The sequence below is a fragment of the Nostoc sp. FACHB-892 genome, assembly GCF_014698795.1.
Taxonomy (GTDB): Bacteria; Cyanobacteriota; Cyanobacteriia; order Cyanobacteriales; family Nostocaceae; genus Nostoc.
The window spans coordinates 1-51,429 of record NZ_JACJTR010000041.1; the positions used below are offsets into that span (position 1 = coordinate 1).

Annotated in this window: 80 protein-coding genes (1 of these 80 only partly in view); 48 read left to right on the forward strand and 32 right to left on the reverse strand. The window is 40.8% G+C overall.

The features are described from left to right. The coding region (locus H6G96_RS31785; RefSeq protein WP_190917060.1) for a hypothetical protein at positions 1-257 on the forward strand (257 nt) is incomplete at its 5' end. Position 258: 1 nt separating this feature from the next. After that, a complete protein-coding gene (locus H6G96_RS31790; protein ID WP_190917062.1) occupies positions 259-435 on the forward strand; it encodes a hypothetical protein in 177 nt (58 codons plus the stop codon). Between the two features lie 194 nt (positions 436-629). Here the strand turns inward: H6G96_RS31790 and H6G96_RS31795 are convergent, their stop codons facing one another. Beyond that, positions 630-869 (reverse strand): bacteriocin, encoded by a 240-nt coding sequence (locus H6G96_RS31795; RefSeq protein ID WP_190917064.1) that lies wholly within the window; start codon positions 867-869, stop codon positions 630-632. 277 nt (positions 870-1,146) lie between these two features. Here H6G96_RS31795 and H6G96_RS31800 point away from each other — a divergent pair, with 277 nt between their 5' ends. After that, entirely contained in the window at positions 1,147-1,308 is a 162-nt protein-coding gene (locus tag H6G96_RS31800; RefSeq protein WP_190917066.1) for a hypothetical protein, read from the forward strand. 3 nt (positions 1,309-1,311) lie between these two features. Here the strand turns inward: H6G96_RS31800 and H6G96_RS42530 are convergent, their stop codons facing one another. Next, positions 1,312-1,434: a hypothetical protein gene (locus tag H6G96_RS42530; protein WP_277932997.1), complete on the reverse strand. Its 123-nt coding sequence runs from the start codon at positions 1,432-1,434 to the stop codon at positions 1,312-1,314. 828 nt (positions 1,435-2,262) lie between these two features. Then, positions 2,263-2,451, reverse strand: a complete 189-nt coding sequence (locus H6G96_RS31805; RefSeq protein ID WP_190917069.1) for a hypothetical protein — start codon at positions 2,449-2,451, stop codon at positions 2,263-2,265. A 176-nt stretch (positions 2,452-2,627) separates the two neighbouring features. Between H6G96_RS31805 and H6G96_RS31810 the strand changes: the two genes are divergently transcribed. Continuing rightward, positions 2,628-3,272 carry a site-specific integrase gene (locus H6G96_RS31810; protein WP_190917072.1) on the forward strand — a complete coding sequence of 215 codons (645 nt, stop codon included), beginning with the start codon at positions 2,628-2,630 and terminating at the stop codon, positions 3,270-3,272. A 274-nt stretch (positions 3,273-3,546) separates the two neighbouring features. Here the strand turns inward: H6G96_RS31810 and H6G96_RS31815 are convergent, their stop codons facing one another. Beyond that, a complete protein-coding gene (locus H6G96_RS31815) occupies positions 3,547-4,218 on the reverse strand; it encodes a hypothetical protein (protein WP_190917074.1) in 672 nt (223 codons plus the stop codon). A gap of 137 nt (positions 4,219-4,355) precedes the next feature. Between H6G96_RS31815 and H6G96_RS42535 the strand changes: the two genes are divergently transcribed. Both H6G96_RS42535 and H6G96_RS31820 read left to right on the forward strand, forming a co-directional pair. Next, positions 4,356-4,490 carry a hypothetical protein gene (locus H6G96_RS42535; RefSeq protein WP_277932998.1) on the forward strand — a complete coding sequence of 45 codons (135 nt, stop codon included), beginning with the start codon at positions 4,356-4,358 and terminating at the stop codon, positions 4,488-4,490. A gap of 266 nt (positions 4,491-4,756) precedes the next feature. Further along, on the forward strand, positions 4,757-5,077 hold the full coding sequence (locus H6G96_RS31820) for a microviridin/marinostatin family tricyclic proteinase inhibitor (protein WP_190917076.1): 321 nt from the start codon (positions 4,757-4,759) through the stop codon (positions 5,075-5,077). A 52-nt stretch (positions 5,078-5,129) separates the two neighbouring features. Here the strand turns inward: H6G96_RS31820 and H6G96_RS31825 are convergent, their stop codons facing one another. Both H6G96_RS31825 and H6G96_RS31830 read right to left on the reverse strand, forming a co-directional pair. Next, positions 5,130-6,098: a hypothetical protein gene (locus H6G96_RS31825; RefSeq protein WP_190917078.1), complete on the reverse strand. Its 969-nt coding sequence runs from the start codon at positions 6,096-6,098 to the stop codon at positions 5,130-5,132. A gap of 83 nt (positions 6,099-6,181) precedes the next feature. After that, positions 6,182-7,222: a protelomerase family protein gene (locus H6G96_RS31830; protein ID WP_190917080.1), complete on the reverse strand. Its 1,041-nt coding sequence runs from the start codon at positions 7,220-7,222 to the stop codon at positions 6,182-6,184. Positions 7,223-7,453: 231 nt separating this feature from the next. Between H6G96_RS31830 and H6G96_RS31835 the strand changes: the two genes are divergently transcribed. After that, a complete protein-coding gene (locus H6G96_RS31835) occupies positions 7,454-7,615 on the forward strand; it encodes a hypothetical protein (RefSeq protein ID WP_190917083.1) in 162 nt (53 codons plus the stop codon). A 280-nt stretch (positions 7,616-7,895) separates the two neighbouring features. Beyond that, complete coding sequence (locus H6G96_RS31840) at positions 7,896-8,339, forward strand: hypothetical protein (protein WP_190917085.1); 444 nt, start codon at positions 7,896-7,898, stop codon at positions 8,337-8,339. A gap of 43 nt (positions 8,340-8,382) precedes the next feature. Here the strand turns inward: H6G96_RS31840 and H6G96_RS31845 are convergent, their stop codons facing one another. The 7 genes from H6G96_RS31845 to H6G96_RS31875 form a co-directional block, all read right to left on the reverse strand. Beyond that, positions 8,383-10,554 (reverse strand): hypothetical protein, encoded by a 2,172-nt coding sequence (locus tag H6G96_RS31845; RefSeq protein WP_190917087.1) that lies wholly within the window; start codon positions 10,552-10,554, stop codon positions 8,383-8,385. Then, a complete protein-coding gene (locus tag H6G96_RS31850; protein ID WP_190917089.1) occupies positions 10,551-11,216 on the reverse strand; it encodes a hypothetical protein in 666 nt (221 codons plus the stop codon). The genes H6G96_RS31845 and H6G96_RS31850 overlap by 4 nt, the downstream gene beginning before the upstream one ends. Beyond that, positions 11,203-11,397, reverse strand: coding sequence for a hypothetical protein (locus H6G96_RS31855; protein ID WP_190917091.1), 195 nt, complete (start codon positions 11,395-11,397; stop codon positions 11,203-11,205). The genes H6G96_RS31850 and H6G96_RS31855 overlap by 14 nt, the downstream gene beginning before the upstream one ends. A 112-nt stretch (positions 11,398-11,509) precedes the next feature. Further along, positions 11,510-11,692, reverse strand: coding sequence for a hypothetical protein (locus tag H6G96_RS31860; RefSeq protein WP_190917093.1), 183 nt, complete (start codon positions 11,690-11,692; stop codon positions 11,510-11,512). Positions 11,693-11,809: 117 nt separating this feature from the next. Continuing rightward, positions 11,810-12,013, reverse strand: coding sequence for a hypothetical protein (locus tag H6G96_RS31865; RefSeq protein ID WP_190917234.1), 204 nt, complete (start codon positions 12,011-12,013; stop codon positions 11,810-11,812). Positions 12,014-12,080: 67 nt separating this feature from the next. Further along, positions 12,081-12,689: a hypothetical protein gene (locus H6G96_RS31870; protein ID WP_190917096.1), complete on the reverse strand. Its 609-nt coding sequence runs from the start codon at positions 12,687-12,689 to the stop codon at positions 12,081-12,083. A gap of 3 nt (positions 12,690-12,692) precedes the next feature. After that, positions 12,693-13,061 (reverse strand): hypothetical protein, encoded by a 369-nt coding sequence (locus H6G96_RS31875; protein WP_190917098.1) that lies wholly within the window; start codon positions 13,059-13,061, stop codon positions 12,693-12,695. 265 nt (positions 13,062-13,326) lie between these two features. Between H6G96_RS31875 and H6G96_RS31880 the strand changes: the two genes are divergently transcribed. The 8 genes from H6G96_RS31880 to H6G96_RS31915 all read left to right on the forward strand — a co-directional run bounded on the left by H6G96_RS31880 (position 13,327) and on the right by H6G96_RS31915 (position 20,463). Beyond that, positions 13,327-13,539, forward strand: a complete 213-nt coding sequence (locus H6G96_RS31880; protein WP_190917101.1) for a hypothetical protein — start codon at positions 13,327-13,329, stop codon at positions 13,537-13,539. After that, positions 13,536-13,790: a hypothetical protein gene (locus H6G96_RS31885; protein WP_190917103.1), complete on the forward strand. Its 255-nt coding sequence runs from the start codon at positions 13,536-13,538 to the stop codon at positions 13,788-13,790. The genes H6G96_RS31880 and H6G96_RS31885 overlap by 4 nt, the downstream gene beginning before the upstream one ends. Then, on the forward strand, positions 13,787-14,179 hold the full coding sequence (locus H6G96_RS31890) for a hypothetical protein (RefSeq protein ID WP_242063478.1): 393 nt from the start codon (positions 13,787-13,789) through the stop codon (positions 14,177-14,179). Before H6G96_RS31885 ends, H6G96_RS31890 begins: the two co-directional genes overlap by 4 nt. Positions 14,180-14,415: 236 nt before the next feature. Continuing rightward, on the forward strand, positions 14,416-15,147 hold the full coding sequence (locus tag H6G96_RS31895) for a hypothetical protein (RefSeq protein WP_190917105.1): 732 nt from the start codon (positions 14,416-14,418) through the stop codon (positions 15,145-15,147). A gap of 325 nt (positions 15,148-15,472) precedes the next feature. Further along, the gene (locus H6G96_RS31900) at positions 15,473-15,688 is read left to right on the forward strand and encodes a hypothetical protein (protein ID WP_190917236.1); all 216 of its coding nucleotides are present in this window, start codon (positions 15,473-15,475) and stop codon (positions 15,686-15,688) included. Next, a complete protein-coding gene (locus tag H6G96_RS31905) occupies positions 15,685-15,960 on the forward strand; it encodes a hypothetical protein (protein WP_190917107.1) in 276 nt (91 codons plus the stop codon). Before H6G96_RS31900 ends, H6G96_RS31905 begins: the two co-directional genes overlap by 4 nt. After that, the gene (locus H6G96_RS31910; protein WP_190917109.1) at positions 15,957-19,811 is read left to right on the forward strand and encodes a plasmid replication protein, CyRepA1 family; all 3,855 of its coding nucleotides are present in this window, start codon (positions 15,957-15,959) and stop codon (positions 19,809-19,811) included. Before H6G96_RS31905 ends, H6G96_RS31910 begins: the two co-directional genes overlap by 4 nt. Before the next feature lie 172 nt (positions 19,812-19,983). Continuing rightward, a complete protein-coding gene (locus tag H6G96_RS31915) occupies positions 19,984-20,463 on the forward strand; it encodes a hypothetical protein (protein ID WP_190917111.1) in 480 nt (159 codons plus the stop codon). 153 nt (positions 20,464-20,616) lie between these two features. Here the strand turns inward: H6G96_RS31915 and H6G96_RS31920 are convergent, their stop codons facing one another. After that, complete coding sequence (locus H6G96_RS31920; protein ID WP_190917113.1) at positions 20,617-21,003, reverse strand: HNH endonuclease; 387 nt, start codon at positions 21,001-21,003, stop codon at positions 20,617-20,619. A gap of 73 nt (positions 21,004-21,076) precedes the next feature. Then, positions 21,077-21,724: a hypothetical protein gene (locus H6G96_RS31925; protein WP_347242300.1), complete on the reverse strand. Its 648-nt coding sequence runs from the start codon at positions 21,722-21,724 to the stop codon at positions 21,077-21,079. 248 nt (positions 21,725-21,972) lie between these two features. Here H6G96_RS31925 and H6G96_RS31930 point away from each other — a divergent pair, with 248 nt between their 5' ends. The 3 genes from H6G96_RS31930 to H6G96_RS31940 all read left to right on the forward strand — a co-directional run bounded on the left by H6G96_RS31930 (position 21,973) and on the right by H6G96_RS31940 (position 24,969). After that, the gene (locus H6G96_RS31930; RefSeq protein ID WP_190917117.1) at positions 21,973-22,215 is read left to right on the forward strand and encodes a helix-turn-helix transcriptional regulator; all 243 of its coding nucleotides are present in this window, start codon (positions 21,973-21,975) and stop codon (positions 22,213-22,215) included. A 409-nt stretch (positions 22,216-22,624) separates the two neighbouring features. Further along, a complete protein-coding gene (locus H6G96_RS31935) occupies positions 22,625-23,794 on the forward strand; it encodes a hypothetical protein (protein ID WP_190917121.1) in 1,170 nt (389 codons plus the stop codon). Next, the gene (locus H6G96_RS31940) at positions 23,791-24,969 is read left to right on the forward strand and encodes a glutathionylspermidine synthase family protein (RefSeq protein ID WP_190917132.1); all 1,179 of its coding nucleotides are present in this window, start codon (positions 23,791-23,793) and stop codon (positions 24,967-24,969) included. Before H6G96_RS31935 ends, H6G96_RS31940 begins: the two co-directional genes overlap by 4 nt. Before the next feature lie 268 nt (positions 24,970-25,237). Here H6G96_RS31940 and H6G96_RS31945 read toward each other — a convergent pair whose 3' ends face one another. Next, positions 25,238-25,462, reverse strand: a complete 225-nt coding sequence (locus tag H6G96_RS31945; protein WP_190917136.1) for a hypothetical protein — start codon at positions 25,460-25,462, stop codon at positions 25,238-25,240. A 233-nt stretch (positions 25,463-25,695) separates the two neighbouring features. On the opposite strand from H6G96_RS31945, the gene H6G96_RS31950 reads away from it, so the two are divergent. The 3 genes from H6G96_RS31950 (at position 25,696) to H6G96_RS31960 (ending at position 27,898) form a co-directional block, all read left to right on the forward strand. Beyond that, entirely contained in the window at positions 25,696-25,962 is a 267-nt protein-coding gene (locus tag H6G96_RS31950; protein WP_190917139.1) for a hypothetical protein, read from the forward strand. Between the two features lie 722 nt (positions 25,963-26,684). Next, entirely contained in the window at positions 26,685-27,614 is a 930-nt protein-coding gene (locus H6G96_RS31955) for a tyrosine-type recombinase/integrase (RefSeq protein WP_190917152.1), read from the forward strand. 89 nt (positions 27,615-27,703) lie between these two features. Beyond that, positions 27,704-27,898, forward strand: a complete 195-nt coding sequence (locus H6G96_RS31960; protein WP_190917154.1) for a hypothetical protein — start codon at positions 27,704-27,706, stop codon at positions 27,896-27,898. Positions 27,899-28,036: 138 nt separating this feature from the next. On the opposite strand, the gene H6G96_RS31965 is transcribed toward H6G96_RS31960, so the two are convergent. Continuing rightward, a complete protein-coding gene (locus tag H6G96_RS31965; RefSeq protein ID WP_190917156.1) occupies positions 28,037-28,552 on the reverse strand; it encodes a hypothetical protein in 516 nt (171 codons plus the stop codon). 125 nt (positions 28,553-28,677) lie between these two features. Here H6G96_RS31965 and H6G96_RS31970 point away from each other — a divergent pair, with 125 nt between their 5' ends. After that, on the forward strand, positions 28,678-29,535 hold the full coding sequence (locus H6G96_RS31970; protein WP_190917158.1) for a DNA/RNA non-specific endonuclease: 858 nt from the start codon (positions 28,678-28,680) through the stop codon (positions 29,533-29,535). A 5-nt stretch (positions 29,536-29,540) separates the two neighbouring features. Here the strand turns inward: H6G96_RS31970 and H6G96_RS31975 are convergent, their stop codons facing one another. Both H6G96_RS31975 and H6G96_RS31980 read right to left on the reverse strand, forming a co-directional pair. Continuing rightward, complete coding sequence (locus H6G96_RS31975; RefSeq protein ID WP_190917159.1) at positions 29,541-29,945, reverse strand: nuclease A inhibitor family protein; 405 nt, start codon at positions 29,943-29,945, stop codon at positions 29,541-29,543. Positions 29,946-30,005: 60 nt separating this feature from the next. Continuing rightward, positions 30,006-30,353: a hypothetical protein gene (locus tag H6G96_RS31980; protein ID WP_190917162.1), complete on the reverse strand. Its 348-nt coding sequence runs from the start codon at positions 30,351-30,353 to the stop codon at positions 30,006-30,008. Between the two features lie 86 nt (positions 30,354-30,439). Between H6G96_RS31980 and H6G96_RS40940 the strand changes: the two genes are divergently transcribed. Then, positions 30,440-30,583, forward strand: a complete 144-nt coding sequence (locus H6G96_RS40940; protein WP_206757683.1) for a hypothetical protein — start codon at positions 30,440-30,442, stop codon at positions 30,581-30,583. A 125-nt stretch (positions 30,584-30,708) separates the two neighbouring features. Here the strand turns inward: H6G96_RS40940 and H6G96_RS31985 are convergent, their stop codons facing one another. Further along, positions 30,709-31,095 carry a hypothetical protein gene (locus tag H6G96_RS31985; RefSeq protein ID WP_190917164.1) on the reverse strand — a complete coding sequence of 129 codons (387 nt, stop codon included), beginning with the start codon at positions 31,093-31,095 and terminating at the stop codon, positions 30,709-30,711. 206 nt (positions 31,096-31,301) lie between these two features. Between H6G96_RS31985 and H6G96_RS42540 the strand changes: the two genes are divergently transcribed. Continuing rightward, the gene (locus tag H6G96_RS42540) at positions 31,302-31,436 is read left to right on the forward strand and encodes a hypothetical protein (RefSeq protein ID WP_277932999.1); all 135 of its coding nucleotides are present in this window, start codon (positions 31,302-31,304) and stop codon (positions 31,434-31,436) included. Between the two features lie 77 nt (positions 31,437-31,513). On the opposite strand, the gene H6G96_RS31990 is transcribed toward H6G96_RS42540, so the two are convergent. The 4 genes from H6G96_RS31990 to H6G96_RS32005 form a co-directional block, all read right to left on the reverse strand. Beyond that, on the reverse strand, positions 31,514-31,879 hold the full coding sequence (locus tag H6G96_RS31990; RefSeq protein WP_190917166.1) for a clan AA aspartic protease: 366 nt from the start codon (positions 31,877-31,879) through the stop codon (positions 31,514-31,516). After that, positions 31,876-32,148: a hypothetical protein gene (locus H6G96_RS31995; RefSeq protein WP_190917168.1), complete on the reverse strand. Its 273-nt coding sequence runs from the start codon at positions 32,146-32,148 to the stop codon at positions 31,876-31,878. Before H6G96_RS31995 ends, H6G96_RS31990 begins: the two co-directional genes overlap by 4 nt. Positions 32,149-32,436: 288 nt before the next feature. Further along, positions 32,437-32,586 (reverse strand): hypothetical protein, encoded by a 150-nt coding sequence (locus H6G96_RS32000; RefSeq protein WP_190917170.1) that lies wholly within the window; start codon positions 32,584-32,586, stop codon positions 32,437-32,439. A 242-nt stretch (positions 32,587-32,828) separates the two neighbouring features. After that, a complete protein-coding gene (locus H6G96_RS32005) occupies positions 32,829-33,185 on the reverse strand; it encodes a hypothetical protein (protein ID WP_190917172.1) in 357 nt (118 codons plus the stop codon). 171 nt (positions 33,186-33,356) lie between these two features. On the opposite strand from H6G96_RS32005, the gene H6G96_RS42545 reads away from it, so the two are divergent. Next, positions 33,357-33,488, forward strand: coding sequence for a hypothetical protein (locus H6G96_RS42545; RefSeq protein ID WP_277933000.1), 132 nt, complete (start codon positions 33,357-33,359; stop codon positions 33,486-33,488). Further along, positions 33,485-33,772, forward strand: coding sequence for a 3'-5' exonuclease (locus H6G96_RS32010; RefSeq protein WP_347242301.1), 288 nt, complete (start codon positions 33,485-33,487; stop codon positions 33,770-33,772). Before H6G96_RS42545 ends, H6G96_RS32010 begins: the two co-directional genes overlap by 4 nt. Before the next feature lie 110 nt (positions 33,773-33,882). Here H6G96_RS32010 and H6G96_RS32015 read toward each other — a convergent pair whose 3' ends face one another. Next, on the reverse strand, positions 33,883-34,434 hold the full coding sequence (locus H6G96_RS32015; protein WP_190917174.1) for a hypothetical protein: 552 nt from the start codon (positions 34,432-34,434) through the stop codon (positions 33,883-33,885). Positions 34,435-34,495: 61 nt separating this feature from the next. Between H6G96_RS32015 and H6G96_RS32020 the strand changes: the two genes are divergently transcribed. Then, on the forward strand, positions 34,496-34,666 hold the full coding sequence (locus H6G96_RS32020) for a hypothetical protein (protein ID WP_190917176.1): 171 nt from the start codon (positions 34,496-34,498) through the stop codon (positions 34,664-34,666). A 20-nt stretch (positions 34,667-34,686) separates the two neighbouring features. Here the strand turns inward: H6G96_RS32020 and H6G96_RS32025 are convergent, their stop codons facing one another. The 4 genes from H6G96_RS32025 to H6G96_RS32035 all read right to left on the reverse strand — a co-directional run bounded on the left by H6G96_RS32025 (position 34,687) and on the right by H6G96_RS32035 (position 36,789). Beyond that, entirely contained in the window at positions 34,687-34,851 is a 165-nt protein-coding gene (locus H6G96_RS32025) for a DUF3696 domain-containing protein (protein WP_242063480.1), read from the reverse strand. Continuing rightward, the gene (locus H6G96_RS40945; RefSeq protein ID WP_206757684.1) at positions 34,778-35,095 is read right to left on the reverse strand and encodes a hypothetical protein; all 318 of its coding nucleotides are present in this window, start codon (positions 35,093-35,095) and stop codon (positions 34,778-34,780) included. Before H6G96_RS40945 ends, H6G96_RS32025 begins: the two co-directional genes overlap by 74 nt. A 273-nt stretch (positions 35,096-35,368) precedes the next feature. Beyond that, the gene (locus H6G96_RS32030; RefSeq protein WP_190917178.1) at positions 35,369-36,532 is read right to left on the reverse strand and encodes an HNH endonuclease domain-containing protein; all 1,164 of its coding nucleotides are present in this window, start codon (positions 36,530-36,532) and stop codon (positions 35,369-35,371) included. Between the two features lie 17 nt (positions 36,533-36,549). After that, positions 36,550-36,789 (reverse strand): hypothetical protein, encoded by a 240-nt coding sequence (locus H6G96_RS32035; RefSeq protein WP_190917180.1) that lies wholly within the window; start codon positions 36,787-36,789, stop codon positions 36,550-36,552. Between the two features lie 8 nt (positions 36,790-36,797). Here H6G96_RS32035 and H6G96_RS32040 point away from each other — a divergent pair, with 8 nt between their 5' ends. Beyond that, positions 36,798-37,763, forward strand: coding sequence for an HNH endonuclease (locus H6G96_RS32040; RefSeq protein ID WP_190917182.1), 966 nt, complete (start codon positions 36,798-36,800; stop codon positions 37,761-37,763). Then, entirely contained in the window at positions 37,760-38,047 is a 288-nt protein-coding gene (locus tag H6G96_RS32045) for a hypothetical protein (protein ID WP_190917183.1), read from the forward strand. Before H6G96_RS32040 ends, H6G96_RS32045 begins: the two co-directional genes overlap by 4 nt. A 97-nt stretch (positions 38,048-38,144) precedes the next feature. On the opposite strand, the gene H6G96_RS32050 is transcribed toward H6G96_RS32045, so the two are convergent. Further along, positions 38,145-39,458 carry an NF041680 family putative transposase gene (locus H6G96_RS32050; RefSeq protein WP_190917185.1) on the reverse strand — a complete coding sequence of 438 codons (1,314 nt, stop codon included), beginning with the start codon at positions 39,456-39,458 and terminating at the stop codon, positions 38,145-38,147. Between the two features lie 221 nt (positions 39,459-39,679). Here H6G96_RS32050 and H6G96_RS32055 point away from each other — a divergent pair, with 221 nt between their 5' ends. The 10 genes from H6G96_RS32055 to H6G96_RS32100 all read left to right on the forward strand — a co-directional run bounded on the left by H6G96_RS32055 (position 39,680) and on the right by H6G96_RS32100 (position 44,154). After that, a complete protein-coding gene (locus H6G96_RS32055; protein WP_190917187.1) occupies positions 39,680-40,216 on the forward strand; it encodes a hypothetical protein in 537 nt (178 codons plus the stop codon). A 95-nt stretch (positions 40,217-40,311) separates the two neighbouring features. Continuing rightward, positions 40,312-40,521, forward strand: coding sequence for a hypothetical protein (locus tag H6G96_RS32060; RefSeq protein WP_190917189.1), 210 nt, complete (start codon positions 40,312-40,314; stop codon positions 40,519-40,521). 71 nt (positions 40,522-40,592) lie between these two features. Beyond that, a complete protein-coding gene (locus H6G96_RS32065; protein ID WP_190917191.1) occupies positions 40,593-40,970 on the forward strand; it encodes a hypothetical protein in 378 nt (125 codons plus the stop codon). Between the two features lie 42 nt (positions 40,971-41,012). Next, positions 41,013-41,189: a hypothetical protein gene (locus H6G96_RS32070; RefSeq protein ID WP_190917193.1), complete on the forward strand. Its 177-nt coding sequence runs from the start codon at positions 41,013-41,015 to the stop codon at positions 41,187-41,189. Positions 41,190-41,231: 42 nt separating this feature from the next. After that, on the forward strand, positions 41,232-41,681 hold the full coding sequence (locus H6G96_RS32075) for a hypothetical protein (protein WP_190917195.1): 450 nt from the start codon (positions 41,232-41,234) through the stop codon (positions 41,679-41,681). 575 nt (positions 41,682-42,256) lie between these two features. Further along, positions 42,257-42,541 carry a hypothetical protein gene (locus tag H6G96_RS32080; protein WP_190917197.1) on the forward strand — a complete coding sequence of 95 codons (285 nt, stop codon included), beginning with the start codon at positions 42,257-42,259 and terminating at the stop codon, positions 42,539-42,541. 39 nt (positions 42,542-42,580) lie between these two features. After that, positions 42,581-42,820 carry a hypothetical protein gene (locus H6G96_RS32085; protein WP_190917199.1) on the forward strand — a complete coding sequence of 80 codons (240 nt, stop codon included), beginning with the start codon at positions 42,581-42,583 and terminating at the stop codon, positions 42,818-42,820. 10 nt (positions 42,821-42,830) lie between these two features. After that, positions 42,831-43,301 carry a hypothetical protein gene (locus H6G96_RS32090; RefSeq protein ID WP_190917201.1) on the forward strand — a complete coding sequence of 157 codons (471 nt, stop codon included), beginning with the start codon at positions 42,831-42,833 and terminating at the stop codon, positions 43,299-43,301. A 4-nt stretch (positions 43,302-43,305) separates the two neighbouring features. Further along, positions 43,306-43,602: a hypothetical protein gene (locus H6G96_RS32095; RefSeq protein WP_190917203.1), complete on the forward strand. Its 297-nt coding sequence runs from the start codon at positions 43,306-43,308 to the stop codon at positions 43,600-43,602. 48 nt (positions 43,603-43,650) lie between these two features. Beyond that, a complete protein-coding gene (locus H6G96_RS32100) occupies positions 43,651-44,154 on the forward strand; it encodes a hypothetical protein (RefSeq protein ID WP_190917205.1) in 504 nt (167 codons plus the stop codon). Positions 44,155-44,265: 111 nt separating this feature from the next. Here the strand turns inward: H6G96_RS32100 and H6G96_RS32105 are convergent, their stop codons facing one another. Continuing rightward, entirely contained in the window at positions 44,266-44,832 is a 567-nt protein-coding gene (locus H6G96_RS32105; protein WP_190917207.1) for a GIY-YIG nuclease family protein, read from the reverse strand. On the opposite strand from H6G96_RS32105, the gene H6G96_RS42550 reads away from it, so the two are divergent. From H6G96_RS42550 to H6G96_RS32125, 5 genes are all read left to right on the forward strand, one after another. Beyond that, positions 44,832-44,960 (forward strand): hypothetical protein, encoded by a 129-nt coding sequence (locus H6G96_RS42550; RefSeq protein ID WP_277933001.1) that lies wholly within the window; start codon positions 44,832-44,834, stop codon positions 44,958-44,960. The genes H6G96_RS32105 and H6G96_RS42550 overlap by 1 nt on opposite strands. A gap of 235 nt (positions 44,961-45,195) precedes the next feature. Beyond that, complete coding sequence (locus H6G96_RS32110; protein WP_190917209.1) at positions 45,196-45,831, forward strand: AAA family ATPase; 636 nt, start codon at positions 45,196-45,198, stop codon at positions 45,829-45,831. After that, on the forward strand, positions 45,828-46,124 hold the full coding sequence (locus H6G96_RS32115) for a hypothetical protein (RefSeq protein WP_190917211.1): 297 nt from the start codon (positions 45,828-45,830) through the stop codon (positions 46,122-46,124). Before H6G96_RS32110 ends, H6G96_RS32115 begins: the two co-directional genes overlap by 4 nt. Positions 46,125-46,208: 84 nt before the next feature. Further along, positions 46,209-46,574: a hypothetical protein gene (locus H6G96_RS32120; protein ID WP_190917213.1), complete on the forward strand. Its 366-nt coding sequence runs from the start codon at positions 46,209-46,211 to the stop codon at positions 46,572-46,574. Between the two features lie 308 nt (positions 46,575-46,882). After that, positions 46,883-47,392 carry a hypothetical protein gene (locus tag H6G96_RS32125; protein ID WP_190917215.1) on the forward strand — a complete coding sequence of 170 codons (510 nt, stop codon included), beginning with the start codon at positions 46,883-46,885 and terminating at the stop codon, positions 47,390-47,392. Between the two features lie 54 nt (positions 47,393-47,446). Here H6G96_RS32125 and ltrA read toward each other — a convergent pair whose 3' ends face one another. Then, positions 47,447-49,120 (reverse strand): group II intron reverse transcriptase/maturase, encoded by a 1,674-nt coding sequence (ltrA, locus tag H6G96_RS32130; RefSeq protein WP_190917217.1) that lies wholly within the window; start codon positions 49,118-49,120, stop codon positions 47,447-47,449. Between the two features lie 43 nt (positions 49,121-49,163). Here ltrA and H6G96_RS32135 point away from each other — a divergent pair, with 43 nt between their 5' ends. The 3 genes from H6G96_RS32135 to H6G96_RS32145 form a co-directional block, all read left to right on the forward strand. Further along, the gene (locus H6G96_RS32135) at positions 49,164-49,439 is read left to right on the forward strand and encodes a hypothetical protein (RefSeq protein ID WP_190917219.1); all 276 of its coding nucleotides are present in this window, start codon (positions 49,164-49,166) and stop codon (positions 49,437-49,439) included. A 781-nt stretch (positions 49,440-50,220) separates the two neighbouring features. After that, complete coding sequence (locus H6G96_RS32140) at positions 50,221-50,625, forward strand: hypothetical protein (protein ID WP_190917221.1); 405 nt, start codon at positions 50,221-50,223, stop codon at positions 50,623-50,625. Positions 50,626-51,182: 557 nt separating this feature from the next. Beyond that, a protein-coding gene (locus H6G96_RS32145; protein WP_190917223.1) for a hypothetical protein crosses the window boundary here: on the forward strand, positions 51,183-51,429 show its 5' portion. The gene runs 215 nt beyond the window's last position; 247 of the gene's 462 nt are visible here — the first part of the coding sequence; the start codon lies at positions 51,183-51,185; the stop codon falls past the right edge of the window.

Sequence of the window (51,429 nt, forward strand, 5' to 3'; positions counted from 1 at the left end):
CTGTGCTGGTCTGGCAACTGCGTTGCCGAACGACGACGGCTTCGCCGCGTCTCCTGCTGTGCGATCGCAATGGTAGCTGTGGCGTGGTGTGGCGGCGTTGCCGCGTCTCTCGCGTTCGCTGTGTCGGCGTTGGTGGATTTGGACTGGCAACTGCGTTGCCTCAACGACGACCGCTTCGCGGCGTCTCCTGCGATCGCTCCCAACTCCTAACCCCAATTCTTACCCATTGGATTTTCAGCAATAACTTGAGTAGTTAGCTTGAATAAATCTATGGTTAGCGATCGCCTCCCAAATAGTTATGTAATATTCATTTTTTCTGGCATAACTTCAATGACCGCGCTTAAAAGTTGTTTGACAACAATAGCGATCGCCTTTGGTAACAAGCTACGCACCTCTCCACCTCTCCCACAATCGCCTACACCAGTTTTCGGGTAGTAAATCCACAGCCAGCACCATACACACCCCTAAAATCGCAAAATTAACCCCACTCGTTATTTAAGTGGGGCATTGGGTATTGGGTATTGGGGATGAAGAAGGAAGGGGCGATCGTACTTTAACTAATGCGATCGCTCTTGCGCATATGTCGGCGGGGTGTGGCTGTGGGTCGATACCGAGGAGAATCACCTGTACTAATCTTTAGCAACTGTATCGGCGATTAAACACCCAGTAACAGGATCAACACCAACCGCAGGACCCGCTACAGCCCCAATTGCACATGGTCCTAACGGCTCTAATGTCTTAATGGCATTCTGGAATCCTTGCTTTATTTTATTCAGAGAAAGTCCTTTGCCTCCACTAATGTTTTGAAGTTCACTATCTGGAATTTCTGTAAAGAAAGTTGTGTCATTAATACCTAATTTGCTAAACATACTGTTTCTCCAATTGCTTAAGTTTGATTGGCTTACACCTGCTGTTTTCTTTTACGTTTTGAATTTAAAAATATGCAAGTAATCTTGAACCTATCCCACTCTTTCTTGCTGCGTCTCCTGCGATGGCGTACCCGCCCGCCGTAGGTGATCGCTCCCATCCTTAACCTCAGTTTTCATCTATTGGATTTTCAGCAATAGCTTGAGTGATTGGCTTGAACAAATCTATGGTTAGCGATCGCCTAACGAACAGTTACACCCTTCCCGTGATACTTCAAAATTGCATGACAACGATAGCGATCGCCTACCAACTCAAGTTTTAATACCAGAAAAATTTTCAATTTCTGACCGCGAACAAAATCACCTCATCTCATCCGGTTCCCGCCGCGTCTCCTCCATCGGCGGGAAAATTCCCCAAAGAATTTTTGACTGGCATCTGTGATGCCTAAGCGACGACGGCCGCCGCCGCGTCTCCTATTTGCGATTTCCGCACCACTTTTGAGATTACCCGCACCAGTTCCGCACCAGTTACCGCACCAAGAAGCCTTACTGTGTAAGCATCCCGCACCACCCGCACCAGTTTTGAGGGGTTGGATAGACTTTATATTAGATTTTTTTTTGAAAATATTTTCTGCAATTTTTCACCAAAGTTTTTTCAAACCTAGTAAAAGTGGTGCGGGTGGTGCGGAACCCTTGATATTACGTTGTTTTTGGTGCGGGTAGTGGTGCGGAAGTGGTGCGGGTAAATCCTAAACTGGTGCGGGTAACTTATAAAAAAATAAGTATTTATACTTCTTTCCCAATGTTTATTCAACAAATAGCGATCGCACCCCTTTAATCGCACTTCCACACCGCCGCCACAATCGCCTACACCAAGCTGAGGGAAATCCACAGCTAGCACCACGCACACCCCTAGAATCGCAAAATTAACCTCACTGGTGATTTAAGTGGGGTAGCAGGTATTGGGGATGAAGGGAAGGGAGGGGCGATCGCCTTGGACGGCAAGCTACGCAAATACAAGGGTCAAAAAGTAAGGTTAATAGCGATAAAAAAATCGCTATTAACCTTACTTTTTGATCAGTCTATACAGTTAGTAGCAACATACTAGCATTATTGTATAAACCTACCAATTTCCTAACTGCGCTGTTGATTCAGCGCTTTCTTTATCTGACTATCTTTTCATATTTCAAGACTTAAGTGATTAAATCTCACCTTATATTTCTATATTTGACTAGCAACTGGGTTGCCTGACGGCGGGTTGCCGCACCTCCCTAACCCTTCCAAAATGCCCTACACCCTACGAAACATCCTTAAATGTATACATATAAAAGCCTTGCTAAATCGCTTCTAAGGGCTAAATAACAGGGCTTACGGGTGGGGAAGGTTGTAACGGATTTTAGGAAGGCTTGGGAGGGTTGGGAAGGGTTGGGGAAGGTTGGGGGTCTTCGTTAATAAAATCGTCTTCTGGTGGTGCAGTGAATAACCCGATTAGTTCCTCCCCATTGAAAGGATTTGCCTCTGCTTCTAGCTCGGCTTCAATTTCTCTGGATAGCCGAGCTAGTTCATTGCTTTGTTCTGTGGGCATATTAATTAACTAAAGTTGACTTATTGATTATTCCCCGTTCCAATCTTGGTATATCTACTTATCTGCCCTTTTTGGGGCATGGGTATAGAGAAAATCGATTCTCACGCTTTCTGTAGATGGTGCTTATCGATGTCAAATCGTTGTAGGCTGTGGATCGCAGGATCTACAGTCTGGTAATGAAAATCAATCGGCACGGACGCGCTAAGGTTCTAACACAGTCAGAGATACAGCTAATTTTCAGCGATGGCTTAGACAACGGGCGCGATCGCGCTTTGTTCGGTGTCTGCCTATTCAGTGCCTGTAGAATCCGTGAATGCTGTACCCTGTTCACCCAAGACATTTACACACCCAAGGGCAATGTCAGACCCAGGCTGGTTATTCGGAAAGCAAACACTAAGGGGAAGCTGGCTACTAGGTCTATACCAGTGATTGAAGACTTACGGCGGTTGCTCACTGAATACTACCCACTGGCCGGAGAGATTTATTTGTTTCCCGGTCGCAGTGATGGACACATCAGCGAAGACTCAGCCGCTAGGATTTTGAGAGTAGCTTGTCAGCAAGTAGATATTTTTGGAGTGAGTAGCCATAGCTTTAGAAGGACTGCTTTAACTCAGATGAGTAACGCTGGCATACCACTAAGAGTTATTCAAGAAATCTCAGGGCATCGGAACTTAGAACAGCTACAAAGATACCTGGAAGTTTCGGACAATCAAGTGTTAGGAGCGGCAGCGAGTTTGGCTATGTTATCGCCTGTGGCTAGTAATGGTGTAGAGCTAGACACTAACCAAAAGCTTGAAATTGACTCATATTATCCCTTATAGGGATTTTGGTTAATTGCATCGCGTCCACCCTACTCCCAACTTCACTACGTCCACAGATATGCTGGCTTATATAAACATCTTTAACAAAACAAAACCCCATACCATATTGGCATGGGGATTCTTTAGTTTTGTATTTTCTAGATCCAGTGAAAAGTTAGGACTACAGTTTGTTAGCCAATGCTTTGATATAAATAGGTACGGACTATTTTATCCACATCACAATAAATGTTTTGTTTTGAGTTAAACTAACATTGTCTCAAAGCTAATTAGTAACCTACCGAGTTGTAGCTACTGATATTTGTCTACGTTTGATTCTTCCAACGGCTAAACCACCGATTGCTACTAAACCCAAAATAGACGATGCTTCTGGGACACTTTGAACCGACGAATTACTAAACTGTAGGTCGTCTACTGCGAAGAAACTTCCAGAAACTTCCAGATACTTGATATCGCCAGCATTTCTGGTAATACCTGCGTATATGTTAGATACGTTTACGTTTGGCACTGTAAAAGATTCCAGTAGATTGAAGCTGGCATCAAAAACTTTTAACACTTCTGCGGTTGCATCACCTGATGCAATACCAATTCCTACTTGGTTAACCAGTTGTGCAAACTCAAATCTTATGCTTCCATCAAAGGAACTTGTCCCAACATAACTAGGTTGACTTTGGAAAGTGAAGGCATACCTCTGTAATGTTTCAGACCCTGTAATAGAGGTAACACCTGAACTAACATAGTCGTTACTGTTAATTACACCTGCTGGTTTGTCATCAAAATTTATAAGTGTTCCAAAACTTATATTTAAATTGGGGCTTGGTGTACCTACGAAAGAAGTCGCACTAGCAGGCTTACCTAAAGTGGCTAGAAAAATAGCCATTGCTCCAACACTAACTACTGATAATTTTTGTAATACTAACAAATTTTTCTCCCAAAGGTTTTTACTCATATCGAATACTTATTATTTTCTAAACGCTTGTTGTTGATAACCATAGCGTCTCGTTTGCTTGTCTTAATTCACAAGTGTTTTCGCTAAAATTTACTGTAAACATACACTCAGATAAAATCCGTTATAACTACGTAGTTATGTCAGGTGGATTTTTGATTGATCTTGCTAAATGGGGAGAAAGTAGCGAAGCTGCTATCAGCCGCCATACAACGGCTGAAAACGCTACCCAGAGTGAGTTTCAGAAAAGTTTTTCAACTTTTACCCTAAAATAAGATTTTGACCAATTGGATTGTCGATGTTGTCATCTATTGGGGAAAATGTCGGGAAATACATCTTTCCCGACATCCACCTAAAACCAGCCCATAGTAAGGATTAAGACCGTATTACACTCCGGAAACCACATCCTGAAGACATCAAAGGAACACTATCGCTACCTGCTATTGTCAGCGCGATCGCTTGCTACTCTTATGTATTATGTGTTATACAACACTACAGGTTTCAGCATAAACTTTGATTTAATTTGCATAGGAAGAATATTATGTCTAAGAACAATGCAGAAGACTTGCCTTTACAAGCTGTACCATTCTTTGCCCGATTTCTAGAAGGGCAAAACTGTGAAGACCTTAGTGATCAAGAATCAGAAACAATTAGCGGCGGATATGCAAAAAAGAAGTCTAAAAACAAATCTACATTCAAAGGCAACGTAATAATCAACCCAAACATAGTGATATCACCCTTAACACCCCCATTTGTAATAACTAATAAGTACCCTTCAGACGGGGATGACGAGATACGACCTGACGATCCAATTTTCAACATCCCCCCAGATGCTCCCAACACAAAGCATCCAGCCCTTTAGCCCCGTAAGGTTTCTCCCTATCTTAAAGCCTTCCCCACTACTACAGACACAGCTATGCTATATCGAGTCCATTTGGTACAAGTACTGCTAAATCAATCTCGTTCTCAATTTGGCGACCGCCACCTTTGCGATTGTCGTATGCGTTTAATTCATGTTTAGCGTTGTGGTCATCAAGTCTGGTTTTGTAATTCTCCAGAATTGCTTTGATAGTAGCTGGCTTACTCCCTGTGAGCGATTGTATAGCCGTCTGTGTAATCATCCACTTTTGGCTTTTTTCGGTGCAATTATTATTATGAATTTCTAAAGCATAAATAGCGCGTCTCGTCAATTCTTCAGCGCGTCCAGGATGGGTTTTATAAGTATCACTTTTTAATTCTTCTGTAGATACTGCTGTCAAGTCTTCTGAAAACTGTTTAACTTTACCAGTGATGGTTTTAGCGTACACTTGGCAAGCTTTACGAACGAAATCAGCCAGTGATATACCAGAGTGAGCGATCGCCGCTTCTACTACTGCTTGAGTATCAGCATCCAATTGTAATTGTGAAATATTATTCATATCATTAAGTGTGATTTCTTTTTCGGTTGATTTTACAGTTTGAGATTTTTTCTTAGTCTGTGACTTAGGCTGTTTCTCTAATTGCGTTTCTGGCTCAAGTTGTATTTCTGATTTTTCAGCCTGCTGCTGTGCTTTCCACTGCTGTCTTGCTTCATCCCCTACAGCGTCCCATTCTTCAGTAGAAAGAGTTAAGTACTTAAGCGCTAAATGCTGATATCGCTCGATATTGCCCTTACCTTTATTAGTGAAATACTGCCAAGAATGTTCTTGAGTTTCGGTATCGGGGAAAGCTTCTAGAACTGCCTTACGTACTTTGGATAATGGAGTTCTGCGGCTATTAGGCTCCTCGTAGGACTCCCTAATTTGCTCAACTACTGCAACTGCCAGTTTTTGAATAGTTGACTCTTTTTTGACACTACCCAATTTTTTGACTAACTCTTGCCCTACCTCATCCCACTTAGCCATAATTAAAACATTTGCTTAAGTTATTATCCCTATACTATTCCTCTTATACATATAGTGTCAAGAGGGTTAATATAGGGATTTTATTAAATACGGGTAAGCGTTCCAGGCTTAATTTCATAACGCTTGTAGGCGTTGATAGTGTTTTCGTCGTCATCCCCTAGCACTGCTTTAGCGAAGTCTGTAAAGTCGTAGGGATCAACATTGCCATCATTTACGATCGCTGCTCTCAAATATGCAGCACGGAACTTGTGATAAGTGCGTTCATCTTTAGGAAAAATATCCCATTGTTTACAAGATTCATTTAAGGTTTTACTAAACCGTCTGTTGACTCGTTCAGGGTCTTCAGTTTGTGGAAATCGTTTACCTTTTTCATCAAGCCACTGCAAGGCAAAACAGACCAATTCAGCAGGTAATAACGTAGGGATTTTAAAAATTACATCTCTGATATAAACTGCTTTATCACCTTGTCTTACCTTACGGGTTTTACCTTTTAATTGACCTTTAAAAGCAACTGTGTAAGTGTCGATTTTTTCAAAGGTGGCTGATAGATGTACTTCACCCATACGGCGGCCTGTTGCCAGTGCAACCGCACAAGAAACATCGAGCCAATTAGCATCATCACCATTTTTAATATCAGTCAAAATATTGTAGGCATACTTTAGAGAGTCTGTAAGGTCAATTTCAATCCTATTTATTTTTTCCCTACGCTCTGTGACAGTTTCTCTGTAGCGAGTGTTTTGGTTTTGTTTATAACTTGCAAACTGGTAACTTAAAGCATTGCCAAAATGAGTAATGATTGTGAGTACTGGATTATAAAGAGCATCGTCTTTTAAATCAGTTTTTGCAGCGCTTCTAAGTTCTTTTTTTAATGCAGTAATCTGCCTTAATGCCGTGCCATACTCTCTTTCACTTTCTGGTCGGTCATCTGGGTAAGCGAATTTTAAATTTTTCGCTTCAATTGCTGCTAGCTGTTCCCAGCCAAGTAAAGCTTCGTTTCGTACACCCTTTTTACGCTCATTCATCTTGTAGGGGGCGATCGCCTCAAATTGTGGCAGTAACCATTGAACGCGCTCGTCAACATAAGTATTTTTTAAGTCTTCCGAATCTTCTAACTGCCTTGACATATCAGCATTCCTTAGTTACTTAAATCAAATTTCGTATATTTAGATAGTAACCAAGGAGTAAACTTATGTCAATACATATTGACTTGTATAGTCATAAAGATTTTGAGGACTAATCAGAATATTAATCAAATATCCCTATACATTCCTACTTGCCAATATATAGTTAAGAGGGTTAGTATAGGCATAAGAAAAGGCGGCTGCTAACCGCCACACGTTAATAAGGATGTCTGTATGTTAACTGCAATTGTAAAACCCGAACAATCTCAAGTTACTAGCGATCGCTTCTCTGGCGAATTTGACGCGGCCATCGGACTCCCGCCTAAAACAACTGAAGGCGAGTACTGGGCAGGGTATTTAAGAAAGGTGGCTGAAACAGGTGTAACACCGTTCTAAACCCCAAAGGGAGGCTAACAACCTCCCTTTTTAAGTGCCTAAAAGCTAAATAGGTACTTACACTAATGTATAAAAACTAACTATAGATTATATTATTGTTATAGGTTACTAGGTATATCTTTTTTAAGTTAATAGTGTCATGAAGGTACACTCTACTGTATTGGTTGCAGTAGGGTGTTTTTTTTTAGCGATCACTCTGTTCCTATAAATATATACCTTGTTCCCAAATGATTTAGAATTCCTATAGAAAATTTCCTTATAATATGCTTTTTGTTTAACGATGATAAAAAAATTACCCACAGGTATTAGTAGAGGCGTAGAATTTTGGGATTTGAAACAGTTTCGTGCTGACTGCTATGAAGTTGCACGTACCATACATGCAAAAGTTTTAGAAGTGAGAGAGGGTGGACAGTACAGAAATTACTACTTGTGCCGTATGCAGTTGCGGGAATATCACAACTGTAGCAGTATGAATGTCACCATCCTGCTAAATAATCAGATGCTCGCTTTCAGCAGCACAGAAGATATACAATTTGTTTTTTTTAATGTGCCACTGTTGCAAGCTGCATTTGAGGCTTTGGGGTATGAGGTGCTGAGTAAAGAGTATTTAGAAACTGATCCAACAGAAGAACATGTTGCAGATTTGAGTGCAGAAGAGTTAAAAGATTATCGATACTGGGCACCGAATCAAATAGGACAAATAATTTTCAATAACTGGGATTGAAACCTAATAACGATTGGCTAGAAAAATATTCAAAATTTTTGATTTATTTCCAGATAATCTTATTGCTAACTGTGCGCTTTTTGCAGTCTAAACAGCGATATCTATTGTCATTCTGTAGCTTTAGATTTGCACTCCCACAATGGGGACAGTGGGGAATTGTACCAGATTGGTAACTACCCTCTATAGTCAAAATTGGTGGTAAGCTTACCATTGTGTCAGCGCTTGCTGTGTAATAGTTTGGGCTTTTGCTTACCAGTCCATTGCCAATTATGCCAGGGGACTTGGCAAGTCTTGCCAGTCGCTTTGTCTCCTCTATTTCTTGATAGTTAAAACTGACTTTATCTAGATTAGGTAAAAAATAAAGCTTGGGTGAGCGAGAATCGACTACTAAGGCTACTCTCAATAATCTCGCATCGTCGGTTACTAACTCGTTTTTATGGTCGATATATTCCTCTATAGCGTCTAAATTACGAGTCAACTTAGCTAGGTTAGACTCGCTATTTTTCCCTTTCCCGTAGGTATTTAGATAATGTCTAATCTTGGGAATGCCAATAATTATCTCGGTAAAAAGTGACCGATCATCATTAGTAAAACCTGGGATTTGTTTAGTCATTACTGATTGACCCGACACAATCCAGCCGATGTTATTGTGTCCAAACTGTTTAAAAATCTTCTTAAGGTTTTCCCCTGCCTTATATGGTTCACTGCAAGAATTTAGAGTGTTGTCAAGTTCATCCCATGCCCAAATTTGAAAGAAGTTAGCAGCGAATGTGGGGTTTTGAACTCTAAAATTTCCATCGTCTAAACAATCATCAAAGGACTTAATCGCGGCTGTGGTATCGCCATATTTAAGAAAATGCTCTAATGGGTAATTGCTATCTTTGAGTGAAGCGATCGCACCGGGGTAAGATACCGTAACCAAAGTATGAGGCACTTTCTCACCTTTCCCAGTATTGCCGCGAGTGCATCCAGCTTTGACAATTTCGCTAATCATTACCGCAGTGGTTGGGGTTTTACCAACGCCCGGATCTGCTATCAGCCGATAACGAATTGGGTGACTGACTACATAGTTAATAAATTCGTCAGCAGTCCCAACCATCAACTTAATTTCATCTGCTTTGATAGCTGGCTCCATCCGGTAACTGACCACAATACAGTCAGTTACTTCTAACTTTCTGACAGAAGTAATTTTGAATAATCCCAGCTTTTTAGCAATTGTCCCAGAGTGCTTTAAAATCGCCTCTACAACGGCTTTGGGATTTAGAGAGCGCGAATACCCATAACCCACATCTACAACGCCGTCAGGCTTCACCTGAAAGCCTTTAACGCTCAAAGCTAGCCTGATATCACTAAACAGGGTACGCGGTATTTCGTTGGCGATTTTCCCGTTGATATCAAAGCCAAAGTCACCATACAGGGGTTCTACTAAATCACCTTGTAATTGTTGCTGTAACTGACCTACACGCTCGTTTAGTAGTTCGATTTGCAGAAGATAATTTTGGCGTTCACTTGCGATCGCCTCCCCAACCTCATCTAAATTTTCGTTATAGCTACTTGCTAAACTCTTGATAATTTCAGCTTTACTTTGATGACCGTGTGCCACCTTCTCACCCCAGGATTGCAGCCTTCTGAATAACTGCATAGCTTCACTGGTTATCGAGTCATGCTCAGTATAGATTTTCTCTAACTCCTGAGACTTGGCAAGTTGAAAGCGTTGATTAGCTTCAGTCTCTACCTGAGATTTAAAGTTAAATTCCCATTGCTCACATTCAGATTCTAAATATTCAATACGCTGTTTATCTTGCTGTGACTGGGTAAACGCTTGGTTCAACTTGGCTTGCAGTTGAGCGATTAAAGTCGTGTTTTCTAATTTGCTGTGACCTAGCGAGTTGATGGTATTCCGAGCTTCTTTGAGTTCATCTTTCAAAGATTCTAGCTGGCTGCTAGCATTGGTTAACTTTGACTTGCAAGTGTCGAAATCTCTGATTATTTTATGGAGTGTTTCACCTGCTTTTTGATTTTTACTTTCGGCATCATTTAGTAATCTCTGTGATTTAGTATCAGCGATAAAGTAAGTAATAAAACTTGCTGGCAATGCTCCCACACCAAGCATAGAGATTATTTTGGCTATATCGTTGGTGAAACCTCCAGAAGCGATCGCCAACCCAGCGCACAAGCTAAAAGCACTTACCCCTAAGCTGTGAGATAATCTCATGATTTCACCTCCAGATAATCGCCCAACTGTGCTTTAAAGCTTGCCAGATTCCCCTGTGACTCAACAGTTTTTAGCCTTAATTCCTCAGCTTTTATTTGTGCTTGTAATAGTTTTTGGTCTAGTTCATCTTTGCTGTAAACCGAGATATTTGTATCAGCGATTGTCTTTACTTGGCTGACATCTAAAGCAACTGATTTTTGGGTAGTCACCTCTTTTTGATTAAGGTAATCCAAATAATTACCTTTGACTTTCTCAATCTCGGTAGCCGCTTGGATGCCAGCACCAAAAGCCTTTGAGTGCTTACCAATTACAGTAAATTTCTCGCGTGTTAGGTCGAGCGCGGCTCCCGTCAATTTGAGCGATCGGGTAGCACCTTCATAAATTTTCATCCCCTTGTCAAATTGGCTTTGATTTGCCTGTGGGAGCGTTTCAGGAGGATTTAGCGGATCTGAAATATGGTATTGATTGGGCTGGAATGGTGGCATCATTCCCGGTATTAAATCCGGTGTAACGGTCAACAATCCAGGGATACGGCTATCTATGGGAATAGTGGCAGGGGTAGCAGATGTGGAATTAGTGCTAGATGCCGAGTTTTGTTTACGTCCTGCCAACTTTTCAGCTACAGCTTTAGCGGCTGCTTTTGTAGTATCAATTTTTGCCATTGTTGAAAAATCTTCTGGTGTTGATTAAGGATTGATATTTAATTTCTAATTGCCGAAATGCCTTGTCAATTTCGCTAAATTCCAGCGCTAATTCCTCATCTAAATCGTATTTTTTGAGGACTTGTTTTAACTCTGTTTCGTCCGTTTTTGCATCCTGAATGTGGCTATTTAAGTCATCCATAAAGCGTTTTGATATAGGTGTTGTATGGCATAATTGCTGGGTAATTAAGATACATTCCCAAAACGGGATTTTACAAATGTTGAAGGGGATGCTGGCAAACATCCCCTTTTTTTTAGCGCCTACCTTGCCCTCTATGTGGTTGTGGCTCTGTTGGTAGGTTTACCTTTTCTACTGATAGGGTTATCTGTTCTGCTACCACTATTTTTTGAGGTGGATTGTCCTTAAAACTGGCAAGGCTAGGCATGATAGATGTAGCCATAACGGGAATGGCTAGCAACGTAGAGTAAAATTTCATTGGTTGTTAATCTTGATAGAGGTTTATGACTGGGCGATCGCTTACTTTGTCCGAGCCAGCGATCGCTCTATACCGAGAGCAAAAATTATTTTGCAAAACCTTCACACCTAAATACTTCTAGTCAACAACAACAGCGCATTCAAGACAATTAAAATATTGCTTAACGTCACCAAAAGCCACATCACAATCGAAGCGCAAGCCCTTAAACTGTGGATGTTGGCGGATTTGCTCAAGTAATTCTTGGGCTTGAAAAACTAACTCTGGCAACGAATTAGCGTTTATGCTTACCTCTGGTTTAATGTCGGAAAGTGTAAAAGTCATGGCGTTAGCACTCTTTCTAATAACCAGTTAACAAAGTCGAGGGGAAATAACAGAATGTTGATCGCTCTCACGCGATTAGCTTTTTTCCCAATTCGGTGATGATGCCTTCAATCTCTTGGGCAAGGTCAGTTTCATCTGGGGTAATTGCTACAGGTTCTAAAGCCTTACTGGCCAAATCTCTAATCGCTCCCAGATATCCTTGCTTTTGGTGTTGCCAGTGCTGATTGATGCCCTCTGCTAACTCCGCATCTCTCACAGCCAAGTTATTTAAAATCAGTTGGTTTTTAAGTTGGGCGATCGAGTCCACTAGTGCTATCTCCTCAGATGCCTGCCTAGTTAGTTGCTCAATTAGCGTTAGTTGGGCGTTAGGTATTGGGGATTGGGTAGGCGCTGTTAAATGTCGCTCTTGCTGGGGCAGAGAAAGGGTATTCTGTTGCTGTTCTGTAGCTGGTTCAATCTCCTGTTGTGGAGAAGTTTCGGGTAATTGTGGCTGGAAGTGGGAAGCGATCGCTTCTAAATCTGCTTCTGAAACTGCCTTTACAGTGTCGAAATCATCCGGGCGAACATGGCTTAAAGCCAGTCTCAAGCTCTGTTCCGTCGTCATGTATTTTAAGCAGGCATCATGAATGCTTACTGTGTCCTGTGTTGGCGCTGTGGTTCTCTTCCGTGCTGCCATGATTTACGCTCCCTTTTGTATTTTTTGGATTTGCCCGAATGCTTGCTGATAGCGGTATCTAGAAAAATCGTTGGGGTTTTTGGTGATATAGCCTTTTACTCGTTCAGACCGTCGTAGCTGTGCCATTAATCGCCCTACTCGCCCTAAAACCCATGCTTGATAGGGTGATAAGGGTGATTCCCGGTCGTAACTGCCATCGTGGTTTTTGGGGTAGGCATCTCTGAAACTGGGGATTCTCCAAAAAGCTAAATTCTCCCAAGTGACCAAAGTAGAACGGCTAACACCCAAGACCTCAGCTAAATATGTCTTGGTAGATGGAAAATCAAGGAATGAGTCTAAATCTGTAGAATGCTTACTCCGTCTAGGTTTCATGGGTTTACTACAGTAATCAATGTGAATCAGATATTAACTAGCTAGCAATCAGAATAAGTACACATCACGATGTAGCACCTAAACGCTAAACCCTTTACTGTGTAAACCGTTGGGGTACTCGTAGGACGCTAATTAGTGGCTTATTGCCGATCAATTGTTCTTGCTGATATGATAACAAGTGTTCATGTACACTTGTCAAGAAAAAACTTTGCTACTCTCTGAGTTCATGCCAGCATAGATGTAATATCTATGCTGTTAAGTATTTATGGGCGACAACCTTCGAGGCAAGAGAGGTGATCCAAACTATCGATTAATCTCTGGCTATGTACCTAAAGACCTTGCATTATTGTTTAAAACGATCTGTGCTGCCACAGAAACAGACCAAAGCAAAGCACTTGAAGAGATGATTGCCAAATGGGCCAGGGAAAAACAATCAGTTCTTGACGGAATGAAACAGGAGAATGAAAAGCCAGCATGACCAACGCACTAGGAGCCAACGAAGCTGATAAGCCAGAGTCACCCCCAGAAGCATTAGAGATAGTAGAAAGCTTCACTACTGCACTAAATAACTTTAATTGGCGGGCTGACTATTTCAAATTCTGTGAAGTTCTGGGCTTCACACTAGATAGCTATTCTGAGGAGAAATACCAGCAATTTCGAGAACTGGGAAGTTATCTAGACTGTTTTGATAAAGAGGCGATCGCCAAGATGATTGAGGCAGGGCGATGACAAATAACGGAACACCAAATAACAGATTAGATCGGCTTGAAGCCATGCTGACAAGCCATGCTGAAATGCTTAATCAACTAGCTCCATTGATGGCACAAGTGGCCCAGATAGCCACTACAACATCAGAAACAGTTGCACAGCATGATGAAGTTCTTACCCGCATTGAACAACAGCAGGAATTAAATACTCAGGCGATCTCTGAGTTGACCGAGAATACTAATCGTGTGTTAGCTCGTAGCGCTGTTTTAGATGATGTACTGCTGGAACTACGCGATAGCCATGAGGAACTTAAGCAAAATTTTCTAGAGAATCAGCGTACTACCAACGCCGCATTAAACCAACTTGGGGCTATCTTGGTGCAACTCACACGGATTGATCCTCAGAACTAGCGATCGCACTTTTTTACTTTTTTTTAACAGTTCAAACTAACAAGCTAGATCCGTATTGGGCTAGAAAAGCCTAGTAAGGACGGATCGCGGATCGAAGCGCTTGCGATCGCATTTTTTTACAAAACTTGGGTTAGTAGCTGACAATTGTAAATCTTTATTGCCTACAAAGTTAATAAATTCGCTGTTGCTAAGTTTCACTATTATTAGATAGCTGAAGAATTGTAGAAGGTAAAAGTATGGAAATAACCACAGCCCAAAAACAAGAATTGCAGTCTCTTGCACTGTATATTAAAGAATTGCCTCCAGATGATTTACGAATAAAAATCACAACGGAAAGGCTTGATTTTATTGTACAGTTTTGGGAATTATTAGGAAAAGCTCTTGATGCCTATTTTTCAGATAAAGAAAACCCTATTCCTTCTTTAAAAGGTGTTACTGAAGAGTTCAAAGAGATGATGCAAGGATGGGTAGATCATTATTTAAATTTATCAGTATTACTTTTTAAAACTGAGCATCTAATACGCCAGGAAGCAGAAATACAAGGGTTTACAGTAAAAAATCTTAAACGTTCTGACTTACTAAAATATTTAGCTTTTGAACATTGTCTTTTTGATATTACTCTAACGAAACAGAAATATTGGGAAAGTCTTGACAAAAGACAGAATCAAGAACGGAGCAGAGAAGTTGTAAAACTTTTTGATGGTGAAACAATACCAGAAACCACAAAAAAAAGGTGGGAACAGGAAGATAAAAAGCTATTAAGGTCTGTTGATTTGTCTGAATTATTAAAATTCACTAATCTTTGCGGTCAAATTTTCATGCAACAAGGTAATTTACCAGAAGCTAAGAAATGGGTATCTCATAATAAAAACAGCAAGTTCTCTAAATTCGCAGTCGTTAATGGCGTACCAACAAAGATTCCAGGTAGAGGCAAAGACAAGCAGGAACGCAAAAATAGTATCTCTTGAACCTCTTAACCTTTCTTAACAACTTATCACAGTTTTTCTATTGAGCTTTTATTGTGCAACTCTTGAGAAAAGAAAAGCAAGTATTCTCTCTTGCTATCTACTTGTATAAAAAAATGCTAGCTACATAGCCCTAAGCTTTTTGAGTGCGATCGCGGATTAATCCACAGTAAGCACAAAGATACGCTTTCCAGGCGTACCACCAAGACTTTGCAACCAGCAAAGCTAAAAATCAATTTCTTATTTCAAGCTTACTGGATTAACCTATTAGAACGCAAAACTTAAAAATCTAGGGCTGTTCACCACTACAGGACAGGAACAGCCGAAAATGACAAACGCCGACTTTGTGAGAGTACGGCGCTATTCAAAACCAAGTTGTAATAGCGCTATTGTACCACAAGAGAATTCCCTCAATCAATATTTGTTATCGATTCATGGACATCAATTAACTGAAGTAATTGGAAGCATCGAAAGTACTGGTATCACAGGCGATTTAGCAATTTTTATGCTGGCTAACCTTCAAAGTTTGGAGGTGGGAGCATGAGAGAAAGTTGTCAGCACTGCGGCTTTGAATTTCGGCTCAATGTCGTTAGCGATCGCCAAACAGGTGCAAAATACCTGAGAGCCGGTTGCTGTGATGCTTTGTTGCGTCCGTGCCCTGACCCGGATGAGTTACTGCGATCGGCTAATCTTACTCCTTCGGAGCGCGAATATTTACAGCGAATAGCAAACCTTGGTTGGTTTAGCGGTAAAGTTGCTTTTGTGCTTCTCCAAATCGAAGCCAAGGCTAAGGCATCTGGAGGGGTAGCAGTATGAGTAAGTTTACTCCCTCCTCTCCAAGCCAGGAATGTCCAGTGTGCGGCGATATCTCCGGTAAATGCCGCCACGGTGATGAAATTGATCTATGTATGTCCTTTGCCAATGCCAAGCTTGGCGAAATCATAAATGGCCATAAGCTCCTTAAACAGAGTAAAGATGGGATGTGGGGAGTTTTCAAGCTTGATAATAGCCAAGAATGGAGTGATGAACAGCGAGAGCAGTGGCGATTAGACAGAGAGCGCAGAAAGCAACAGCAGAAATTCGAGAATGACTTACGCAAACAAAAATCGCTGTCAGCTATTGAAAAGCATGAAGAATACCAGAAATTCCTTGATGAACTAACACTTCACCCAGAAGACGAAAAAGAATTATTGCGTCGCAGGTTCACTCACCGAGAAATTGAATTAGGTGGTTGGAAGTCGGTAGATCGATATCACGAGCTAAAGCAAAAATATAGCAATTTACTTCCTGGTATCTCACCTGATGGTCAAGTAATTCTCACAAATTCCGGTTGGCTATGTCCGGTCAGGAATAAGGACGGATTAATTGTAGGTATCCAAGTTCGATTAAGGGTAGTGCCTATAGGTGAGGGGCGATATCGCTGGTTATCCTCCAAAACTAAACAAAATCCAAACGGGCAATCACCTCATGTTTACCCACTAGGGGCTAATGATGGTGAATTGCCTTTAGCGTGTTTCTACCCCGAAGGAGAGCCAAAAGGGATTGCTTTGGCAGAAGGAGTTGGAGTAAAACCTTTTTATGTTGCCCAACGATTGGGGATGTTGACATTAGGAGGAGCCGGTGGGCAATGGGCATCTAGTCCCGTGACCTTCAAAGAATCGCTCGACCATTTTTCTGAGAAGATGGACGGATTGAAGTCTATTACCCTATATGTTGATGCCGGAGATGTTCTCAACAAATTAGTAATAGACCGATGGCAGAAAACAGTTCAGCTACTAGAAGAATGGGGCTGGACTGTTCATATTGCTTGGTGGAGTCAAGTCACCAAAAAAGATGATGATATTGATGAACTGCCACCCGAAAAAATTAAAGATATCGGCTACATCACGCCAGATTATTTCTGGCAATTGGCCAAGCAAGAAAGGCGAAAGCTTTCTTTAACCAAAGTACTACTTGAGGATGAAAATCTACCTGTTGGTCATGCTCAAAATTGGCAGATGTGGTTAAATTCTCGAAAATACACTCCTGATATCATCGTTAACCAAGATGAATTTAAATTCCCGGAAATCCCAGAATCTAATGTAATTATTGCTGTTAAGTCGGGGCTTGGAACTAACAAAACAGGAGCAATGATTCTCAAAATGCTAGAAGCTAGTAAAGGCGTAAGACTTATTGGTTACAGAAACAATTTGCTATTTCAAACCATCTGTAGGGCAACTGGCAAAGTCAAGCTTTACCATTTAAATGGAGAAGATGCAGGAAATCTAATACCAGATCAGGACACACACCTAGTATTTTGCCTTGATTCAATAGCAAAAGTGGATGGCTATTTTACAGGAAGAGATATATATCTAGATGAAGCTTGCTCTGTTCTTTTACACGCCGTAAATGGGGGAACACTGGGGGATAGCCAAGCCAAAATAATCAAAATATTTACACGAGCGCTAGAGGTGTGCAATCGAATATTTCTCTTGGATGGCAACCTATCGGATATTTACGTCGATTTCGTTGCTAAGATAGCCCGAAACAAGCGAGTAATCAAGATTGAGAACCAAAAGAAAATTCCACCACACAATATCAAATTTATTGTAGGTATTGACCCCGAAGGGGAAATTAAAAGGCGCGATAAATCAGCTTTAGTTAACTACATTTGCTCGGAAGGAGTCACGCCCTGGATCGCGTGTGATTCCAAAGAATTTTCAAAAGTTTTAGATAGGCTCCTCAAAGACTTAGGTCGGTTTGGATTCTGCTTAAATTCTGAAACTGCTGGTGAAGATTGGGCGAAAGAATTTATGCAATCTCCTGACTTATTCATCAAATCTCGTCAGCCTGATTACATGATAGTGTCGCCCACAGCCGAAAGTGGAGTAAGCGTAACAGCAAAACATTTCACGGACAAAATGACATTTTTTGTAGGTGTTCAGGCGACTAATGCCCAACATCAACAGATGTTTAGACTTAGAGATAATTCAATCCCTCACTATGTAGTTTGCCCTGAGTATTCGTCAATTCAGGATAGGTCAACGCCCAAAACCTATCAACCAAAAAGATATTTAGAAATTTTAGAAGATCGAATAAATCAATCAGCGATGATGGCTGCATACGATTCAGGCAATCCCGAACGAGTTACGGAAGTGATTACTAAAGCTCTTGCAAGGAATCAGGATGAATGGTGGCATTTGGCAGGTCAACTGGGAGCGCTGGATCATTTTGAAATGCAAAATCTGAGATTATGCCTAATTCATGCATTAGAAGAGGCTGGACATAATGTTGAAATACTCGAATGGGAAACTAGCAAGGAGTTTACAGAGTTGATCAAGGAAGTTAGGGAAACAGTTCAACTAGAACACGCGCAAGAAGTTTTCACAGCAGAACCTTATGGCACACTTGAAGAGGCTAATAAATTAGCAAAATTAAATCAACGCAAGCCTGTACAAAGAAGAATTGAGAAAACACGGTTTTTGGATAGGTTGCCAGGTATTGAAGAAAGCGAGGTTTACAGTGCAGATTTTATTTACGAAACTTATATCAAAGACAAACACTTTATCACTCAACAGCAACGGTTTTACTTTGTAAATAATTTTGAAATTTCTCAAAAGCGGAATGAAGTTGATTGGTTTTATCAAGCCACGGCTCAAGACTTCTTTAGCGCTCGAATGAAAAAAATGTCTCACTTGGATATTTGGGCTTTAAAAAAATTAAATATACTGCAATTTACAAGTGGTGAATGGCATAAAGATATGCCAGAAGTAATTGCTTTTATTAAGGAAGCGCGATCGCCTGAGATCGTAAAAGCTTTGAATATAAGCCCAAAACCAGATTCAGCAAAAGGGGGGGAACGAATAGAGTATATTTCTAAGCTGCTAGAACTTATTGGCTTAAAATTTGCAAAACCTGAGCAAAGAATGATCGATGGGATAAGGCGAAGGGTTTACACTGTTAGCTCTGAAATCATAAATGACCCTAATCGGCTAGCGGTGTTAGCAGCAGTTGAAAAGAAAATGGATTGGTGGATGGCGGAAAAGAGCCAGGTGCATTGGTCAGAACAACCACTGGAACAAACCATCGCTCAAAATTCTACCCTGCACACGACCCCCCCAACTTATATAAACCAGGGGGGTGGTGTGCAGTTTGAAAACCCAGAGCAGCAAACCGAAATAGGTAATTCTACCCTGCACACGACCCCCCCAACTTATATAAGCCAAGGGGGTGGTGTGCAGCCTGAAAATCTAAATTCTTCCTCCGAAACGAATACGTCTTCCCTACACACCACCCTCCCAACTTATATAAACCAGGAGGATGGTGTGCAGTTTGAAAATCAACACTCAACAGAACAATTAGCACAGCAGGCGATCGCGGTTGAGTTACAGCCAGTATTGTCTACTTTGAAAGAAATCAAGTTAGCTGAACTCAAAGTTTGCAATTCAGAGGTCAGCGAAGGAACCGATAACCATTTACCGCTATGGTCTGGGGTAAGGCTGAGATTACAGCAGGGTTTAGAGAGCGCTGGTAGGTTTTATCAAGAAACGGTTTTGGAAATTGGGGAGACCATTGGGGTCGCTGAGGGTGAGCCATTCTGGAACGGATGCTTAAGTCGCTGGCACGTCGTTGTTAACTTTCCCTGCGGATGTAAATCGGTTGCCTGTGATTGGCTAGCGATCGCCTAACATCTCAAATTTCAAAACCTATTTTCAAAATATATGACACTTGAAGCTAACAGATGATGAAACTCTGGTGAATCAAAATTGTGTCATATTGAGTCAATAAATGTTCATCTGGTGTCAAGAAATATTCATTTTGTGTCGCTTATCATTAAAAATGAAATATTTCTGATTCAAAATGAGTAAAAAAATCAAAGAACTTGACTCAAATGACTTCCATATTGCTGAATTGTTAGCGCGAGGAGTAACTGAAGCAGAAATTTTATCTGTTTATGGTAAAAGTCGTAGTTCCTTACAACGGTTGAAGGCAAGAGAAGATTTTCAATTATTAGTGCAAGAGGCAAAAGCAAACTTAAAGATAGCGATCGCTGAGGTTTCTTATGTTTCCAACAGAGAACAGCACTTACAAAAGCTAGAGCGATTTAGGGAGAATCGTGAAAAATTGGGGATGGAACTAGTAAAAACTGGCTTAAAGCTTCTTAAATTAATTAATCAACGCCTTGAAAATGCTGAAGCCAATGATTTGTCACCTAACCAAATTCCTTCTCATTTAAAAGGCGTTTGCATGGCTTTCGATTCTGGATTTAACATGACTGCTCAAGCTCTTGGTATAGAGAGAATGCTGGAGATATTCAATCAGATTGAAATTGAAGAGTAGCGATCGCAGCCCTTTACGCAAGACAATTATCCATGTCCAAAGTTCTTCCCCTTCGAGGAATGTACGAAATTTTGCACATTGTTGATATTAGTTAGTGTATGGGGCGATCGCCATTCAATAGGAGAAATATGTATCTCTTTGAAGGAGACACAATTAATCCCAAACAAAGTTTTTCCAGTTAACTGGGATTAAGCCCTTTGTGACTAATCTGCTTTTCATTCCCTCGTGTTTTTGATCAAGTCTAAGGGCATGACAAATGGGGCAAAGGGTTCTCAAATTTGAAGCGTGGTTGCTGCCGCCAGATGATAATGGACGAATATGGTCAATGTGGGCAGTTTTCAGTTCTATTTCCCCCATGCACAGACCACTGTTTTTGGGAGGTGAATCTGTTGGACTTTGACAAATACCGCGATCGCGGTTGTAAATGCTTTGGCGCGTAACTTTCCATTGTTCTAGTGGCTGGCGTCGCCACCAAAAAACAGGAAGGTTTGGATGCTGACGACGTTGCTTGATTTGTAAGTACAAATTGCTTGATAACATGACTTGACTTGACTTAACTTGGCATGACGTGACTCAACGTAACTAAACGCGACTGGACTGGACACAACATATACTAGAGAATGGCAAAACTAGTCACATCAAACCGCCCATAGCCAATGCTTCCTCTCCCATCGCCAATGCCGACTAAAGTACCAGCATTAACGATAGCTGTCTCTAATGACTTTCTATCAACGACGACAGAATCCCACAGAATAGTAAACGAGCAGCGCCACCCAGGTTTGACTACAACACGATAGCGGATATTTCTGGCTTTAGTAGATGGGTTACGAACACCAATTACTTCCACATAGCTATCCGGTAGTTTCTCATTTTTAACAGTTCCTGCTTCAACTATCTGAGGAGGATCTGGCAGTTTTATTGGCTGGGAGGCACTATTTTGGATATAAATTTGATCGTCCATTACTTGTAAAGTACTAGCAATATCTGCAAGAAAGTTACCCTTACCACGCTTAACTGTTTTACCGCCATTTTTGATTGCGCCAAAAAAGTAAGTTGGCAGCAGAAATAGTTGCCTCTCCTCGTCCATCAAAACCGTTTTTTTCCATTCATTGGGACTGTTACCAGCAACACCATCTTTCTCTTTAGCTTCTAACGGCAATGCGTCAATGCCAAAGTGGTGTATTGCAAGTGTCCTGGTTCCCAGAACCGTGACTTCTGCTTGCAGAATATTTGCCATATTTAGGGAGACTAGGAATGACACGAATCAGCCTCATTGATGATTCACATCAACGAGATACCAAAGAAATTAAGTTGCAACAACAAACAGCGATCGCTTGATCGCTATCAAGCTATTACTACATAATTAGTTAAGTCGTTTTGGCTAAGTTGTTTTGGGACTAAAAGGCGGTAGCTGCGTTTTTTCGGGACGGTTGCTATCGTCAATATAGTTATTTAACCAAATCTACTTAGCTACGTCAATTAAATTAGCTAAATTGGTTTAACTACAAGATGTCAAAGCAGGGAAATAGTGAACCCAAGGTAATTTCTAAGCTTGCAGAATACAGGAAAAGGAAAGGGTTAAGCCAGGATGACTTGGCTCAACAGACTGGATTAACCAAAACAACTGTTCAAAATTGGGAGAACGGTAGAAATCTGGGTGCTGTAATCAGGGTTCTCAAAGTATGCCAGAGGCTCGATGTTGATATCAGGGAGCTTTTTGACTTAAAAGATACCAACGATGAAGTCCCTTGAGCGATCGCCGACAACTAGACCCAATTTCAACTTGATGAGCAAGTAAGTCAGCATGTAGCTACCACAACAAGCGCCATACTAAGGCTGATATCAAAACAGCTATCAGTTTGTAGTCAAGCAGGAACCCGCACAGTGTGGGTTCCGTAATAGCAGGGTGGTAGAGATGGAACTACTATTTTCTTCCTACATTAGAAGTCTTTGCGGCAGCTGTGGGGAGGATTACCCGGATATGGTCTGGTTGAGTAACTTCTGCTTCTAAATTTCTACACTTCTGGTGGCAAGCACTCTCTATGAATGAGTATCGCTTCAGTTTCCCTGTTCAATAATCCACCACTCGCTAATTTCGTGTTCAAACTTGATAAATAACGGGAACAATAATTATGTAGATGTATAAATATATAAAATAACAATGAGTGGAAAAAAGAAACCCTGGCTGCCTATAGTTATTGCAGTATTTTTAAGTTGGTTTGGCGTTAGTAAAATCCTGCAAATTACGAAAGATTATTCAGCACATCAACAAGCAATTACCGATGTGCAGGTAATTGTTAATGAAAATAGTAATATTAATAGTATTCCCAATTTGGATGCTTTAAAAGCAAACCAAACCAAGATACAGCAAACCATTGAAAAGCTAAAACTAGTTCCAAATCTACCAGGATATCCATATCAGAATGCCCAAAATCAAATATCACAGTTGAATCAATTACTCGCTCAAGTTGACTCGAAAATCCAGGTTGAAGAAGCAGCTTTAACTAATTTACAAGCCGCACTGAAATTAGATGAGGAAGCAGCAATACTAGTCCAAGATAAAGCTTACTCAAATAATTGGCAAGAAGCGAAAGGTAAATGGCAGCAGGCAATTAGCATTTTAGAAAAAATTCCTACAGCTACATATGTTTCCGATACAGCAAAGCTTGGAATATCATCTGTAAAACGCAACTTTAATGATGTAGATAAGGTGATTACAAGTGAAGAAAAATCACTTCAAAACTTTTCATCAGCAGTTGAATTAGCTCAAAAAGCTACTAACCTTACTAAAGATACTACATTAATCACATTACCTGAATTATTGAATGCAAAGTTGCAATGGCAGCAGGCAATTAATTTGCTTGTAAATGTTTCTTCGATAACTAATCTATCTTTTAAAGCACAATCGCAACTTAGCATTTATCGCAATAATTATCGCCAAGTTAGTAATGCAATTGATGAAATTAAAAAATGTCTAACACAAAAAACTAGTTTTGAGAGTGAGTGTACAGCAAGCGTATCGTTAGATATTAGCCCTCCTGAAACCCTAACCGCATTGCTCGAAGATATCAAAAAAGAAGAAGATGCTAATAATCAAATTGCTTCTTCTGAATTTAACAGTACATCTGGTACTTCGTCAGATACTTCAGACGACTCTAGCAGTAGTAACTATAGCGGCTACAGTAGTGGTTATCGTAGCCATTCAGGTTCAGTTTTCGTACATGGATACACTCGTAGAGATGGAACTTACGTCAATAGTCACACCCGCAGCGCTCCAAGTTCTCGTGTAAGTGGTTTTGGTAGTTTTCGTTCTGGAGGAGCGAGTTCATGAACGATGTTAGACATAAGTTTTACCAGCAGCATCAAGATATATTTAGCTGGTACGATGCCGATGAATATGCTTGCTATGAGGTGTTAATGGTTGCACCGGAAACCATAGAAAAAATCAAGCAAGCAGCAACAAGAGTTTGGCAGGTTTTAAACCATGCGGCTCTGGTTATGAAACAGTTTGATGAACGGACCCTAATTGAATTTGATTATCCTCAATCGACCCTACGATTAATCAAAAATAATAAGCAAGTGCCTTTTATTGCTCGATGCGATTTTGCAGTTGTTGGTGATAATATCTACCTGCTTGAATGTAATGCGGAAGTGGCGACTTTTATAGTCGAAACATTCAAAATAAATGGGATAGTCGCTAAACATTTTGGGAAATTAGACCCGAATATTAACGCTGAAGCAGTTCTTCAAATAGGGCTTAATCAATATATTGAAGAATCTGCAAAATATCTCAATAAATCTCCTGAAGACTGCAATATTATCTTTGCAGCCCTATCTGAAGCTCTCGAAGATATTGGTACTGTTGAATATTTAATGTCTTTGTGCCATTATCAATCTGCTTTTTGTCCAATCGAAAGTATTGCAATGGATGAGGATGGCTGCTACGACCATAGGGGTGAACCAGTCGATATAATCTACCGCATATACCCAACAGAATGGATGGTAGAAGATAAAGACCCCGAATTTGGAGTAAGTCTCTGGGATTATTTTGAACCATTAGTCTATTCAAGGAAGGTAGCTTTAATTAATCCTGTCAGTGCTTTTGTAATGCAAAATAAAGCATTAATGGCTTTAATTACAGAATTAGGAGTTGATTTTTTTAGTCAGAATAAGTTGGCAGGATTTGAACATTTTCTACCTACATTTATGGAACAAGATAAAATAAATCCTCCCTTAGTGTCAAAACCCACCTGGGGGAGAGAAGGGAGAGAAGTTAAAGTCATTAAAAGTAATCAAGAAATAGCTTTTAACCCAGACCCTGAGTACGCTTATTTTGCTAAAATTTACCAAAAATATGCTGATTTACCAATTATCAAAGTAGAAGGAGAAGAGTATAGATTGCAATTATCTTGCTTTTTAATCAATGGCGTTGCTGAAGGAGTGGCAGCAAGAATTGGTAAAGATGTGATTAATAATAACTCGAAATTTCTGCCAATTGGGTTTTAAGGGGAGAAGTATAGAGCGACGAATTATTTGACCAAAACGGCAGATTTTTTGTCAACAATCCAAATTCTTCTACATTGCTTGTTCAAGCAATTTCTATAGCTTCATATCAGAAAGGCTAAAAATCAGATTCCTCTAAAGCGAAGCTTACAAGCTTGAGGAACTTGACAAATTATTTGTCGCTGTGGTCAAACAATCTGTCGCTCTACAGATGCGAAGCATAAAAAAATATAAACCCACATTATTGCTGAATGTGGGTTTGGCACAGAAATTAGCCTAATTTACCAATCATCTGATCTAATTGTTCAGTAAAATCAGAACAGCTTAAGTTAGAAATCTTGTACACATAAGGAAAAGTTTCAGCACGTTCTAAAAGTTTTTGCTTATACAGAAACCTTATATGATGCTTTGTGGTTACAGCATTAATGCCAGATTTCTCAGCTACTTGATTTACTGACAACCAAATATCAGATGACTCTTTTAATGCAGAGTACACCTTTAGCAAGTGGTAGCTAATTTTTTTCACGTTGTTGACTTAGTAAAGTTTACCCTTACCTTGCCCTACCAAAAAATTTACAGGTGAAGTGGTTTTAATAAAACCAAACCTAACCATACCACGCCCAGAAATTTATACTATCACGAACAGTAAAAACAAGCAAGACAACCGCCTTAGCCTTTGAGAATAATATCCGCAGGTCTTATCAAGCAATCTGCTTATATAACGATACTGTGGCAACTGGAGACGGCGATCGCCTAGCAATTACTAATCAAGCACTCAGGGATTTATCAGGCTGTAACGGCTTGCTGGTACGTGACTGGATTGAACAGCACAAGGACGAAATAATTGGCCATAGCTCTAAGTTCTGCATGGAAAACAAAAAAGACCTCAGTAATCCTGCCAGCTATGCCAACAAAGGGAAAGACACAGATAAAATTCTGTTGCTGATAAACGATGAGTTCCTTAGTGGGGAAGGCTTTAAGGCAGGGAGAAACTAAAGCGATGTGCGTACAGGCGGGGGAGCGTAGGCGTAACTCGCCGCAGGCATATCGATTACGCAGAGAATCAAAAACAACGGGATATCACAGAACTCTAAATTCTATTTAATTTACACGCGATCGCACTTCCCCAACACCCGATACCCAATGCCCTAAAAATATATTGGAGGTTTGGGTTTTTGGTAGTCATAGTAATTAGTAATATCTATATATATAGAGGGCGTAACTACGGTATCAAAATCTGATACAAAATGCGGTTATTCTCAGTGGTGGCTACCCGAATTGTATAAAAGCTAGCATTGCTAAAGCAGTACAGGGATGAGGTGGCGGCGTGCCTTGCCATCTGGAAAAATAAGGCGCGAAGTTTTCTCTAAGAATTTTGGGAAAAGGAGAGGTAGGATCGCCGCCGATGTGTGATATCAATCTTGATATCAATATTCTACCTAGATGCTAGTAAGGGTGGGGCTTTTGAATGTCCCTTGAGCTTGCGATCAAGAAAAAAAAGTAATGCAAATTAGCGATTACCCTTGCTAATAGTAGGACAATGGATTTAAGTATATATACCTGAAATACCTCCCACTGCTGCTGTTGGGGACTTTTGTCTGAGTCAAGACTGAAATTGGTAAAGAATTTCCAAGAAATGATCCTGGTGTAGCGTTAGAGGTGTATGTGTATGAAGGAGACAAAATTGCACTTTTGTCTGTTTCAGATCCGCGATAATTATGACACCAGTAGTAGTAGTCAACAAGAGAGGTAAGCAGCTAGCTCATTTGGCGCCAGTCGATGCCCAACAGCGCTTAGTTCAATTGTGGCTGCATGATAAGCCTCAAAGTACCCAGAAATGTTATCGGCGGTATGCGGCGCAGTTCACCGGATTTTTGGTAGGAGTCAACAAGGCTCTAGCTCACACGAGCGTAGAAGATTTGGTGGAGTTTTCTGAGTATTTGCATAACCGGGGATTGGCTGCGCCTACTATTCAAACCTATATCGCGGCGGTTAAAAGTTTGCTGTCGTTTGCTTATAAAACTGGTTACATCAAGCAAAACCCCGGTGCTGCTATCAAGTTAAAGAAGCTTGATCAGCGATTGCACTCAAAAGTGTTGACTCTAACTGATATCGCTTTGATGATTCGGCTGACAGAACGGGCCCAATATCGTTATAAATCTCAACAAATACGGGATGTTTTGATATTGAAGCTTTTATATGTGGCTGGGTTGCGGGTGTCGGAGTTGGTAGGGCTGAGGTGGAGAGATTTTACAGAGCGCGATCTGACCGGACAAATTACCGTTGTGGGTAAAGGCAACAAGTCCCGTCATATTTTACTGCCGGAATATTTGTGGCACGAATTGATAGATTACAGGAAAGACGCGCCCAAGGATGCTTATGTTTTCAAGAGCCGCAACGGGAAAAATAAGCCGCTTCATCGTCAAAATGTTGATCCTATTATTAAAGATGCAGCGGAACGGGCGGGACTGATGGAGAAAGTTAGTTGTCACTGGCTCAGGCATAGCCATGCGACGCACAATGCTGAGATGCTTACTCCAGTTCCGTTAATCCAGCAAACAATGGGTCACGCTGATATTTCCACAACGGCAGGTTATATTCACATTCGTCCAGGTGACAGTAGTGCTTTACATTTGCCACGGGTTTAAATACAGACTATTATTCTGTTGTTTATGAAGAGAATTCAAACAGACTACCAAGAAACAGACTACTAAATGTAAAACCACCATTTTTTACAATGCTTAACGACTTAAGTTTTCAGGCAGCTAAGAACAACAAGCTGTTTGTGGAGCTATTGCTTAATTTTTACCTAGACGCTGATACTACAGAGCGGCAGAAGATTGAGCAGATATTGCTGGAGAACAAGAATCAAAATTCAGGGTATCTCGTAGTAGAAAGTCTGCGAAAGATAGCAGCTTCGAAGGGATTGTAAGTTATTCGGGCGCTCTGCCAATTCTGTCCGCGCGATTGTCCAAGGGATAGTGCTAAAGGCAATGGCAACCACAGAAAGATTAGCGATCGCTAATTACTATCGGGACTTAATTAAACCTGATTGCGGAGACAGTTGAAATTATTTCACCGGATGGTAAAGTTCGGTTTTATCATTCCATTCCCACGCTGTACTCATGGGGTCACGGTTACGCGACCAACTGATAAATTCTTTGACGCTCTTGTTTTCTCTTTCAGTGATGAGGCTTTGGGGAGTAACACCGAGTCTTGGAGCAAGACTTTCATTTGTCCTGGGTTGCAATTCAACTTGGGGCTGTTGGTATGGGTGCGCTTGTCTTCGAGGTCTGGTGTTGCTGTATCTACGATCCGTGATTGCCTTCTCTATGAGTTCCAACTTCTTGGTAATTGTTTCTAGTTTAGTGTCGAGATGGGATTCCAGATTTTCTAGCTTCTGATCAAATCTGCCAGAATTATTGATATCAATCTTGCTATCAAACTTAGATATTAATTCCTCTAAGCCTTGCAGCAAGGGAATTGTATGCCCCTCTCTGTGCAGTTTGGATAGTTGGCGTACTGCTGCAATTAAGGCAGTAGGGACGCGAATCATTTCGCTTGCTGGGGTCTTGTCGTCAGCCATTTGATATCAGTTTTGATAGCAATGAACTGATGATAGATGAAAAGCTACGCTCTTATAGACAAAAACTGGACATCCCCTCAAAAATGATGATGATTAATTTAATCTGCAATCTTTTTCTAAAATTTATGCGTTTAATCATCAGTCGTTTTCAGGCTTTGGCTCTTGCAACTGCACTAATTGCTCTGTTGGGATGTTCGCCAGCGCAAACCCAGGTGCCAACAACAGAAAAACCATTACAGCCAACGCCGATTGTACCTACCTCAATAAGCCCTCATCTGATGCTGGGAAATCCCAGCAGTGCAACCCCCACAAAGCTTACGCCTGATAATTACCTCATGGTAAAAAACCAGTACGCACTTTCCTACAATCAAAGCAAGGGAACTGCTAACTGGGTAGCTTGGCAGCTTAACAAGTCATGGCTGGGTGATGCAGAGCGCCAAAATAACTTCCGCCCTGACAGCACACTACCTGCTGGTTGGGTGCGGATAACTCCCAGTGCTTACACAGGCTCAGGATATGACAAAGGGCATATTGCACCATCGGGCGATCGCACCAAGACGGTAGAGGATAATGCTGCCACTTTCCTGATGACCAACATGATGCCGCAGACACCGGACAACAACCGGAACACTTGGGGGAATTTAGAAGACTATTGTCGAGAACTGGTAAGCCTTGGAAAAGAACTTTATATTGTAGCTGGGCCTTTTGGTAGTCTTGGCGAACCTCTAAAAGGTAAGGTGACGGTTCCTCAAACTACTTGGAAAGTCGTTGTTGTACTAGACAGCCCTGGCTCTGGGCTTGAAGGTATTACCGCCAATACTCGCGTCATTGCAGTTAACATTCCCAACCAAGAAGAATTAAATAATGATTGGAGAGCTTACAAAGTCAGTGTTGACGAATTAGAAAAAATCACAAACTATGATTTTCTTTCTAATGTATCCCCAAATATTCAGGAAGTTATTGAAAGTAAGGTAGATTCGTAAACAACTCAAGTTTCTACAACTTTGGTTGATAGTCCAGCGCTGTCACCCGTTGGAGTCTGCCCAACAATATAAGCATCAACCTCTACCGTGCCGAGCCGATACACTTGTAAGTTGCTTAGGTTGGTTTTAAGTGTCTGCACAAGATTCTGAAATCGTTTGACGGTTGCTTTCTCTTCTTCCTCATGCCAATCTTCTGCTGTCGTTGACACACTGAAAAAATCATCAAGTGATGCGACCTTAACGGGTGTATTTTGATTATGATTTGTTTGCTGTAAAACTTTTTCAGGTGTTAATAATCCAACCCCTGACCACAAAAAAACTTCAAATGGATATTCCGACTCGCTCATAAATAATAAGCCGTCGGATGCAAGTTTTAGCTGGTCTAGGATTTCTGAATTAGTTTTAGTCATTGTAGGGTAATAATACAGTGATCGCACCGAACAAAGTATCATCCCAAAAGCTGAAAAACCCTATATCGAGTCATCCATCCACCCACATTCCGGGCAATCCCAATGCACCCGTGCTGTGTAGTCGCGGTCAAACTCATGCTCGCACTGAGGACACTTGCCAGTAAACATAGGATGGGTATCTAGCAGTTCTAGCTGTTGCTGTTGCGTCAATCGCTGTTGTGGTTGCAGTATTAATTCACCGTTGTAATAACTGGCCCCCTCCGGTTGCCATAGTTCTGCTGGTTCGGCGTTGGGGTCAAGTCGAAAGTCCAAACAACTATCACCGTCTACCCCATCAGGGTGAACGACACAGACGAGGTGAGGGTTGTGTGAGTAGAGAAGGCAGCGAGCGCAGTCTGGAATTTTCATAGTACCAGTGTACTGCTTTGAAGCAAGCGATGCCTGCGGCGGGCTAAATCCCGCGAACGGGTTTAATTTATTTGAAAGTTTGCAAAATGCAGAGAAATTCAACTTTGCGCCTGTTTCAATCCCGCGCTCATAGCAGCGCTGCACGTTGCAGTAACTTCCGACTTCAACTTACAACTTCACTTACTAGTTGGTGGAAGTTAGAAGTTGCGATTGCTGAACCGACCCTTTGAACCGCCCAAGCATCCAACTAACGGGGAGCATAGCGATTTTGGCAACGATTCAGAACCAAACCGGAATGCAGGTTTTACAAACATCCTGCTCAATGCCTAATAGCACCTACTTTTAAAACATCCTCTTAGGGACTACAACTAATGGATTGAGTACCATTAGTTTCAATTGAAACATTTACTTTATATTCTGCTGGACATGTTTCAATTGAGTTACCTTTTCTAAGTTGGATTTCCTGTGAAAGCTGGCAACCTGTAAACTGTGCTTTCTCATCAAAAGATATAAATTTTTGGGCTTGGCAATAAAAATTAGATAACCCAGAACTGGGGCTGGAAACCTGGACGTTCGTATCTTGTCCAAGAATACAACTTGCCAACGAACCATTGGAATAATTATGAATTGTCCCACCTTCACATGTAACTGACGCAATTGCAGGTAGAGAAACAGCAAAATTGATTGAAAATAAACCAAAAGTTGAAGTTAAAACAGCCAAAACTTTAGACGAAAATTTCATAAAATCAATACTGACGAAAAAAGTAAAATTTGTTACTTCAGTTCTACTTTCTCCCTGATAAAGACTGATACAGCAAAGGCACTGATCTTGCTTTAAAGTTTCTGTGAGCTTGGGCTGCAATCATCGGCTGTCTTTGTACGTCAGCCAACAAAGAAAGCGTTAAAATCCGCTCTGAAAGGTAGTTTTCAGCCTTTTTACCTCAAAAAATGCCCAAAAAACATTTTCGCTGTATGGTCGCGCCAGTTTACAAACCACCAGACATCCTTTGCCCATGCCAAGATAGAGCGATCGCAGTTGGTACTTGCCGGAGTAAGTTTGTATATATGCTTTGTCTATATTAATTTCTATATTAATTTCTATATAGGATAATTGAACTTATTCTAATAATTTAGAACCTTACCAAACAAGAATTAATCGATTAGAGTTTCTTTAAGGAAACTAAACCATTGTCTTGAAAATCTATTTCTAGATGATATCCTGCCATCAGAGAAGTCCCAAGCAAGGGTTTATAACCAGCAGCTAAAACTGGAATTAATTTTTCTATACCGTCCCATACAATTGTTGCCAAATGTATAGATAATAAAGCTTGACTACCGTCGGCTAACCTTGCTTCGGTACTAGAATACAAGGGAAGATTCATAGCACTGACTGCCTGTGATGGTAAAGTAAGATGGTCATTAAATCCAGTATCAATGACAAAATCCAAGTTAAAATCTGGCTGCGAAGGTAAACGAAAAACCACTGGAACTATTGCCCTACCATCGATTACTTTTCCATAAATCATTCAGCAATACGCTCCATTGCACCACCAAAGCTTACAGCAACATCATAACCAATCCGTATAGTAAACAATCTAGCATTAGGGTTTTTCTGTTTTAACTTTAACGCTGTCTCTACACCAGTTGGATCAATCCCATATTCACCAGTAAGAGCATCAATCACAATCATCTTGCCGATATTGTCACCAGACTCGACATTTTGACGAATACCGTTTTCGTAAAACTGTTTAGCTCTTAGGGCTACTTCTTCTACACTCCAGAAAATTGATTGCATTACAATTACACCAAATGATTGCTTCTGAAATCATTGTAGTTTCAGAACTATATAAAGGCGTTTATTGTTCTTAACAGGTAGCCAAAAATCTTTGGTCATGCCACAAACCTGGATTTTAATCCTTTTTACTCAAATAAGTTAAGTAATTAAGTAAATCATTAACTCTAAGCTCACTACCAGTGGCTAATCGCACTGGTAGAAAAAAAGCTGAAATTCTCCAAGTCCTTCAAGAGCAAGCGTTTGAGCAAATTGAGTTAAAAGAATAAGTTACTCAATTACTTAACTCAATTACTTATTATCTAGCTCAAAAACTGACTGGCAGCGCTCTTTGAATTCATCGCGTTCAGCTTTCCATTGCGCTTTGTGCTGTTCTGACCACTGAATTTCTGGAAAAATCCTACCCCGGCGTACTGCACGAGCAGACTTGGCTGAAGTCATAGTTAATTATCTGTTGAGTGCAATATCTATATTTTCCACCATTCTGGCAAGGGAAAAGCGATCGCGATGCAAGTGAGTATTTTATCGCCTAATGCTTGCACAAAAGTGTCATTTAAATCCAAAGCATCATAAAAATCTAATTCATCCTCAGTTGAGTGTAAATATTAACTAAGGATGAACTAGCTTTACAGATTTATTTTTAAGTAATTATAGTTTGACTAAATGGGAATGCAATTTAGCATTTAAATTCCTAAACGTTTGCATTCGCTATCCATTAATTGATCGTACATTGCCAGTTTTGAGCGAATCGATTCGTACAATTTGTCTAAATGTTCGGGATCGCACTTGCACTTGTTGACCATTTGCTCAAACCATTTAAAACGCTTTTTGTCACTACGTCCAGCTTTGAAATCTACAAGAACACCCCAAAGGCATTCAGTTCCTGTAGTGGGTAGAAACCCCATTGAGACTGCCTCTTGTTGTGCAAAAAGGTTGTACCGTTGGATGATTTTGAGGTTGAGAGTCTCTTGTTGTGGTGTCATGGGTTTGGGGTCAAATCCATTCTTTTGGTTGCGTTGAATCTTACGACGTTTGGTCATATTTATTCCTCAATTTTTTATTTGAGATATGCAATCATATTATAGTACAAATGTACTATAAAAAAGAAAACTTATTTTTTGATAATTAACTTATGCGCGATTGCAACGGTTGTAGTTGTGATTTAAAAACGAGTATTGGGACACATTCACAAAGTCATTCCCAAAACGGGAATGATATTTGAGGACTTTGAGCAAGAAAGGGTGCATCACCGAACAGCACACCGCAGACATCGCTCTTTAGTTATGGGAGAAGCTGAGGCGATCGCATCTACAACGACTTCCAACAAGCCCAAATCCCAATAGAGTGGGTCAACGCCAGCAGTGATAGCCGCAACTATAACCCGGACGAACAAAGCATCAAACTCATAACCATGTACTCCAGCAAAGGGCTAGAGTTTCCAGTGGTGCTTATTCCCGGTATTGGTTTTATGCCTGACCAGTACAGTCACGGTACACCAGAAGAAGAAGCGCGACTATTGTATGTGGCGATGACACGGGCGATTGAGCAGTTGATTCTGACAAGCGATCGCTCCTCAGAATTTACCAGCCGTTTGGAGACAGTATTAGGTAAAGTGGCAGTAATTTGATTGTGTTTATCCTTCATTCAAGCGAGGAAAGCGATCGCTCTCTCCATCAAGAGAGGAAAAGTTAAGGATGCGTAGTTTACCAATCGCGCTCAAGGCTAAAAATAAGCAATTTAACCAAGATAAGGATATTGTGGCGGTTTGATTTTCAATAATTCTGTCCAGTATTTTATAGCATTATGTTTGGTGGTTTCGATGTCACGCGATTTGTGAACTCTGCCTATTTCCATTAGAAAATATGTAAGTTTAATAGCAGTAAGTAAGTTAATCAACCCTACCGCTTTAAAATGTTGTAAAAATAAGTGAATAATAGTTTGTAATTTTTGTTTATGACGAAAATACATCCACCATTTTATTTGATGTATGGCAATGCTGGTTTGATAAACTAATGTAGTTTCTACTTGGGTTAATTTATCTTTAGCTTGATAATAAAACTGCATTTCTTTGTCAAAATTACCTGCTTTCTGGGCTAAAGCAGCATCATCCGCTAATTGATAAGCCTGACTAATTAAGTTACCCGCCGTTTCTGCCTGCTGTTGAGTATAACCAAGTTTCATATATATAGTAGCTGCTGCTAATGCCAATTCTGTAAACTCCTCAGCATCATGTAACCAATATATTTGTGCTTGTAATTCCCCTAGTGTGGCTGCTAAAGTCTCATTCATAACTTTTCCTATAAAGCAATCTGGTAGTGATTGACCATAGCAGTATTTTAGGTGTTAGGCGATGCCTACTGCCTACGGCGGCAAGCTACGCGCCCCCCAATCAAGAGAGAAAATTAAGCAATTGCTCCTGTTGAATTTACCAGTCGTTTGGAGACAGCACTCTTCAAGGTCACAGTTAAAGCAACATAATTCAAGCGAGGAAACTTTATATATGGGTTATGATGAGCGATAGCAGCTTGCAACAGAAGCGAGTTATGATTTTGCAGGTTCTAATAAAACTATTAAACTGTTTTCCCATTCATCGAAGAAACCATCAGTCCATCGGTCAATTCTGCCGTCTTTATCAATGCGTGGTGATATAACTCTCTCGTAATCCTGGGAAGCATTTATCAATGAGTTCGTTGACTCTGGGATCATTGGCTATCTCTTTATCCCAATTAAAAAAAGTTTCTTCACCCTTTTCTTTAAGGTTCCTCTTGAGGTATTTTATAAGTTTTTGAGGTGTTAAATCATCTAAAAAATCATCTAAACTCTCTGTGTGATAAGCCTCAAATTCTTCAGATATACACGAGATTATACATGAGTAATCTAGGTTGAATTCAATATTTACGGTAATTCGTCTAATGTTATCGTTGTAATTGTAGACTTTTGGAAGTTTCATAAACGTTAATTAGGTAGGCGAGCGCTTACCTTTGTGATCAGTCGAATTTTTCAGTATTTCAAAAAGCGTTGGTGACAGCACCTCTAAGTCTATAGGTTGACCAGTGTAGATGACATCTATAAAGTCTTGAGGGTGAAAGATTCCGTGAGGAATACCATCTCCTTTTAACCAACCTCTACCAGAGTAACATTAAGCCGAATGGCATCCTTATGACGGTAAAGCCTAACTCTACTACTTCTGAAAACTGAACTTTGATATGTTATTGCCATATTGTCAAAAACGAGCTAGATTGCGAGACTCAGCAAAGATATTAATGAGGTCAACAACAGCAGTTGATAGTACACCAGGAAAAGAAGCGGTATCACCAAAGACAGTAGAAAATCTGATAGCCACATCTTCTTTAAGTGCTAGCGAGAGTGAACCTGATGTGATGTAGTTTCTGTAAGCTAACTCTAAATGAGGTTGAGCCAGATGTAATTTTGCCTGAGACGGTAAGCGATCGCGCTTGGTGTGTGAATTGAAATTAGGGTCAGCAGGTACTAAGTTCCAAAGTTCGTTAATCGGATAGAGAGATACAGGTAAAAGGTGGTCTAAATCATACCTGATACCATAACAAATGTGCTTTTGTGTCCAAGGGCAAACAAACTCTGTTCCTGACATCAACAGTACATCAACATGGTTGCGTTCCCAACTCAAAGGTCTGCGGTTGTCTGGTCTATCTGTTAGCAGCTGATAAATAAAACCTCGATGCACTTTAGTGTGATTTTCTTGTTGGACTTTTTCAGTAAACAAGCACCATTCATGAATACAAAGTGCTTCAATCCACAATGACATCTCCCCAAAAGTGTGCCACAGATCGGCTTGAATTACTAAGCATTTGTCTTCTGGTTTAGTACCTGGAATTGCTACAACTTGAGTGCTAAGTTCTGCATACTTTAAAGGTTTATCAAACACACTCCAGTGACCAAACCCTGCATATCTAACAGGCATTTCAATTGCTTTACTAATGGCAGTGAGGGCAGCTTGGTAGACTTGACGTAACGGTTTGGAGTAGGCAAGATATTTTCGCGGGACTCTCAACTCGTTGATGAGGAAAAAGCCATCGCTAGGGCTTGAGGTTCCGCCAACAATTGATTCCCATTCACAGCGTAGTTTCTCTAACTGAGGACGAAACGACATATCATTTCGCAATTGACCGTTCAGTGTTGCTCGTTGCCCTTGCAAGATAGGTTCGCGGGGTTTGACAAACGGCCAATAGTAAGCCACCCAAAACTGTGCTAGTAAACGCAAAGGAACTGCTACGTCTGCTCTTAGGTTCCGCAAATCAGGGAAGCTGAGGACAACATCATTAATCGCACGCAGCAAGGCAATTTTGTAGCTTGTAGCTTTTGTATCGTGCTTGAGAATTGTACTGATGATTTTGCTTCCCGATGACATAGCAAGGGTTAAAAAGGCTACTCTATAGTATTCCCGTTTTCATCCCGTTTGATTTCTACCACAGTGACATCAAAACTTTCCCATTCTTGGACTGTAAAGCCTGCCTCTGCTTCTTCAGGAAACCTAGTTGCCATTTTCTCCCAAGCTTCTTCTTCGCTTTCAGCCCAGATATAATGACCCTGGCGTTCTCTAAGGTCATCGCGCCCAGTGCAGTTGTGTAAGTATAATGCGTTACGTGTACAGCGATATTCTCTCATAACTGCGAATGGCCAAAGATTTAGCTTACTACGTTAAGAAATTTTCTCCAAAGTCTGTTGTTGGGAAGCTAGGCTTAAATGTTAGCCCTGGTGCGCCCAATAAACCGATTTTGCTTTTATCTATCATTGAAATGATAACTACTGGGCAAATAGTGAGAAACCAAATTCCTCTATCTGCTGAACTCATCGCCACATTTCTCAAACTGTGGAGCCACTTAGAACCAGTACGCAAGCCGGATATAGGCTTACCTTTTTACCACCTCATCAGTGACGGTTTCTGGTATTTTGAGATGAAACTGGGGTTTGAATCACTGATTGCTGCCAAGGTGAAAATCAGAACTCCCAGCACCATCAGGCAAACTGTAGAGTATGCTTACCTTGATGATGAACTCTGGTCACTGCTGCAAAACGAGAGCAATCGCACTGTACTAACCCACACACTAATTAATTCATGGTTTAACGAGCGTACACAGGATATCGAGTCATTATTGCAAGTCAACGCCTTTGCTGAACTACAAGACCAGTTGCAACGCACTGGTGGCAAGGTCTACCAACCAGAAGAATTAGAAGATGAACAAGCTGTAATTGTGCGAGATGGAGCTTTCCGTAAAATTGTAGTCTCAACTTACAATCAACGCTGTGCCTTTTGCGGGTTGCAAATACTCGACTCACTCGGTCAGAACATTGTGGACGGGTCGCACATCAAACCATTCTCCCAGTTCTACGACGACCGCATTGATAACGGGCTGTCACTGTGCAAAAATCATCACTGGGCATTTGACCGCTTTTGGTTCACCATTGATGAGGATTACACCATCATTGTTGCTGACAACCTGCGAGAGGAATCGCCCAACGCTAGACCGATGCGAGAATTTAGGGGCGATCGCATTATCTTACCCGCCCAGGAACAGTATTATCCTAGACTTGATTCACTACAATGGCATCGTGAAGAGTTTTCAAGGCGTGCTGCATGAGCAAAAAACCTAGAGGTTGGTTTAATGAAATTGTTATTCGTCCCGTTGTTCATGTAGACGGTTACGAAAGCTATGAAAAGATGTGCGGTATTGTTGCCGATATTTACTACTCTGCGGAGGAACAAAAGCTACTGCGCCAATTAAGGACTAATCCCGCAGAATCGATGTACATCACCCTGTACACCTTGTTTAAAGTAGGTCAAGCTAAATGTCCTGCTTATTGGGTGAACAAAGATTTACTCGAAGCATTACTGCAATCGGTTTTAACCTGGAGTTTGGACTAATTTGGATTCAACCAGCAATTAAGAGAACAGCAAGACAAAGTTACCCAACTTCCTGGAGAAACTGAGTCAAGTTGAATCATGAGAAAATCACCCGAAACTAAGCAGCAGTTGAGTCAGCTTTGTTAAGTGATTCTTCGGTTTTAGGTTTTTTAGATGCGTGTTTTTTGACAGTAGGATAACGCTTACGCGAAGGTGGCTGATGCCCTTGGGCACGGCCAGGTGATTTACCGCGAGTTTTCGGGGGTTGAGCAGGAGTGCCAATAGTGGCTAAAATTAGGGGAAAGGCTTGTGCTACACGTCCTGGAGACAGTTTATCCTGAGTCGATTGCCAGGGCAAGGGGGAATCAATACAGGCAAGTCTAGCCAGCCATAATTGCCAAGTTAACAATGGCATCAGGTCACTCCATCGCTCTGCTGCCTGCGTAGAACCAAATTGAGGATGTGTCCAATATAATCTCTGCTTGGCAAATCGATACCAATGCTCTAGAGCAAAGCGGCGAAGGTATTTTTGCCAGAGATCGTCTAATGGAGGCATTGTCTGACCCAACCAAGCTAGCCATAAGGGTTGGAACTTACGATTGCGTCCAACTGGTTTGATGACCTCGACGCGAATGATTTCCATTGCTCGATTTGGGGATTGAAGGAAATGAAATCCGCTCCAACGCATTACTTTAACTTGACCGAATTTTAGGTCTTCAACTTCTAAAGTTTCAGTTGCCACGGGCCAAGTTTGGGGGTCATTGAGCTTAAACTTATGACCATGCTTACAAGGTGCGCCTCGTCCTTTGTAAGTACCGGGTGTACCCCATACACATCGGTTAGATGCTAAACGCAACAACAGGTCTGCATCAATTTTCTCCGTGGCTTGGACAAATTTGGCGTTGCCGTAGCCTCGGTCATAAGCAGCAAGCGGTCTTTTTTCTAGTTGCCGACTTACAAGTTTTAGTTGAAATGCTGCCCTACTCGTTGGCGTTTCAAAGCTGGTGATCCGTTCATGTCTTAATGGCAATGCCCAACTCCCATCTGCCTCTGGTATCCAAGCTAACGTACTGTAACTTTGTCCAATACCTACACCAACTCCTCTCTCCCCATGAAAAGTTCTTTCCTTGAGTGTCTTGGCGTCTGGTCTTGGCCAAAAGGTATGATCTCCTGCTAAAAATGGTTGTGCTTCTGTTTTTACCTCCTCTATCAGTAAATTCAGCAACTTTCTTTTCTGTGGGCGACTATCATGCAGTGCTGCATATATACTCGGCCATTGCCTCCGAAATACTGGACTTTGGGACAAGCTTACAAATGATTGAATGCTTGGGCTGGTCAATACTGCATCCATCAGTTCAAATACGGCATCTTTCGCTTTACCTAAACAATCGTAGATTGCTTGCCGGAATTCTTCTAATTGTGTCAGGATCATCACGTCAATGATTTATTGATTACATTCATTGACTCTACAGCAGTCAGTGTTACTACTGACTGTTTTTCTTTAAACTCTTTAGTCTTCAGTTCAGTACTATTGTCTATTTGTTTATCTGTGATTCTCTAAGTAATTTTTTCTGAGCCTGAGCTTTTAGTCCAAACTCCAGTTTAACTGTTGAAATTGACAGTTTAAATTGGGCAATGAAAACGGGAATGTTTATGCTGCCCAAAGGAGTAATTCTTTCTCCTGAAAATAAGAGCGTTGATGCTGTTTTTTGGCATTACGATAGTGAAGCTGGTATCCTTTATTGGACAGCAACCGATAGGTCTAGTTTCTTTTGCCGCAGATTTAAACTTGATGCCCAAAAACTTACCTATACCGATTCTGAAGATATTGATCCCAAAGTAGTCAAAGGATTTAATGAATATTTGCACTCAATTTTACTACGATTAATTTTGATAATGGAGTGCCGCCCTGAACTTGTAGATTCAACAAGCGAAATAGTTAGGGTAAATAAAGGTTTTGGCAAAGCGCAAGCGCAAGATTTTTATCAACCACTTTGGCTTGGACTTGGATATCGACTCAAGCGTGAAGGAACGCAAAGTAGTGAAGGCAGTAGCGGTACACATGGCTCTAAGAGTGTCCATTGGCGTAGAGGCTTCTTACGCAATCAGCCTTACGGAGAAGGCAGGCAGCAAAGAAAATTAGTCTGGATTGAGCCTGTTCTAGTAATGGGTGGAAAAGAATCATCATGATGACAGACGATGAAATTAATGGCAAATATGAATTTGGTTAATACATCGCACCATCTTGCCCAGCAAACAAGAAATAAAGAGTTAATAAAAAAGTTATGTACACGGCTTACCCCTATGTAATCAAAAATGATAGCGGTGCATACCTGCAAACCGATGCAACGATGCTAAACCCTATCTGGGGCAATATCGACACTGCAATGCACATTCGCCACTACATTGGTGCAGTAACAATTCAAGAAGTAACAGGCGGTTGGGTCTACCAACTCAACCGCGATTGCCATGAATACAATTTCATCAGCTTGTAAATACATAGTTTACTATGTAGAATATTAAGAGTAAGCGATCGCACATTCTGACTATCCCCATTAAAACCATCATGAAACTGCAACGTATCGAAGCAGGTGAATATCTTACTCCTGATGGTAGGTTTTATGTCCGCAATACTTACTATTCCAACGGTATACCCGGACGGAGTAACACAAGTTTGGGGTGGTTGATTGAAGATAGAAGCGGGGCAACTCCGTTTCAAAGGAACTACCATCAAAGTAACCTGCGGCGGGTGGATACGCTGACAGAAGCAAAAGAAATTATTGCTTTGGTTATGGAGTGTGATCGCAAGGAGAAGACATTACTCAGTGCTGGATGGCGTAAGGAAGACAACGCGCAGCCGCCAGGGGTGTGTTGGCTATCTCCCTACACTGGCAAGTTGTTAACCCGAAGTGAAGCACTGTTGGAACTGAGTTTGATGTCGTGACCAATAATCCTACTAATTGACACCAAAATTAAGGACTGCTATATGAAAAATTTTGTTGTAAAGGTATCAAGGAAAGAATATTTTGAGATAAAGGTGACTGCTGAAAATAAGGATGAGGCGGCACAATCTGCATTGTCTGGAGAACCACCTGATTGGAAGGTTGAAAGTGTAGAAGAGGTAGTAGATGAAGAAGAAGTAAAAAAAAATGAGCTAATCTGACATAATTACAACTCTTCAAATAAATATTTACAACTTTAATTGATGGACACCACAAAACTAACATCTAATCAAAAAATAGGCGTATTTTATCACGATGATAATAGAGGAGCTAAAGCCAAAATTGAAGAAATAGCTAAAGTTTCTCCCACTGGGTATGTCACGTTAAAAAACGGTAAACGCTACAACCCAAAAGGATATGAGGTAGGAATAGAAATAATTGACGCGACATTTCTTTGCTCGGTAGAAAAAGCACAGGCAATTATAGATAAATCATTAGCATTTAAGCAGAAGAAAGAAGAAGAATATAAAGCATATCTTGCTACTCCTGAAGGTCAAGGTCAACTTGCTGTTCAAGAAGCAGTAGAAGCTGTCATAAAAATACTCAATAAATATGGTTGGTATGCTGATGAGCATGGACACATGGATACTTTGGAATCAGAAATTAGAATATTAATTAAGCAATATGTAAGCGAAAACAACCCGATTAACTAAAATATTTCTGAATAAAAGTCGATCGCTGTACTTAACCAATACGGCTGGTATGCTGATGTTGATGGTCACATGGATGTGATGGAATCAGAAATAGAGCAAATTATCAAAAAATATGTCAGCGAACACGAACCTATTAACTAAATTCTTATGGTTCATAGTTTTAAACATACATTTCACGGAAAAAAATATCGTGTTGTTCTTGAGGTAACAGATTGGCGTATCTTTCCACGCGAAACTCGGTGAAAAAAAGGCGAAGAACCTCAATGGTCAATTGAGCAGAAACAAAACTCATTTCGTGACGAAGTAACAATATCTGCTTTTGCTTTACCTCAAACTATGCCTTCCAATACAGCTTTTTGTAGAAATGGTATGAATAATATTTGTGTTTTTTATGCACAAACTAATGGTGACAAATCCCAAGAAATCTTTAATAAAGCTTGGAAAAAGGTAAAGGAGTGGACTAGTGTATCTAATGAGGATTTACATCAAAAATTTAAGCCGTACTTGAGTTGAATTTTTAACTTGACTAAAAAATGAATACTAATGGTTAACTCAGCAATAACTAGAGGTCAATTATGAATAAACAAGAGTATTTGCAGCAAGAAAACGAAAGCTTAAGAGCAATAGCTATTCAAGCTAAACGGCTATTATTGAGTGATGAAATACCAGATGCCACACCAGAGGTAATGAATCTGTGCGAACTGATTGAACGCCATGAACAAGAAAAGGGTGAACTTTCCCCTCAACTAAATCCTCATGGTAAAAAGTCTTGGTATGCAAAATTTGATGAAAAAGGACAAGTTGCAGGGTTGCAAGAAATATTAGTTTTGTCTAATGAAGAAAAACCTATTAACTATTAACTAAAAATTCAGGTATTTCATTAATTGAGGTTAAGTTTTATGTTTGAGCCAAATGAAGAGGGAAAAGTCAGACTGTACTTTACAGAAGAGAAAATTTGCATTGGTTCCTACAAAGAAGTAGAAAAGTACGAGCGAGAAACTAAAAACAGCTATTGGACATCTGAGTTTTTTGAATTACCACCAGACAATAACCCAATTGGTAAAACAGCAGATGAAATTAAGTTAGCTGTGAGAGAAATACTTTTATCAAAGTTACTGAAAAAAAGCTTAAGTCTGTGATGAACCTTATATGTACTACGGATACCGTTGCTATACCAAAGAAGATAAGCCTTTAGGTTGGCTATACACATTTAGCTGTGATACTGAATATGCTTTTACCAACACAGATTTACATTGGTGCAAGCGCTGGAAGACTGAACGGGGTGCAAAAAAACATTTTGAACATTACGATAGTCGCTGGCACTTCAAAAGTCAAGGAGGCTATCTCAAAATTGAAGTTATGCCAGAGTTTTCACAAAGCCAGTATAAAGCTAAGTCTAATCAGCAGCGATGGAATGAAGCCAATCGTGATGTACTTTACCAAGCTCAAGAAAATTACAATCAGAAGCGCCCTATAATGTCATTTCGTCCAAAAGCCGAACTGTTAAAATGGCTGGAAGAGGAACGCACAGTAGATGATAATGCTGAACCTGAAACTGATGCAGCACTTCTAAATCGGAAGTTAGAAAAACTAAAGATTTTAGAACAACAGGGATTTTAAGACAGTGAAAGCAGAAAAGCTAAAAAATCTAATTATTAATATTCTTAATGAAAAGCCAAGGTTTTTTGATGGTGTTTGCGCTAAAGATGTTAAAAACTTACTTTTAGAGCATTATGAAATTTCTATAAGTGAAAGAACAATTATTAAAGTGATGATGGAAATAATAGATGAGGGTCAGAGTAAATTTGGTGGCTCTGGTTATGTTTGTGGTGATGATAGTACACTAACATGGGCGGATGAACATAGTAATGCAAATTCAAAACTGAGAGGATTACATAAGTATTGGTGGTTTAATATTTAAATACCAAAAATAAGTTGACTGAAGAATTAGCAAATAAGTATTTAAATAATGAGCAGTAACTTAGACCGTCTGTTGGCAATATTAAAAGAACAAGCAGACTTGATTGATAAACTTAACACACGTTCTGACTTTCAATACAAAAGTACACAAAGGCTAGTTTTGGATTATGGTAAACCTTTTTTGACTCAAGTTAAATCACCATTTAAAGGTGAACGTAAAGCTTGCTTTGAAAACTGCTTAAAAGGATTGTTGAGGTATCCAAACCTAAACTATTGTGAGGGATTTGCTATTAGTGAGGATATTGATATAGCTGTATCCCATGCTTGGCTAGTAAATAATGATGGAGAATTAATTGATCCAACTTGGATAGGTGAGCGGTTTAAAGGTAGTGCTTATTTTGGAGTAGTCTTCACCGATGATTTTGTAAGGGAAATAGCCCAAAAGACTAAATGCTATGGAATCCTAGACAACGATTTCATGAATGAACACCAACTATTACGAGAAGGATTTCCACCTCACGCACTACTTACTGAGGTGATAGACGTTCAATGATTAGTGCGATCGCTCCCCCAATTCCTAGAGGAAAAAAGAGTGATCGCATACAAAAAAGCCCAGTTATGAGATGAATGGGCTTTTAGCTATCTCTATCGTCACAAAAAAAATTTACCCAAACGGTTGCCCCCAGCGCTCCCAGTTCTCCTTGTTAAATGGTGTCTGAAATTTTTGAATTAGTGCAAGCTCTAGTTGCTGCCTGGGCTTTCTCTGCACAGGGGCATCCCACCAAAAAGCGATGCTCACTTCTCTTTGTAGCCCATAATGATGATGCAGTGAATGGTAACTATCTAGATATTGCTTGCATCCATGCTCACCTTTCCAGCGTCTACCAGAACGGCAAGTTTCACCAATATATAAAAGCAAGGGCATCGCATTATCGCTCACAAAATAAATAGCGGCGCTACCCGCATCTGTTGGCATCCGATAAAATGCCATTGATTGGAGCGGTAAACTGAAGGGGTCTATCGCGTCTGGGTCACAATGCGTTCTTTGTAGGTCAAATAATGCCGTCTGCTGTGGTGGCTGACTTTCCCTTGCTATCTGCTGATAGTCAAAAAGCTGAGATTTCCACCGAAGCAGCGCCTTAAGGCTCATCACCAGTGGTTCTGATCTACGTGCTGGTGTAGGCGTTACAGATGGGAATAGGTTTAGCTGATCGGGTTCCAAGGTCATCATTGGGAATTACTTTTCCAGTAGATTATCTCCCAGAAGTGAGTATTAATGGATTTGCATTTCAGCGATCGCTTGTCTCTGGTTATGGGGGAAACAAAGCGATCGTACCTCAAGTACCCCCACACCTCTAAATTTTGATTCAATGATAAGGAAACAACTTTCCCCTTTGGGGGAATGCCACAAACCGGATTTTTTATCATTTCTACTCAATTAAGTTAAGTAAATAAGTAAATTATCAGCAGCCTTTTCCATCTTGAAGGAAGGTGCTGATTTTTTGTATGTGAAGAACCAACTGCAAAAAATCACAGTGGCATCCTTCGGTAGCTAGGATTATACTTATCTCAGTTCAGTAATTGAGTTAAGTAAATGCCCATTATTTCGTTTTGCAATCAGAAAGGGGGGTGCGGAAAAACAGTTGGGGCAGTGCATCTAGCCTCTTGGCTGCACCGCAAGCGCAAGAAAATACACTTTGTTGATGCAGACCCGCAAAGCAGTGGAGCAACATGGATGTCCCTGCTGTCTAGTCAAATCCCGACATCGAAGATTACTGACGCTAACGAATTAATAGAGAGATTGCCAGAGCTTGCTGAACAATTCCAGTTTGTAGTTGTCGATGGTGCGCCAAACACGACCGAATCAACACGAGCGATTTTGTGTTTATCGGATGTTTCGGTAACTCCAATCCAACCGACTGGGTTGGATCTACATTCTGCTTCAGAGGCAATAAGGCTAATCAAGTCCGCGCAAAAAATAACTGGGGGGCGGCCAATAGCAGCAGTATTCCTCTCTCGCGCTTCTAAAGGGACGAGGCTGAAAGAAGAGGCATTATCATTGCTCAGTCAAATTCCCGACGTTAAGTTACTCAAAACTGTGATCCACAATAAGCAAGCCATTGCCGATTGCTTTACTCAGCAATGCAGCATTTTTGAAATGAAAAAAGCAGAAGATTCGGCTCAAGAATTTGAGCAATTGTGCAAAGAGATATTGGGATTACTAAAATGAATATTAAACGAAAAAAGCTAGACGATGATACCGCTAAGTTCATTTTTCCTGAAGACGAACCGAATAAAAAAACTACTGGCGCGGCTAAAAAAGCTGAGAAGCAATCTAATGATTTATTAGAGAAATTAACTCAGCAATCTATACCAAGAGAAAAACCCATTCGCGTCAGTCTGGATCTATCTCCAGAAATGCACTCTAAACTGACTAATCTTGCGAATCGCACTGGTAGGAAAAAAGCTGAAATTCTCCGAGTCCTTCTAGAGCAGGCGTTTGAGGAAATTGATCTAGAATAATAAGTAACTCAATTACTTAACTCAATTACTTATTGCTAGAGAGTTGGGATTTGATTCTTTTTACTGTTAGAGTTATGTAACACTATGTTGTTTTTAGTTACTTGTGTAATCGATGAAGGCGTGTATGACAGTTCGTTTATCATCGTAGAGGCAGAATCGGAGTTAGAGATTGCCGAACACATATTGTCCGAAACATCAAAATGGGAATGGTTTTTAGATCGAGCATACCCCCATGATTGGCAGCAACGTCAACGAAAATTTGCAGGTTCTTTAATGGACTGCATTCACGAAAATCCTGCGATGAATCCACAAGAATTACTGGATTTGATTAACATCACTTCTGTGGACGGGGACTCAACATCGCAATTGCGAATTCATCCAATCACCGTGCGATCGCTGCGGGAGGTAGAAACTGATCCTTGGAAGCGTGAAGATTTAAACAACCGATAGCGATTTTGATATCACCACAGTACACTGCGGCTTGCGGTATGAGTATAGATCCTCCAGGCAGTGATCGCGTGTAACTCAAATAGAATTTAGTTCTCAGTAGTGAAATTGAGCATTTCATTATGTAAAGTCTTGTAAAAATAATACACTTTTGCTTCTGTTTGAAGCTTACGGGGAAAAGCCCATTACTTAGGCTTGCACTAACAATACGCCTACGTTTATTAAGTTATTACACGTATATAAAAATTTAGTTGTGTAACGCTGCAATCTTCAGTATATAGTTACTAACAGCATACTAGAGTGATAAAACGGTGCTGAACAAATACCTTAAAGTACTTCTTTCATCTGCCCTGCTCCTTACTGTAGGAACTAGTTTCAGTGAAAACGTCAATGCTCAAGCTGTTGTTAACGATACTTTTGCCGACGGTGGCTTTACCAATGGTGCTGATCCGTTAGATATTTCCTGGTTTGGAATTTCATCAAATTTTTCTGGAACAGTTTCAACTCCTTCTCGAATTCAATTAAGCGTAGTTGAAGATCCAACTCTTGGAAGTGGAAAAGCTTTAAACCTTGACACTCCCTCTTTTACTACTAACAATCCTGGTTTTATTCCCCCTCACCTTGCGCTTGGAACTTTCGCCCCCGTTAGTTTAGGAAGTGAACCAGGCGATACGCTTTATTTAAGCTTTGATTTTCGTTTTACTACTAAACCTAGTACCTCCACAACCTCTAGTCAATTTCCTGCTTTTCGCGCAGGTGGTTTACGTTTTGGTCTATACAAGGCATCACCGTGGTCGGGTAGCAGGACTATATCGCTATAATCCCGCCCCCTCAGAACCGGACTTGCGCCTTGCAACGCATCCGGCTCAAGCAAGTCATAGACTACAAATTGTTCCAGAATGTATTTGCTGATGACAGTACAGATGTACGAGTTGTAGGTTGCCGTAATTGTCATCACCGCCCTGAGATTTTGGCTTTTTATGATGAAGATGTAACTCCTCATCATTTAATAGGGATTCCCCGCATACAGGACAGACATATTGTTGCCTTTGGGCTATCTTCTGCCTACTTTTGATTAATTCGGATTTAGTTTTAACTTCTTGCCGCTTAATCCAGTAGTCCCTTAATTTGGGGTCATCAGGTGATGATTTACCTTTAACAAGAATGTGCCTTTCAATCTTGAACCAAGCAAATTTTAACATATAGGCTCCGGTTTGTTTATTACCAAAAACCCATCGGTCAAATGGTCTATCAAGATTTAGATTTCTCCAGTACTTAGCCTTACGCCAGCTATCAGATTTATTTCGATGAGTGCGTTTGGCATACTTTTTCTGTTTCTCATATAACCAGTGGTCAAGAGAATTGAAAATTTTTGAGGATACTCCAACTCGGAAGTAATTCGCTTGTCCCCGAATAATCGGATTGAGCTTTTTAATGACTGCATCTGCTGACTTACCTCTACAGTTAAGCCATTCAGAACGCAGTTTACTCCGAATATTTAGCACAGACTTTTTACTAGGTTTAATTAACAGCTTCCATCCAGTCTTTGTGGTTTGGTCTTTGTAGTGTCTGATATTGAAACCCAAAAAGTCAAACCCTTCTGTGAGATGCGATATTTTGGTTTTTTCCTGGGAGAGGGTAAGCCCCCTGACTTGCATCCAATCATTAAGGATTTGAACAACAGTTTTTGTATCTTCAAGTGTTTCACAGAACACTACAAAATCATCGGCGTATCTCACCAAGGCTCTTGCTGCACGTAGTTCTGCGTCCTTGTTATATTTAACTCCCAAGGCTTTTTCCATACCGTGCAAAGCTATATTTGCTAACAACGGGCTGACAACAGACCCTTGCGGTGTACCTGCATCTGTAGGATGCCATGAACCCGCTTCCATATATCCTGCTAGTAGCCATTGTTTAATTAATTCACGGGCTGGAAAGCCTATTAATCGCTCTAACAGAAAATTATGTGAAATGTTGTCAAAACATCCTTGAATGTCTGCATCTACGACCCATTTCTTCCGTTTATTCGGTCGGGCTAGGTTATAGATACTGGCAATAGCATCATGGGGGCTACGTCCTGGACGAAAGCCGTAACTAGACCTTTCAAAAATTGCTTCCCATTCGGGTTCTAGGGCATTTTTAACCATTGCCTGGATGGTACGGTCTTGTATTACTGGAATTCCTAAAGGTCGTTTCTTCCCATTAGCTTTTGGGATGTAAATTCGTCGTGCTGGTGATGATTTCCAGGGGGAGTAATCAGTTAATTTATCTACTAACTGACCCCTGGCTGTAGCAGTTTTTACTACTACTTTATCTATTCCTGGTGTGTTTCGACCTCTGTTATACTGCGTCACTTTTCTAACGCTAACAAGGCGATTAGAATAGCTGCGTAGCATCAGTTTCTGGAGAGAGCGTACCTTTTTCAGTTTGCCCTCAGTTTTTGCCCTAAAGATTCGCTGTCTCAAATTCCGAACAATCCGATTGGCTTTGCGCCAGTTGACACAATTCCAATCAGTCTGTCCCTTGGTTCGGTTTACAGTTGCCTGCATCTAACTTACACCTCGGTTTGAAATCATTACAACGGATGTGAGGTTGACTCACCTGCTTCCCGTCAGCACCCTTTCAGGTTGGACATCTGCCTTATCCACCGGGTTATGGATTTCCCTTGCCTTTCGGCTGGTGGCATTCGCTTTTGGAAGCATCCTTGACCCACTGAAGAATTCAGCTTTCCTTACGGATTGCTTACTGGGTAAATCCCAGACTTCATTGGGGTTACTACGTTACGCACGGATGAGATTTAATTGGGTAGGGTGTCCTTTCTACACCGGAGTGTTTGGTGCCCCAGTTCAACTTGCATTGAGGGGTTGAACCTTTACTGAATATTTTTGGGGTATTCAGCGCTTTCACTCATATCACCGTGTCAGCCTTTTCGATGACCAATTCTTACGATGCCTCAACAAGGATTCATTTACATTCACCCATCCAATCTTTCCTTTGCCCGGTTACATTTTTAGGCTAAATGCTCCCTTGGGCTTTACTTTCCGCTTCATACACCGCCGTTACCAGTGGTGCATGGGAAGGTTAGGAACAGTCTTGGACACCAGACTGGAGGAATCGGTTCCTCGCTCATCTTTTGGAAGCTTTATATATAGAGGCTTCCAGCCCTTCGTGCGCCATCGTGTCGCACCCAAAAAAGGTTTTTTGTACGCTAAGGCTGAAAGTACCTGTATGTAAGGATTTGGGCTGTTATTTGTTTGATGGTGCAGAGTATTGATACTACTCTGCACCATCTGGAAAGACATTAGCGAGTCAAGAGTGATAAATAGAGGTATGCCATTTGCTCTAAAATTTTTAACACCCCCCACATTGTTTACATTGGTTTAGAAGAAACCCAGCATCAGCTTTTTGCTGTGGAGTGGAATTAATGTTTCTAAGAGTTCTGCCAGCATTACCAGCATCTATACGGTCAGGGCATGGCTTTTGAAAACGATTACTCATACTTTGTACTTGCGTATTGTGTACTGTCAATTTTAGCGCTCTCGTTCATTAAACACAGTCATAGCAAGGATTTCAGCCTTAGCGTACAATTTTCCCGTTTTGGCACGGTGATGCCTACAACTCTGCATTTACTCCTGTAACGGCTAATATTTTGGCTTCACTTGTCGGCAGTGGCACTCCTGTGGAAGATGACGGTGGGTATTTTGTAGTAGTTGGTCTAGCTGGTACCAGCAATCTAGAACTTGCTAGAGAAAACTTTAACAGTAGAGATAGTGTTACTGGTGGTTTTGGAGGTCTTTCGTTAATATCAACTAGCTCTGTACCAACAATTGACGACACAGCACGTCATACAGCAGTCCTGACTATCAGACGCTTAGATTCACAAAGAGTTCGAATAACTGCATCAATTGATGGTTTTCTTGTAAGAGCTGTTGATTCTGGCGCTGGAATCATTACGTCTTTTGATGAAATTGTAGTCAGGAGTGGTTTTAGTGATCTCAACCTAATTAGTGATCTCAACCTAAATATTGATAACGTCGTACTCCAAACCCTTTAACCCACGCATCGAAAACAAGATTAGCTAATGTCTCAGTTCCAACTTTTATCAGTATCTAAAATCTGATACAAAAACGCCCAAAGCGTTACTATTGGCTCAAAGAATCGTTGGTGTGGAATGCGATCATAGTCCCGTTCTGAAGCCGTCTTCGCAGAAATGCCATATTTTTGTAGTGCTATATTTTCACGATTATAGCACTACAAGATTTTTAAACAGATATTTGCCCTCTCTGCAACGGAAACATTCTTCTTTTTAGCGCTTTTATCAAACTCTTAATGGCTCAAACGCTTGTTCTTACGTTTCTTGTCATTCCCGTCGACGGGAATGGGATGTCTGCAATACTTTATCTGCAATTCATTTTTGATAATAAGCGTAAAATAATTAACATAGTTACAGATTTTATTCGTCCCTTTCTTGGGTGGCCACCGCGTATCTCAGCGGATACCCAAGAAAGGCCATGCCCCGGCACGTTGCACTTATGAAAAGCTGGGTTTCGGGCTGTTAGCGATCGCCAGGTACTTCAAAAAACTGAGGCTCACAAGCATTGAGGTCTGATATTGAAAAGGTTTTTATTTGTCGGTGGCGTGCTGCTAATTCTTTTTGTTTATTTTGGTTTAAACTATTCTGGCTTCTGTTTTGCAGAAATGCGTTACCTAAGTAATGAAGAAAAAATTAGAGCAGTATTCGATTACCAAAATAGCCGGGATACATTACCTCTGGACAACGCCCCAGATCCCAAGCACGTCTTGGATAAAAGCTTCGGTGGATATAATCTTGCTCACATCAAGTATAAAAGCTTCGATG

What these genes read in the sequence shown, in the direction of transcription:
- H6G96_RS31965 (WP_190917156.1), bottom strand. Translation starts at nt 28,552, where the DNA reads ATGGCTGACGACAAGACCCCAGCAAGCGAAATGATTCGCGTCCCTACT.
- H6G96_RS31920 (WP_190917113.1), bottom strand. Translation starts at nt 21,003, where the DNA reads ATGTTATCAAGCAATTTGTACTTACAAATCAAGCAACGTCGTCAGCAT.
- H6G96_RS32020 (WP_190917176.1), top strand. Translation starts at nt 34,496, where the DNA reads ATGCCTACTGCCTACGGCGGCAAGCTACGCGCCCCCCAATCAAGAGAG.
- H6G96_RS31835 (WP_190917083.1), top strand. Translation starts at nt 7,454, where the DNA reads ATGTTAACTGCAATTGTAAAACCCGAACAATCTCAAGTTACTAGCGAT.
- H6G96_RS31850 (WP_190917089.1), bottom strand. Translation starts at nt 11,216, where the DNA reads ATGGCAAAAATTGATACTACAAAAGCAGCCGCTAAAGCTGTAGCTGAA.
- H6G96_RS40945 (WP_206757684.1), bottom strand. Translation starts at nt 35,095, where the DNA reads ATGAAACTTCCAAAAGTCTACAATTACAACGATAACATTAGACGAATT.
- H6G96_RS32040 (WP_190917182.1), top strand. Translation starts at nt 36,798, where the DNA reads ATGGCCAAAGATTTAGCTTACTACGTTAAGAAATTTTCTCCAAAGTCT.
- H6G96_RS32060 (WP_190917189.1), top strand. Translation starts at nt 40,312, where the DNA reads ATGTACACGGCTTACCCCTATGTAATCAAAAATGATAGCGGTGCATAC.
- H6G96_RS32065 (WP_190917191.1), top strand. Translation starts at nt 40,593, where the DNA reads ATGAAACTGCAACGTATCGAAGCAGGTGAATATCTTACTCCTGATGGT.
- H6G96_RS32110 (WP_190917209.1), top strand. Translation starts at nt 45,196, where the DNA reads ATGCCCATTATTTCGTTTTGCAATCAGAAAGGGGGGTGCGGAAAAACA.
- H6G96_RS32045 (WP_190917183.1), top strand. Translation starts at nt 37,760, where the DNA reads ATGAGCAAAAAACCTAGAGGTTGGTTTAATGAAATTGTTATTCGTCCC.
- H6G96_RS32030 (WP_190917178.1), bottom strand. Translation starts at nt 36,532, where the DNA reads ATGTCATCGGGAAGCAAAATCATCAGTACAATTCTCAAGCACGATACA.
- H6G96_RS32050 (WP_190917185.1), bottom strand. Translation starts at nt 39,458, where the DNA reads ATGATCCTGACACAATTAGAAGAATTCCGGCAAGCAATCTACGATTGT.
- H6G96_RS32005 (WP_190917172.1), bottom strand. Translation starts at nt 33,185, where the DNA reads ATGACCAAACGTCGTAAGATTCAACGCAACCAAAAGAATGGATTTGAC.
- H6G96_RS32105 (WP_190917207.1), bottom strand. Translation starts at nt 44,832, where the DNA reads ATGATGACCTTGGAACCCGATCAGCTAAACCTATTCCCATCTGTAACG.
- H6G96_RS31830 (WP_190917080.1), bottom strand. Translation starts at nt 7,222, where the DNA reads ATGTCAAGGCAGTTAGAAGATTCGGAAGACTTAAAAAATACTTATGTT.
- H6G96_RS31970 (WP_190917158.1), top strand. Translation starts at nt 28,678, where the DNA reads ATGCGTTTAATCATCAGTCGTTTTCAGGCTTTGGCTCTTGCAACTGCA.
- H6G96_RS31855 (WP_190917091.1), bottom strand. Translation starts at nt 11,397, where the DNA reads ATGGATGACTTAAATAGCCACATTCAGGATGCAAAAACGGACGAAACA.
- H6G96_RS31940 (WP_190917132.1), top strand. Translation starts at nt 23,791, where the DNA reads ATGAACGATGTTAGACATAAGTTTTACCAGCAGCATCAAGATATATTT.
- H6G96_RS32035 (WP_190917180.1), bottom strand. Translation starts at nt 36,789, where the DNA reads ATGAGAGAATATCGCTGTACACGTAACGCATTATACTTACACAACTGC.
- H6G96_RS31975 (WP_190917159.1), bottom strand. Translation starts at nt 29,945, where the DNA reads ATGACTAAAACTAATTCAGAAATCCTAGACCAGCTAAAACTTGCATCC.
- H6G96_RS32120 (WP_190917213.1), top strand. Translation starts at nt 46,209, where the DNA reads ATGTTGTTTTTAGTTACTTGTGTAATCGATGAAGGCGTGTATGACAGT.
- H6G96_RS31915 (WP_190917111.1), top strand. Translation starts at nt 19,984, where the DNA reads ATGAGTAAAAAAATCAAAGAACTTGACTCAAATGACTTCCATATTGCT.
- H6G96_RS31795 (WP_190917064.1), bottom strand. Translation starts at nt 869, where the DNA reads ATGTTTAGCAAATTAGGTATTAATGACACAACTTTCTTTACAGAAATT.
- H6G96_RS31810 (WP_190917072.1), top strand. Translation starts at nt 2,628, where the DNA reads ATGAAAATCAATCGGCACGGACGCGCTAAGGTTCTAACACAGTCAGAG.
- H6G96_RS31815 (WP_190917074.1), bottom strand. Translation starts at nt 4,218, where the DNA reads ATGAGTAAAAACCTTTGGGAGAAAAATTTGTTAGTATTACAAAAATTA.
- H6G96_RS31930 (WP_190917117.1), top strand. Translation starts at nt 21,973, where the DNA reads ATGTCAAAGCAGGGAAATAGTGAACCCAAGGTAATTTCTAAGCTTGCA.
- H6G96_RS32055 (WP_190917187.1), top strand. Translation starts at nt 39,680, where the DNA reads ATGCTGCCCAAAGGAGTAATTCTTTCTCCTGAAAATAAGAGCGTTGAT.
- H6G96_RS32070 (WP_190917193.1), top strand. Translation starts at nt 41,013, where the DNA reads ATGAAAAATTTTGTTGTAAAGGTATCAAGGAAAGAATATTTTGAGATA.
- H6G96_RS40940 (WP_206757683.1), top strand. Translation starts at nt 30,440, where the DNA reads ATGCAGAGAAATTCAACTTTGCGCCTGTTTCAATCCCGCGCTCATAGC.
- H6G96_RS42540 (WP_277932999.1), top strand. Translation starts at nt 31,302, where the DNA reads ATGCCCAAAAAACATTTTCGCTGTATGGTCGCGCCAGTTTACAAACCA.
- H6G96_RS31825 (WP_190917078.1), bottom strand. Translation starts at nt 6,098, where the DNA reads ATGGCTAAGTGGGATGAGGTAGGGCAAGAGTTAGTCAAAAAATTGGGT.
- H6G96_RS32085 (WP_190917199.1), top strand. Translation starts at nt 42,581, where the DNA reads ATGTTTGAGCCAAATGAAGAGGGAAAAGTCAGACTGTACTTTACAGAA.
- H6G96_RS32075 (WP_190917195.1), top strand. Translation starts at nt 41,232, where the DNA reads ATGGACACCACAAAACTAACATCTAATCAAAAAATAGGCGTATTTTAT.
- H6G96_RS32115 (WP_190917211.1), top strand. Translation starts at nt 45,828, where the DNA reads ATGAATATTAAACGAAAAAAGCTAGACGATGATACCGCTAAGTTCATT.
- H6G96_RS31860 (WP_190917093.1), bottom strand. Translation starts at nt 11,692, where the DNA reads ATGAAATTTTACTCTACGTTGCTAGCCATTCCCGTTATGGCTACATCT.
- H6G96_RS31890 (WP_242063478.1), top strand. Translation starts at nt 13,787, where the DNA reads ATGACAAATAACGGAACACCAAATAACAGATTAGATCGGCTTGAAGCC.
- H6G96_RS31980 (WP_190917162.1), bottom strand. Translation starts at nt 30,353, where the DNA reads ATGAAAATTCCAGACTGCGCTCGCTGCCTTCTCTACTCACACAACCCT.
- H6G96_RS31955 (WP_190917152.1), top strand. Translation starts at nt 26,685, where the DNA reads ATGACACCAGTAGTAGTAGTCAACAAGAGAGGTAAGCAGCTAGCTCAT.
- H6G96_RS31985 (WP_190917164.1), bottom strand. Translation starts at nt 31,095, where the DNA reads ATGAAATTTTCGTCTAAAGTTTTGGCTGTTTTAACTTCAACTTTTGGT.
- H6G96_RS31895 (WP_190917105.1), top strand. Translation starts at nt 14,416, where the DNA reads ATGGAAATAACCACAGCCCAAAAACAAGAATTGCAGTCTCTTGCACTG.
- H6G96_RS31905 (WP_190917107.1), top strand. Translation starts at nt 15,685, where the DNA reads ATGAGAGAAAGTTGTCAGCACTGCGGCTTTGAATTTCGGCTCAATGTC.
- H6G96_RS31900 (WP_190917236.1), top strand. Translation starts at nt 15,473, where the DNA reads ATGACAAACGCCGACTTTGTGAGAGTACGGCGCTATTCAAAACCAAGT.
- H6G96_RS31845 (WP_190917087.1), bottom strand. Translation starts at nt 10,554, where the DNA reads ATGAGATTATCTCACAGCTTAGGGGTAAGTGCTTTTAGCTTGTGCGCT.
- H6G96_RS31820 (WP_190917076.1), top strand. Translation starts at nt 4,757, where the DNA reads ATGTCTAAGAACAATGCAGAAGACTTGCCTTTACAAGCTGTACCATTC.
- H6G96_RS31960 (WP_190917154.1), top strand. Translation starts at nt 27,704, where the DNA reads ATGCTTAACGACTTAAGTTTTCAGGCAGCTAAGAACAACAAGCTGTTT.
- H6G96_RS32090 (WP_190917201.1), top strand. Translation starts at nt 42,831, where the DNA reads ATGTACTACGGATACCGTTGCTATACCAAAGAAGATAAGCCTTTAGGT.
- H6G96_RS31935 (WP_190917121.1), top strand. Translation starts at nt 22,625, where the DNA reads ATGAGTGGAAAAAAGAAACCCTGGCTGCCTATAGTTATTGCAGTATTT.
- H6G96_RS31870 (WP_190917096.1), bottom strand. Translation starts at nt 12,689, where the DNA reads ATGGCAGCACGGAAGAGAACCACAGCGCCAACACAGGACACAGTAAGC.
- H6G96_RS42535 (WP_277932998.1), top strand. Translation starts at nt 4,356, where the DNA reads ATGTCAGGTGGATTTTTGATTGATCTTGCTAAATGGGGAGAAAGTAGC.
- H6G96_RS31805 (WP_190917069.1), bottom strand. Translation starts at nt 2,451, where the DNA reads ATGCCCACAGAACAAAGCAATGAACTAGCTCGGCTATCCAGAGAAATT.
- H6G96_RS31910 (WP_190917109.1), top strand. Translation starts at nt 15,957, where the DNA reads ATGAGTAAGTTTACTCCCTCCTCTCCAAGCCAGGAATGTCCAGTGTGC.
- H6G96_RS31880 (WP_190917101.1), top strand. Translation starts at nt 13,327, where the DNA reads ATGGGCGACAACCTTCGAGGCAAGAGAGGTGATCCAAACTATCGATTA.
- H6G96_RS31885 (WP_190917103.1), top strand. Translation starts at nt 13,536, where the DNA reads ATGACCAACGCACTAGGAGCCAACGAAGCTGATAAGCCAGAGTCACCC.
- H6G96_RS32080 (WP_190917197.1), top strand. Translation starts at nt 42,257, where the DNA reads ATGAATAAACAAGAGTATTTGCAGCAAGAAAACGAAAGCTTAAGAGCA.
- H6G96_RS32015 (WP_190917174.1), bottom strand. Translation starts at nt 34,434, where the DNA reads ATGAATGAGACTTTAGCAGCCACACTAGGGGAATTACAAGCACAAATA.
- H6G96_RS42545 (WP_277933000.1), top strand. Translation starts at nt 33,357, where the DNA reads ATGATATTTGAGGACTTTGAGCAAGAAAGGGTGCATCACCGAACAGCA.
- H6G96_RS31875 (WP_190917098.1), bottom strand. Translation starts at nt 13,061, where the DNA reads ATGAAACCTAGACGGAGTAAGCATTCTACAGATTTAGACTCATTCCTT.
- H6G96_RS32000 (WP_190917170.1), bottom strand. Translation starts at nt 32,586, where the DNA reads ATGACTTCAGCCAAGTCTGCTCGTGCAGTACGCCGGGGTAGGATTTTT.
- ltrA (WP_190917217.1), bottom strand. Translation starts at nt 49,120, where the DNA reads ATGCAGGCAACTGTAAACCGAACCAAGGGACAGACTGATTGGAATTGT.
- H6G96_RS32025 (WP_242063480.1), bottom strand. Translation starts at nt 34,851, where the DNA reads ATGATCCCAGAGTCAACGAACTCATTGATAAATGCTTCCCAGGATTAC.
- H6G96_RS31865 (WP_190917234.1), bottom strand. Translation starts at nt 12,013, where the DNA reads ATGACTTTTACACTTTCCGACATTAAACCAGAGGTAAGCATAAACGCT.
- H6G96_RS31840 (WP_190917085.1), top strand. Translation starts at nt 7,896, where the DNA reads ATGATAAAAAAATTACCCACAGGTATTAGTAGAGGCGTAGAATTTTGG.
- H6G96_RS31990 (WP_190917166.1), bottom strand. Translation starts at nt 31,879, where the DNA reads ATGATTTATGGAAAAGTAATCGATGGTAGGGCAATAGTTCCAGTGGTT.
- H6G96_RS32100 (WP_190917205.1), top strand. Translation starts at nt 43,651, where the DNA reads ATGAGCAGTAACTTAGACCGTCTGTTGGCAATATTAAAAGAACAAGCA.
- H6G96_RS31995 (WP_190917168.1), bottom strand. Translation starts at nt 32,148, where the DNA reads ATGCAATCAATTTTCTGGAGTGTAGAAGAAGTAGCCCTAAGAGCTAAA.